Origin of the sequence: Rhodococcus zopfii NBRC 100606 = JCM 9919, from assembly GCF_001895025.1 — a bacterium.
Classification (GTDB): Bacteria; Actinomycetota; Actinomycetes; order Mycobacteriales; family Mycobacteriaceae; genus Rhodococcus; species Rhodococcus zopfii.
In genome coordinates, this window is the sequence record NZ_BCXI01000025.1 from 1 (window position 1) to 56,608 (window position 56,608).

General features: G+C 68.4%; 55 protein-coding genes, 1 tRNA gene and 1 other RNA gene (1 of these 57 cut by a window edge). 30 read left to right on the plus strand and 27 right to left on the minus strand.

Going from position 1 to position 56,608, the window contains the following annotated elements; translation table 11 throughout:
• The 10 genes from RZ1_RS16180 to RZ1_RS16225 form a co-directional block, all read right to left on the minus strand.
• Nucleotides 1-353: aldehyde dehydrogenase family protein (locus RZ1_RS16180; RefSeq protein WP_139281868.1), on the minus strand; the 353-nt coding region annotated here is incomplete at its 3' end.
• On the minus strand, nt 350-1,021 hold the full coding sequence (locus RZ1_RS16185) for an HD domain-containing protein (protein WP_072813449.1): 672 nt from the start codon (nt 1,019-1,021) through the stop codon (nt 350-352). The genes RZ1_RS16180 and RZ1_RS16185, both read right to left, overlap by 4 nt.
• Nucleotides 1,018-2,295 (minus strand): NAD(P)/FAD-dependent oxidoreductase, encoded by a 1,278-nt coding sequence (locus RZ1_RS16190; RefSeq protein ID WP_072813451.1) that lies wholly within the window; start codon nt 2,293-2,295, stop codon nt 1,018-1,020. The genes RZ1_RS16185 and RZ1_RS16190 overlap by 4 nt, the downstream gene beginning before the upstream one ends.
• A 1-nt stretch (nt 2,296) precedes the next feature.
• Nucleotides 2,297-2,617: a 2Fe-2S iron-sulfur cluster-binding protein gene (locus RZ1_RS16195; protein ID WP_072813452.1), complete on the minus strand. Its 321-nt coding sequence runs from the start codon at nt 2,615-2,617 to the stop codon at nt 2,297-2,299.
• Nucleotides 2,618-2,638: 21 nt separating this feature from the next.
• Nucleotides 2,639-3,397, minus strand: a complete 759-nt coding sequence (locus RZ1_RS16200) for an SDR family NAD(P)-dependent oxidoreductase (protein ID WP_138998672.1) — start codon at nt 3,395-3,397, stop codon at nt 2,639-2,641.
• 4 nt (nt 3,398-3,401) lie between these two features.
• Entirely contained in the window at nt 3,402-5,234 is a 1,833-nt protein-coding gene (locus tag RZ1_RS16205; protein WP_072813456.1) for a PEP-utilizing enzyme, read from the minus strand.
• Nucleotides 5,231-6,373 carry a PEP/pyruvate-binding domain-containing protein gene (locus RZ1_RS16210; protein WP_072813458.1) on the minus strand — a complete coding sequence of 381 codons (1,143 nt, stop codon included), beginning with the start codon at nt 6,371-6,373 and terminating at the stop codon, nt 5,231-5,233. The genes RZ1_RS16205 and RZ1_RS16210 overlap by 4 nt, the downstream gene beginning before the upstream one ends.
• Entirely contained in the window at nt 6,370-7,647 is a 1,278-nt protein-coding gene (locus RZ1_RS16215; RefSeq protein ID WP_139281869.1) for a cytochrome P450, read from the minus strand. The genes RZ1_RS16210 and RZ1_RS16215 overlap by 4 nt, the downstream gene beginning before the upstream one ends.
• Nucleotides 7,648-7,718: 71 nt before the next feature.
• Nucleotides 7,719-8,534, minus strand: a complete 816-nt coding sequence (locus tag RZ1_RS16220; protein ID WP_072813461.1) for an IclR family transcriptional regulator — start codon at nt 8,532-8,534, stop codon at nt 7,719-7,721.
• 3 nt (nt 8,535-8,537) lie between these two features.
• Complete coding sequence (locus RZ1_RS16225; protein WP_072813462.1) at nt 8,538-9,149, minus strand: HD domain-containing protein; 612 nt, start codon at nt 9,147-9,149, stop codon at nt 8,538-8,540.
• Nucleotides 9,150-9,419: 270 nt separating this feature from the next.
• Between RZ1_RS16225 and RZ1_RS16230 the strand changes: the two genes are divergently transcribed.
• Complete coding sequence (locus RZ1_RS16230) at nt 9,420-10,415, plus strand: GmrSD restriction endonuclease domain-containing protein (RefSeq protein WP_072813464.1); 996 nt, start codon at nt 9,420-9,422, stop codon at nt 10,413-10,415.
• Nucleotides 10,416-10,454: 39 nt separating this feature from the next.
• Here RZ1_RS16230 and RZ1_RS16235 read toward each other — a convergent pair whose 3' ends face one another.
• Nucleotides 10,455-11,009: a signal peptidase II gene (locus RZ1_RS16235; RefSeq protein WP_083583733.1), complete on the minus strand. Its 555-nt coding sequence runs from the start codon at nt 11,007-11,009 to the stop codon at nt 10,455-10,457.
• A gap of 233 nt (nt 11,010-11,242) precedes the next feature.
• Between RZ1_RS16235 and RZ1_RS30950 the strand changes: the two genes are divergently transcribed.
• Nucleotides 11,243-11,590, plus strand: a complete 348-nt coding sequence (locus RZ1_RS30950) for a hypothetical protein (protein WP_238072105.1) — start codon at nt 11,243-11,245, stop codon at nt 11,588-11,590.
• A 591-nt stretch (nt 11,591-12,181) separates the two neighbouring features.
• Here the strand turns inward: RZ1_RS30950 and RZ1_RS16250 are convergent.
• From RZ1_RS16250 to RZ1_RS16260, 3 genes are all read right to left on the minus strand, one after another.
• Nucleotides 12,182-12,775 (minus strand): hypothetical protein, encoded by a 594-nt coding sequence (locus tag RZ1_RS16250; protein ID WP_072813468.1) that lies wholly within the window; start codon nt 12,773-12,775, stop codon nt 12,182-12,184.
• Nucleotides 12,772-13,104, minus strand: coding sequence for a hypothetical protein (locus RZ1_RS16255; protein WP_072813470.1), 333 nt, complete (start codon nt 13,102-13,104; stop codon nt 12,772-12,774). Before RZ1_RS16255 ends, RZ1_RS16250 begins: the two co-directional genes overlap by 4 nt.
• A gap of 577 nt (nt 13,105-13,681) precedes the next feature.
• Nucleotides 13,682-14,155: a hypothetical protein gene (locus RZ1_RS16260; RefSeq protein ID WP_072813472.1), complete on the minus strand. Its 474-nt coding sequence runs from the start codon at nt 14,153-14,155 to the stop codon at nt 13,682-13,684.
• A gap of 6 nt (nt 14,156-14,161) precedes the next feature.
• Here RZ1_RS16260 and RZ1_RS16265 point away from each other — a divergent pair, with 6 nt between their 5' ends.
• Nucleotides 14,162-14,419 (plus strand): hypothetical protein, encoded by a 258-nt coding sequence (locus RZ1_RS16265; RefSeq protein WP_072813474.1) that lies wholly within the window; start codon nt 14,162-14,164, stop codon nt 14,417-14,419.
• Between the two features lie 314 nt (nt 14,420-14,733).
• Entirely contained in the window at nt 14,734-15,123 is a 390-nt protein-coding gene (locus RZ1_RS16270) for a hypothetical protein (RefSeq protein ID WP_072813476.1), read from the plus strand.
• A 71-nt stretch (nt 15,124-15,194) separates the two neighbouring features.
• On the opposite strand, the gene RZ1_RS16275 is transcribed toward RZ1_RS16270, so the two are convergent.
• Nucleotides 15,195-15,282: transfer RNA gene (locus RZ1_RS16275), tRNA-Ser, on the minus strand.
• 117 nt (nt 15,283-15,399) lie between these two features.
• Here RZ1_RS16275 and ffs point away from each other — a divergent pair.
• From ffs to RZ1_RS16315, 9 genes are all read left to right on the plus strand, one after another.
• Nucleotides 15,400-15,494, plus strand: an RNA gene (ffs, locus tag RZ1_RS16280) — signal recognition particle sRNA small type.
• A gap of 47 nt (nt 15,495-15,541) precedes the next feature.
• Nucleotides 15,542-16,831 carry an aspartate aminotransferase type Ic gene (locus tag RZ1_RS16285; protein ID WP_072813538.1) on the plus strand — a complete coding sequence of 430 codons (1,290 nt, stop codon included), beginning with the start codon at nt 15,542-15,544 and terminating at the stop codon, nt 16,829-16,831.
• A gap of 394 nt (nt 16,832-17,225) precedes the next feature.
• The gene (locus RZ1_RS16290) at nt 17,226-18,653 is read left to right on the plus strand and encodes a hypothetical protein (RefSeq protein WP_072813478.1); all 1,428 of its coding nucleotides are present in this window, start codon (nt 17,226-17,228) and stop codon (nt 18,651-18,653) included.
• A 21-nt stretch (nt 18,654-18,674) separates the two neighbouring features.
• Entirely contained in the window at nt 18,675-19,250 is a 576-nt protein-coding gene (locus RZ1_RS16295) for an HhH-GPD-type base excision DNA repair protein (RefSeq protein WP_072813479.1), read from the plus strand.
• Nucleotides 19,251-19,378: 128 nt separating this feature from the next.
• Nucleotides 19,379-19,789 (plus strand): VOC family protein, encoded by a 411-nt coding sequence (locus RZ1_RS16300; RefSeq protein WP_072813481.1) that lies wholly within the window; start codon nt 19,379-19,381, stop codon nt 19,787-19,789.
• Nucleotides 19,790-19,880: 91 nt separating this feature from the next.
• Nucleotides 19,881-20,063: a hypothetical protein gene (locus RZ1_RS30085; protein ID WP_139281870.1), complete on the plus strand. Its 183-nt coding sequence runs from the start codon at nt 19,881-19,883 to the stop codon at nt 20,061-20,063.
• Nucleotides 20,064-20,073: 10 nt separating this feature from the next.
• Nucleotides 20,074-20,709 (plus strand): VOC family protein, encoded by a 636-nt coding sequence (locus RZ1_RS16305; protein WP_174565213.1) that lies wholly within the window; start codon nt 20,074-20,076, stop codon nt 20,707-20,709.
• A gap of 267 nt (nt 20,710-20,976) precedes the next feature.
• The gene (locus RZ1_RS16310; RefSeq protein WP_072813483.1) at nt 20,977-21,627 is read left to right on the plus strand and encodes an FMN-dependent NADH-azoreductase; all 651 of its coding nucleotides are present in this window, start codon (nt 20,977-20,979) and stop codon (nt 21,625-21,627) included.
• Between the two features lie 167 nt (nt 21,628-21,794).
• A complete protein-coding gene (locus tag RZ1_RS16315; protein ID WP_072813485.1) occupies nt 21,795-22,157 on the plus strand; it encodes an HPF/RaiA family ribosome-associated protein in 363 nt (120 codons plus the stop codon).
• A gap of 94 nt (nt 22,158-22,251) precedes the next feature.
• On the opposite strand, the gene RZ1_RS16320 is transcribed toward RZ1_RS16315, so the two are convergent.
• Both RZ1_RS16320 and RZ1_RS16325 read right to left on the minus strand, forming a co-directional pair.
• Nucleotides 22,252-23,580, minus strand: a complete 1,329-nt coding sequence (locus tag RZ1_RS16320; RefSeq protein ID WP_072813487.1) for an ammonium transporter — start codon at nt 23,578-23,580, stop codon at nt 22,252-22,254.
• Nucleotides 23,581-23,710: 130 nt separating this feature from the next.
• Entirely contained in the window at nt 23,711-24,346 is a 636-nt protein-coding gene (locus RZ1_RS16325) for a PadR family transcriptional regulator (RefSeq protein ID WP_072813489.1), read from the minus strand.
• A 166-nt stretch (nt 24,347-24,512) separates the two neighbouring features.
• On the opposite strand from RZ1_RS16325, the gene RZ1_RS16330 reads away from it, so the two are divergent.
• Nucleotides 24,513-26,717: a DNA polymerase III subunit gamma and tau gene (locus RZ1_RS16330; protein WP_072813491.1), complete on the plus strand. Its 2,205-nt coding sequence runs from the start codon at nt 24,513-24,515 to the stop codon at nt 26,715-26,717.
• 21 nt (nt 26,718-26,738) lie between these two features.
• Here RZ1_RS16330 and RZ1_RS16335 read toward each other — a convergent pair whose 3' ends face one another.
• Nucleotides 26,739-28,055 (minus strand): DUF7373 family lipoprotein, encoded by a 1,317-nt coding sequence (locus RZ1_RS16335; RefSeq protein WP_238072365.1) that lies wholly within the window; start codon nt 28,053-28,055, stop codon nt 26,739-26,741.
• Between the two features lie 55 nt (nt 28,056-28,110).
• Nucleotides 28,111-29,937: an Hsp70 family protein gene (locus tag RZ1_RS16340; RefSeq protein WP_072813494.1), complete on the minus strand. Its 1,827-nt coding sequence runs from the start codon at nt 29,935-29,937 to the stop codon at nt 28,111-28,113.
• Nucleotides 29,938-30,199: 262 nt separating this feature from the next.
• Here RZ1_RS16340 and RZ1_RS16345 point away from each other — a divergent pair, with 262 nt between their 5' ends.
• The 6 genes from RZ1_RS16345 to RZ1_RS16370 all read left to right on the plus strand — a co-directional run bounded on the left by RZ1_RS16345 (nt 30,200) and on the right by RZ1_RS16370 (nt 38,242).
• Nucleotides 30,200-30,886 carry a hypothetical protein gene (locus RZ1_RS16345; protein ID WP_072813496.1) on the plus strand — a complete coding sequence of 229 codons (687 nt, stop codon included), beginning with the start codon at nt 30,200-30,202 and terminating at the stop codon, nt 30,884-30,886.
• Nucleotides 30,887-30,930: 44 nt separating this feature from the next.
• On the plus strand, nt 30,931-32,892 hold the full coding sequence (locus RZ1_RS16350) for a sensor histidine kinase (RefSeq protein WP_072813498.1): 1,962 nt from the start codon (nt 30,931-30,933) through the stop codon (nt 32,890-32,892).
• Complete coding sequence (locus RZ1_RS16355; protein WP_072813500.1) at nt 32,889-33,596, plus strand: response regulator; 708 nt, start codon at nt 32,889-32,891, stop codon at nt 33,594-33,596. The genes RZ1_RS16350 and RZ1_RS16355 overlap by 4 nt, the downstream gene beginning before the upstream one ends.
• A gap of 102 nt (nt 33,597-33,698) precedes the next feature.
• Nucleotides 33,699-34,913, plus strand: a complete 1,215-nt coding sequence (locus tag RZ1_RS16360; protein WP_072813502.1) for an acetyl-CoA C-acetyltransferase — start codon at nt 33,699-33,701, stop codon at nt 34,911-34,913.
• A 23-nt stretch (nt 34,914-34,936) separates the two neighbouring features.
• Nucleotides 34,937-37,081, plus strand: coding sequence for a 3-hydroxyacyl-CoA dehydrogenase NAD-binding domain-containing protein (locus RZ1_RS16365; RefSeq protein ID WP_083583734.1), 2,145 nt, complete (start codon nt 34,937-34,939; stop codon nt 37,079-37,081).
• A gap of 123 nt (nt 37,082-37,204) precedes the next feature.
• The gene (locus tag RZ1_RS16370; RefSeq protein WP_072813503.1) at nt 37,205-38,242 is read left to right on the plus strand and encodes a type IV toxin-antitoxin system AbiEi family antitoxin domain-containing protein; all 1,038 of its coding nucleotides are present in this window, start codon (nt 37,205-37,207) and stop codon (nt 38,240-38,242) included.
• A gap of 38 nt (nt 38,243-38,280) precedes the next feature.
• Here the strand turns inward: RZ1_RS16370 and RZ1_RS16375 are convergent, their stop codons facing one another.
• Together RZ1_RS16375 and RZ1_RS16380 are read right to left on the minus strand one after the other, a co-directional pair.
• Nucleotides 38,281-39,600 carry a class I SAM-dependent methyltransferase gene (locus tag RZ1_RS16375; RefSeq protein ID WP_072813506.1) on the minus strand — a complete coding sequence of 440 codons (1,320 nt, stop codon included), beginning with the start codon at nt 39,598-39,600 and terminating at the stop codon, nt 38,281-38,283.
• Nucleotides 39,597-41,042, minus strand: a complete 1,446-nt coding sequence (locus tag RZ1_RS16380) for an FAD-binding oxidoreductase (RefSeq protein WP_072813508.1) — start codon at nt 41,040-41,042, stop codon at nt 39,597-39,599. Before RZ1_RS16380 ends, RZ1_RS16375 begins: the two co-directional genes overlap by 4 nt.
• A 142-nt stretch (nt 41,043-41,184) precedes the next feature.
• Between RZ1_RS16380 and RZ1_RS16385 the strand changes: the two genes are divergently transcribed.
• The gene (locus RZ1_RS16385; RefSeq protein WP_072813510.1) at nt 41,185-41,619 is read left to right on the plus strand and encodes an SRPBCC family protein; all 435 of its coding nucleotides are present in this window, start codon (nt 41,185-41,187) and stop codon (nt 41,617-41,619) included.
• Between the two features lie 12 nt (nt 41,620-41,631).
• On the opposite strand, the gene RZ1_RS16390 is transcribed toward RZ1_RS16385, so the two are convergent.
• Complete coding sequence (locus tag RZ1_RS16390; protein WP_072813512.1) at nt 41,632-42,372, minus strand: Rv3717 family N-acetylmuramoyl-L-alanine amidase; 741 nt, start codon at nt 42,370-42,372, stop codon at nt 41,632-41,634.
• 77 nt (nt 42,373-42,449) lie between these two features.
• Between RZ1_RS16390 and RZ1_RS16395 the strand changes: the two genes are divergently transcribed.
• From RZ1_RS16395 to RZ1_RS16410, 4 genes are all read left to right on the plus strand, one after another.
• The gene (locus RZ1_RS16395; RefSeq protein ID WP_072813514.1) at nt 42,450-42,773 is read left to right on the plus strand and encodes a YbaB/EbfC family nucleoid-associated protein; all 324 of its coding nucleotides are present in this window, start codon (nt 42,450-42,452) and stop codon (nt 42,771-42,773) included.
• 9 nt (nt 42,774-42,782) lie between these two features.
• Nucleotides 42,783-43,391, plus strand: coding sequence for a recombination mediator RecR (gene recR, locus RZ1_RS16400; RefSeq protein WP_072813516.1), 609 nt, complete (start codon nt 42,783-42,785; stop codon nt 43,389-43,391).
• A gap of 8 nt (nt 43,392-43,399) precedes the next feature.
• A complete protein-coding gene (locus RZ1_RS16405) occupies nt 43,400-43,987 on the plus strand; it encodes a TetR/AcrR family transcriptional regulator (RefSeq protein ID WP_072813543.1) in 588 nt (195 codons plus the stop codon).
• Between the two features lie 86 nt (nt 43,988-44,073).
• The gene (locus RZ1_RS16410; protein ID WP_072813518.1) at nt 44,074-45,549 is read left to right on the plus strand and encodes an MFS transporter; all 1,476 of its coding nucleotides are present in this window, start codon (nt 44,074-44,076) and stop codon (nt 45,547-45,549) included.
• A 112-nt stretch (nt 45,550-45,661) separates the two neighbouring features.
• Here RZ1_RS16410 and RZ1_RS16415 read toward each other — a convergent pair whose 3' ends face one another.
• Together RZ1_RS16415 and RZ1_RS16420 are read right to left on the minus strand one after the other, a co-directional pair.
• Nucleotides 45,662-46,564, minus strand: a complete 903-nt coding sequence (locus RZ1_RS16415; RefSeq protein ID WP_372481611.1) for an oxygenase MpaB family protein — start codon at nt 46,562-46,564, stop codon at nt 45,662-45,664.
• Nucleotides 46,565-46,637: 73 nt separating this feature from the next.
• On the minus strand, nt 46,638-48,146 hold the full coding sequence (locus RZ1_RS16420) for an aldehyde dehydrogenase family protein (RefSeq protein WP_072813544.1): 1,509 nt from the start codon (nt 48,144-48,146) through the stop codon (nt 46,638-46,640).
• A gap of 222 nt (nt 48,147-48,368) precedes the next feature.
• Here RZ1_RS16420 and RZ1_RS16425 point away from each other — a divergent pair, with 222 nt between their 5' ends.
• Both RZ1_RS16425 and RZ1_RS16430 read left to right on the plus strand, forming a co-directional pair.
• Nucleotides 48,369-49,079, plus strand: a complete 711-nt coding sequence (locus tag RZ1_RS16425; RefSeq protein ID WP_072813522.1) for a GntR family transcriptional regulator — start codon at nt 48,369-48,371, stop codon at nt 49,077-49,079.
• 94 nt (nt 49,080-49,173) lie between these two features.
• Nucleotides 49,174-50,025, plus strand: coding sequence for an oxygenase MpaB family protein (locus RZ1_RS16430; RefSeq protein ID WP_072813524.1), 852 nt, complete (start codon nt 49,174-49,176; stop codon nt 50,023-50,025).
• Between the two features lie 62 nt (nt 50,026-50,087).
• On the opposite strand, the gene RZ1_RS16435 is transcribed toward RZ1_RS16430, so the two are convergent.
• Genes RZ1_RS16435 through RZ1_RS16445 form a run of 3 tightly spaced genes read right to left on the minus strand, consistent with a single transcriptional unit; the run spans nt 50,088 to nt 52,977 of the window.
• Nucleotides 50,088-50,585 carry a DUF4334 domain-containing protein gene (locus RZ1_RS16435; RefSeq protein ID WP_072813525.1) on the minus strand — a complete coding sequence of 166 codons (498 nt, stop codon included), beginning with the start codon at nt 50,583-50,585 and terminating at the stop codon, nt 50,088-50,090.
• A gap of 11 nt (nt 50,586-50,596) precedes the next feature.
• Nucleotides 50,597-51,703, minus strand: coding sequence for an NAD(P)-dependent alcohol dehydrogenase (locus tag RZ1_RS16440; RefSeq protein WP_072813527.1), 1,107 nt, complete (start codon nt 51,701-51,703; stop codon nt 50,597-50,599).
• A complete protein-coding gene (locus RZ1_RS16445; protein WP_072813528.1) occupies nt 51,700-52,977 on the minus strand; it encodes a TetR/AcrR family transcriptional regulator in 1,278 nt (425 codons plus the stop codon). Before RZ1_RS16445 ends, RZ1_RS16440 begins: the two co-directional genes overlap by 4 nt.
• A 219-nt stretch (nt 52,978-53,196) precedes the next feature.
• On the opposite strand from RZ1_RS16445, the gene RZ1_RS16450 reads away from it, so the two are divergent.
• From RZ1_RS16450 to fadD5, 3 genes are all read left to right on the plus strand, one after another.
• Nucleotides 53,197-54,183 (plus strand): NAD(P)H-dependent flavin oxidoreductase, encoded by a 987-nt coding sequence (locus RZ1_RS16450; protein WP_072813530.1) that lies wholly within the window; start codon nt 53,197-53,199, stop codon nt 54,181-54,183.
• A complete protein-coding gene (locus RZ1_RS16455; RefSeq protein WP_072813532.1) occupies nt 54,180-54,968 on the plus strand; it encodes an enoyl-CoA hydratase in 789 nt (262 codons plus the stop codon). Before RZ1_RS16450 ends, RZ1_RS16455 begins: the two co-directional genes overlap by 4 nt.
• A gap of 262 nt (nt 54,969-55,230) precedes the next feature.
• On the plus strand, nt 55,231-56,608 hold part of the coding region annotated (gene fadD5 / locus RZ1_RS16460; protein WP_072813534.1) for a fatty-acid--CoA ligase FadD5 (this coding region is incomplete at its 3' end). The annotated region continues 183 nt past the right edge of the window; 1,378 of 1,561 annotated nt are visible.

Consider the following 56,608-nt stretch of genomic DNA (forward strand, 5'->3'; position numbering starts at 1 on the left):
AGGATGCCGGCCGCGTTCGCCGCGGCACCGGACGTCTCGGCCACCGGCGAGCCGTTCTCGCGGGTGTTCGTGACCGAGATCAGCTCCGCCCGCTTCTCGACCTCGTCGGCCATGCGGAGCAGCAGATCGGCGCGCTCGGCGGCGGTGAGCCGCGGCCAGGGGCCCGAGTCGAACGCGTCGCGGGCGGAGCCGACAGCGGCATCGAGGTCGGCTGCGGACGCCTGCGGGATGCTGCCCCACTCCTCGCCGGTCGCCGGGTCGACGACCGGTAGTCGTTCCGGCGAACCGGACGGTGTCCAGTTGCCGCCGAGGAACAGGTCGTCGACGTGGGTGAAGGTGACGGCCACGGTCATCGGATCACGTCGGTCTTCAGGAGGGCCTCGGATCGGTCGAGACTGGCCACGGCCATCTCGACGGCGGCCTGCGTGAGCAGCTCGGGGATGATCTCGCTGCGCAGCCTGCTGCAGTAGGTGGCCGAGTCCATGTTGAACCAGCCCGCGGCGAGCGCGATGCCGACGTGGTCGAAGCGCCACAGCCGGTCGGCGTCCCGCACCAGGGCGTCTTCGAGGGAGTACGCCTCCTTGCGGGTGTCGTGGCCGTCGATGATGGCCACGACCTCCTCGACGAATTCCTCGTCGTACCCCAGCGGCGGGAGCACCTCGCGAGCGATCTCGCATCCCTGCTTCTCGTGCTCGAACCGGATCGCGGCCTTGCGCCAGTCGCCGGAGAAGCCTTCGCTGAGGATCCGGCTCTCGTCGACCCGGCCCCACCCGGCGTCGTGCAGCACGATCGCGACCCGCACCAGCAGCGCGTCCGCTTCGGGGTGGGCGGCTACCAGCCGCTCGGCGAAGGCGAGCGACACGGGGAGGTGAATGTCGTTGGAGCGGGCCCGGGTCTCCGGCACGATCGACGCCCAGATCGGGTCGAGTTCGGCGCCGGACGCCGGACTCAGGGCGATCGGTGAAGTGTCGATCGTCCCGGAGGGGGCGATCGGCGTGGGCGGGAGCGGATGGGTCGTCATGCGTGCTTTCCTTCGAGTGCCGCGGTCAGGATCGGTTTGAGGGGGACGGTCGGGTCAGCGACCTGATCGGCAGGGAGATCGACCTGGGCACCGAGGGCCTGCTTGACCATCATGAAGTCGAGCGGCACGTTGACGCAGTCGGCTGCGATCAGCCGTCCCTGGCGGTAGTACAGAACCGAGTGCTTGGTGGGGTCGGCCGGGCTGCGGTCGACGACCTGGTCGTGATCGGTCGACAGGCCCGCGATCTGGAGCTTGAGGTCGCCCTGGTTGGACCAGAACCACGGAACGCCGGCGTACTCGGACTGGCGTCCCATGGCGGCGTAGGCCGCGACCTTGGCCTGCTCGATGGCATGGTTGACGCTCTCGAACCGCACCCGGGCGCCCTCGAGCGCACCCGGGACGGGATTGGGGAGGTTGGCGCAGTCCCCGACGGCCAGGGTGTGCCCGTCGGAGGCGGTGGCGTAGCGATCCACGACGATGCCGTTGTCGACATCGAGCCCGAGTTGCTCGGCAAGGTCGGTGTTGGGGACGACCCCGATGCCGACGAGGACGATGTCCGCCGGGAGCACCTCGGTGCCGATGTCGACCCCGGTGACGCGGCCGTCGGCGCCGACGATGGCCTCCACCCCGGTGCCGAGGCGGATGTCGATGCCGCGGCTGCGGTGGTGGTCGGCGAGGAACGCGGAGGTCTGCTCGCCGACGGCGCGAGCCACGAGCCGGTCGGCGTACTCGACGAGCGTGACCTTCTTGCCGAGGGTGTGCAGGCTGGCCGCGGCCTCGATGCCGATGAAGCCGCCGCCGATCACCACGACCCGCTGCGCGTGCGGTGCTCGTGCCTTCAGCTCGAGGGCGTCGTCGGCGTTGCGCAGATAGAGCACGCCGTCGAGGCCGGCCCCCGGGAGATCGAGCCGGCGCGCCCGGGCCCCGACCGTGAGGGCGAGACGGTCGAAGGCGAAGGTGCGGCCGCCGGCGGTGTGCGCCGTGCCCGAGCCGTCCGGGTCCGTGCGCACCTTCTCGATGAATTCCCCCTTGACGACGTCGATGTCGTGCTCGCGCCAGTAGTCCTCGCTGCGGAAGATCAGCGACTCCTTGGTGATCTTGTCCTGCAGGAACTCCTTGGACAGCGCCGGCCGCTGGTAGGGCCGGTGGTTTTCGTCGCCGAGCAGCGTCACCGGATCGGTGAAGCCCAGCGCGCGCAGCGAGACCGCGAGCTGCACCCCGGCCTGGGAGGAGCCGACGATGAGGAGCCCGTTCCCCGGGCGATCGTCGGTCATCTCAGACCTGCGTCTCGGGAAGTGCGGCGTGCAGGTCCAGTCCGTCGGTCACTCGGATCTGGCAGGAGAGCCGCGAGGTCGGGAGGCGGTCGACGGCGGTGCCCCACAGCATCTCGTCCTCCATCTCCTCCATCGGGGGAAGGGCGGCGAAGTCGGCCTCGTCCACGATCACGTGGCAGGTGGCGCAGGACAGTGAGCCGCCGCATTCCGCCACGATGCCGGTGACTCCGTTGCGTACAGCGGTCTCCATGACGGAGTCGCCGGGATTTGCGTCCAGCACGGTGGTTGCGCCGCCGCTGTCTGTCAGGGTGATCTTGGCCATGGCTTTACTCCTGAGGTCCTTTCAGATGAACTGTCGGCCGCCGTCGACCACGAGGGTTTGGCCGGAGATGTAGGCGGAGTCGGGGCCGGCGAGGAACAGGGCGGCCCCCACGATGTCGCCGGGCTGGCTCGCCCTGCGCAGCGCGCCGCGGTCGACACCGTAGGATGCGGCGTCGTCCATGAGTCCGTAGCTGGCCTCGGTGAGGGTGAAGCCCGGCGCGATCGCGTTGACCGTGATCGAACGGCGGCCGAACTCCTTGGCCATCACCCGGGTGAGCGCGATGACCGCGCCCTTGGATGCCACGTAGTGCGCCCACTGCTCCGAGCCGGAATAGACGGTGGCGGACGACAGGTTGATGACACGGCCACCCTCGGGGAGGAACGGGCTGGCCGCACGCGCCATGAGCCAGGGGCCCTTCGCGTTGACGGCCATGACCCGGTCCCACTCGTCCGGATCGATCTTCTCCAGCGGCGACCGCGTCACCGTGGCGTAGATCGCCGCATTGTTGAGTACGACGTCGATCGTCCCCTCGCCGAACTCGGCGGCCGCCGCGCACAGGGCTTCGGTGGAGGCGGTGGACGTCACGTCCACCGGACCGTGCCAGGCACGGCCCCCGGTCTCCTGGACCAGGCGGGCGGTCTCCTCGACCCCGACCGGGTCGATGTCGGCGACGGCGACGTCGTACCCCCGCTCGGCGAAGCCGAGGGCGAAAGCGCGTCCCAGTCCTCCCGCCGCACCGGTGATGAGCACGGTGCGGCGGGAGGTGGTGGTGTCGGGCACGGTGTCAGTCCTCAAGGATCTCGACCCGGCCCGTGTTGCCGTCGACTCGGATCAGCTGGCCCGTCTGGATGGTGGTCGAGCCGTTGCCGGTGCCGGTGACGGCCGGCAGGCCGTACTCCCGGCAGACGATCGCGGCGTGCGACATCATCCCGCCGATGTCGGTGACGGTGGCTTTGATCTTGCCGAAGATCGGCCCCCAGCTCGGCGCCGTGATCGTGGCGACGAGGATCTCGCCGTCCTGGACCTCGCCGAGCTGATCGGCGTGGAAGACCACGCGAGCGCGGCCCTCGGCGACACCGGGGGAGGCGGCCATGCCGGTCACGCCGGTGTCGTCGCCGTCGTCGTCGGCGAGCCACTGCTGGACCTGCTCGGTCGTGATGCCCCACAGCATCTGGGTGAACGGCTCGGTGATCTGCGGCGGCGGGGTGTTCAGCGCCGGAGCGGGCCGCTGCGAGTCCAGCGCGTCGACGATCTTGCGGCGGCGCTCGATCTCGGCGGGCCAGTACGCCGGCCCGATGGCCGGCACACCGACCGCCCAGCCGGTGATCAGGTCGAAGAGCGCGTCGCGCACCTCGTTGCGGTTCAGGTACAGAAGGTCGCCCTGCTCGCCCCAGAAACCGGCGCCGACGAAGACCCGGCTGAGCTCGCGGACCTTGCGCCAGAACACGCCCATCGTCCAGTGCTCGATGTAGAAGTTGTGGTTCTCGACGTATGGGTAGGCGGTGGCGGCCAGCCCGCGCTTGCCGTCGAAGGTGGCGAGATTGTCGCCGTCGAGCAACGAGCGGTATTCCTCGATGATGCGGTCGCGCTCGGCGATGAGCTGCTCGACCGGGCGGAGGATATCTTGGCCGGCATCCACCCGGCGGATGTAGTCCTTGATGTAGGAGAGCGGGATCTCCTGGTGCTCGATCCAGTACTTGTCGTGGCCGTAGAAGCCGTTGCCGACGGTGAAGTTGAACCACGGGTCCTGGGCCGCCCGGTACGCCGCCACCCACTGGTCGCCACCCGGGAGGGCGCCGACAGCGCCGAGGGTGCCGTCGACGTCGTCGGTGTCGGCGAACGCGGACTGCAGGCCGAGCTCGACGGCCAGCGTTGCCAGCTTCTTGAGCTCGTCGTCGGGACGGAACAACTCCATGTCGACGCCCTGGACCATCTTCGCGATGGCCTGGTCGGGGATGCCCGGGAAGACTTCCTTCGCGAAGTTGAAGAAGTCGAGGTAGGCGAGGTAGCCGAGGTTGAGGAACTCGAAGTGGTACTGCCAGTTCTGGTAGCAGAGCTGGATCAGCCGGTCGTAGTTCTCCAGGAGGACTTCGCTGCCGTCCTTGGCCTTGCCCGAGACGATGTCGTCGAACGGCACCATGTCCGGCAGCGGGGAGAACTCGAGAGTCTCCATCTCCCGGATCGTCGAGAGGACCTTTTCCTTCCACTGGGCGAGCAGGCTGTCCCAGTTCTGGAAGTAGTGGCCTACGCGCCGCTCGAACTCCGGCACGCGGCCGGGGATCTGGTCCTCGGGGACGGGGACCGGGCTCATGTAGAGGTAGCCCAGGTGGATCTTGAACTCGATGCCGTTGGCCGGCGGGATCAGCAGGTGACGCGTGTTGTACTGCCCGAGGCACTTGACCGCGAACTCGCCGCCGATGGTCTCGAACGGCTTGTACGCCGTCGGCCAGTGCTGGCTGTCGCAGAACCAGAACTTCTCGTCGTCGGAGCCCGCGTCGTTGTCGAACGTCAGGTAGTAGGGGTACAGCTTCTCCCATCCCTCGGCGCCTTCCGGCACCGGCAGGGACGACGGGCTGGGGAACGACTTCACCGTCGGAGCGGCTGAAGCAACGGTCATCGCGAGGTTTCCTTGCTCTCGTGGTGGTGATGGGTGGGGATCGAGGGTGCGTACGAGCCGCCGCTACCCAGCAGGGCGGCGGTGATGCCGCCGAGCCCCGAGAATCCGGTGCCTGCTCCGAGCGGGGCGGTGGCCGCAGCAGCGACCGGCTTGGTGACCGAATGGACGGTTTCGGGACGGGCCTGCAAGAGCAGGAGGTCCTGGCCCTCGGGCAGGTCACGGTCGAGCGCCCACTCGATGTCCTGCGGGGTGCCGTAATGGCGCTCAGCGCTCTTCGCGAGCGTTGCGACCGCCTTCAGCTCGTCGTCGGTGAGACAGCGGACGGTGCAGCGCTCGGGCTCGACCTCACGCTCGGTGAGGCGACCGGCGGTCGCGTCCGGGACCAGCTCGATGTGCTTGGCGCCGATGTGTTCCTGCACGACGCTGAGCATCACCTTGTCCATGAGGATGTTGTCCGGGGTGACATGACCGGAGACCACCGATTCACCGACACCGTAGGAGGCGTCGATGGTCACCTTGGAACGGTCGCCGTTGTGCGGGTTCAGCGTCATCGCGACCCCCGCGACCCGGGCGTTGACCATCTTCTGCACGGCCACGGCCATCGACAGTCCTTCTTCGCTGATCCCGTTCTTGAGCCGGTAGATGATCGCGCGGCTGGTGTAGAGCGAGGCCCAGCAGGCCCGGATGTGCGAGAGCACGTCGGCCAGGCTCGTGAGCCACAGGTAGGTGTCCTGCTGGCCGGCGAAGCTCGCGTCCGGCAGGTCCTCCGCCGTCGCCGACGAGCGCACGGCGACGGGCACCGGCTCGGCGAACCGGGCTTGGAGGGCGCCGTACGCCGCGATCGTGGGCTCACGCAGGTGCTCGGGCACCGGACGGGAGCAGATCTCCTCGCGGATCGCCGCGGAGACGCGATCGACCTGGGCGACATCGCTCGGATCGAGGCCGTCGAGCTTCGCTGCGATCACCTCGCCGAGACCGGACTCGGCGATGAAGGCTTCGTACAACGCCGTCGTGACGGCGAATCCGGGCGGGACCGGCATGCCGGCGGCCGTCATCGTCACCAGCGAGGCGCACTTGCCCCCGAGCAACTCGTGCTCGGACGGCAGGCCCTCGTCGAAGAACTGGATGTAGGTGGTCATTCCGCATCTCCCCACGTCACCGGGACGTCTTGTGGAACCCGGAAGGACAAGTTCTCGCGGAACGCGATCGACGTACCGGGGCGCAACCGGAGGTCGGGCACCAGCCGAACCAGCTCTTCCAGGGCGATCCTCGTCTGCAGCTTTGCGAGCATGTTTCCGAGGCAGTAGTGGATGCCGAAGCCGAAGGACAGGTGTTCCCGGGCATTCGGACGGTCGATCTCGAACGTCTCGCCGTCGGCGAACTTGGCCTCGTCGCGGTTCGCGGAACCCATCACCAGCAGGACCTGATCGCCCGCGGCGATCGACACCCCGCCGATCGTCGCGTCGGTCAGCGCCTTGCGGCGCCACGCGGTGATCGAGCCGCTGTAGCGCAGCACCTCGTCCACCGCCGCCGGGATCTTCGACGGGTCGTCCACCAGCTGCTGCCACTGTTCGGGGTGGCCGAGCAGGACTCGTACCGCGTTCGAGATGAGAGTCGTGGTGGTCTCGTGGCCGGCGAACAGGAGGCTGTACGCCACCGACGCGATCTCGTGGTCGCTGATCTCGTCCCCGGAGGCCTGGGCGCGAACCAGGTCGCCGATCAAGCTGTCGGGCTGCTTCTCGTGCGCCTCGGCCACCAGTCGCCGGCACTCGGTCCAGTACTCGACGAGGTTGTGTGCGTGCGGGATCTGCTCCTCGTCGCTCAGGTCGCCCCACGTCATCGCGGCGCGCGAGTCGGACCATCGCTTGAAGGTCGGGACCTGGCCGGTGTCCGCCCCGATCAAGGTCAGGATCGTCACCGTCGGAACCTCGTACGCCAGGTCGGCGACGATGTCGCCCTCGTTCCCCGGGCGCTCCAGCATGTTCTCCAGCAGGCCGACGACCTGTGCGCGGATGCTGGGCTCGAGAACCTTGTACCGCCGCGGGGTGAACGCCTTCGAAGCGATCTTGCGGATCCTGGTGTGGTCGGGCGGCACCCTGGCCGACAGGCCGGAGTACGCCGTGAAGCCGCCCTCGGTCATGATCCGGGTGGCTTCTGCGCCGCGCTCACGCACGGGGGCCTGAGCGTTCTCGCTGCTGAACGTCTGCCAGTCCTCGAAGACCGCCTTGATGTCGTCGTAGCGGGTGACGACCCAGTATCCGATCCGCTCGTCGAAGAACACCGGTGCCTCGGCCCGGAGTTCGGCGTACGCGGGGAACGGGTCGTTCTGGTCGAAGGGCTCGTAGCCGTGATGGGCCTTGTCTCCGTGAGGAACAGGGCATCCGGCCGGCGAGGTCGAGAGGTTTGTAGTCACATGCAACTCCCGTGTGGTTGATGGAGTCAGTTTGGATCGGTGTTGTCCGCGTCACAATGGCGCGTTTCCATTCACCGGAAGTCATTTCCACCTGGACGGCCGGTTGGATTCCGGGCCGGCTGGCCGGTCATCGTGAACGGGTAGCGCGCGATGGCCGCCTCGATCCGGGTGGCCGTGCCCGTCAATACCGGAAGGTGGCGGGTGAGGTTGGTGGACTGCGTCGCGAGGAGGACCAGGCCGATCGCCGCCTCGGTGGCGTCCGGCCGTCCGCGGACGGGGACGGCGATCGAGCAGGCCCCGACCCGGACTTCCTCGTTGGTGATCGCGTATCCCTGGTCGGCGATCTGTGCGAGCTCCCGGGCGAGCGCCCCGGGATTCACATGGGTGCGTTTCGTGGGGGCCTCCAGGTGTTCGTGGAGGTAGGCGTCGCGGAACCACGGTGCCTCGTAGGCGAGCAGGACCTTGCCGACGGCGGTCGCATGCAGCGGCAGCCGACCGCCGATCCGGGACGCCCGAGGGACGCGTTTGGAGCTGTAGATGCGGTCGACATACAGCGCCTCGCTGCCTTCGCGGATGGCGAGGTGCGCGGTCTCCTGCGTGAGGGAGAAGAGGTCCTGCAGGAATGGCCTCGCGCTGTCGCGGAGGCGGAGCCCGCCGCTCTGGGCAAGTCCCCACAGACGCAGGCCTACGTGGTAGCGGCCGTTGTCGTCGCGCGCCAGCGCGCCCCATTCCTCGAGTTCGCCGATCAGACGATGGGCGGTCGACACGGGCATCCGGGTGTGCTCGGCCACCTGCGAGAGCGTCAGTGTCGGGCCGTTGGCCTCGAAGGCCTCGAGGATCGCGAGGACGCGGGAAGTAACGGTGCGTCCCGTCTCGTTGGTGCGCACCGGTCAGCCCAGGGCGCGGCGCTCGGGGGCGCAGTCTATCGACACGATCGCGGCAAGGCCGCGGGCCATCACCCTGGCCGCCTCCGTGAACAGGTGCTCGTGGACCCGGTAGCCGATGAGGCGGTGAGCCTGCTCCCGATCCAGGCCGAACCAGTTCATGACCGTCTCCACGCCGTGAGGCGTCAGTCGCCACAGCTTGTCGGCGTCCTTGACCAGGGCGTCATTGAGCGAGAGGGCCGTGAGCCGGGTGTCGTGTCCGTCGATGATGGTCACGATCTCGTCGATCCGGTGCTGTTCGAAACCGAGGTCGGTCAGGACCTCGGTGGCGATCCTCGCGCCCTCCTTCTCGTGCGTGATCACGACATCATGACGCCCGGCACCCGGCTCGATCGCCTCGAGTACATCGCCGGGAGGGACCTGGGACCAGCCCGTGTCGTGGAGCAGGATCGCAGGCAGCACGATCTCCGGGTCCGCGTCCGGATGCAGGTCCACCAGGGCGCGGGCGAGGCCGTAGGCGTAGACGGTGTGGCTGTCGTTGCTGCGGACGTCGAGGAACCGCGCGGCGCGCTCCCAGATTTCCCGGTCCTCTTCCCGGAGATGAACGAGACCGCTCACCTCGCTCGCAGGTGGAAGCTTGTCGACCGTGGATCGGCCCAGGGCATTCGAAGTCGGCAGAAAGTTAGGGATCACAGCTAATTGAGACATGGATCACACGGCTCTGTCCAGTAGAGGTTTCCGGTGAACGGAAACGGTCGACTGTGCCCGAGGCGGAGAACGGGTCCCCGTCGATGGACTTCACCCACGCCTGACCGGCTTCCCGTGTAACGAGGTGGTGTGGTCCGGCGACAGTCCACGGACCCACCCCCGTGCCCAGGAGTACCTCGAGTGACCGGCCTATCGACGACCTTGAACCGTGGCGGCCGGCTCGTTGCCGTCGTCGCCGCGATTGCGACCGTCACGGGATGCGGCGCGACCGCGGACCCCACGACTGGGACAGTTTCCCGGTCGGCGCCGGCCACCGCCACCGCCACAGCCACGGCCGCCCCCGCACCCACCGAACCCGGCGCGCGGGCGAGCGGTTCGTCGACGTCGGAGGCGTCGGCTGCGCTTGCGGTCTTCGCGGAACTCCCGATCAAGGGCCGTGCCCCGAAGACCGGATACGACCGCGAGTTGTTCGGTCAGGCGTGGAGTGACGACGTCGGCGTCGCCGGCGGCCACAACGGCTGCGACACCCGCAACGACATCCTGCGCCGCGACCTCGTCGATATCGAGTTCAAACCGGGCACCCGCGATTGCGTCGTCCTGTCCGGCACCCTGCACGACGCCTATACCGGCGCGACCATTCCGTTCACCCGCGGTCAGGACACATCCGAGGCCGTGCAGATCGACCACGTCGTCGCGTTGTCGGACGCCTGGCAGAAGGGCGCGCAGCAACTCGACGCGCAGACCCGCGCGGACTTCGCGAACGATCCGCGCAATCTCCAGGCCGTCGACGGCCCGACGAACCAGCGCAAGGGTGACGGCGATGCCGCCACCTGGCTGCCGCCGAACCGCGCCTACCGCTGCACCTATGTGGCGCGGCAGGTCCAGGTGAAGGCGGCGTACGGGTTGTGGGTGACGCAGGCCGAGCACGACGCGATCGTCCGGGTACTGACCGAGTGCGGCGGAGTCGCGACCGAGGCGGTTCCGACGCAGGCCCCGGAGGCCGGCATCCCGGCGACGACGCGCGAGCCCGCGCCGGCCGTCCCGCAGGACGGGGCGCCGGTGTACTTCGAGAACTGCGCGGCGGCCCGTGCGGCCGGCGCCGCACCCCTGTATGCCGGACAGCCCGGTTACCGTCCGGAGATGGACGGCGACCGCGACGGCATTGCCTGCGAATAGCCGAATTGTGTTGTTGCCAAGCAGATTTCGTTTCAGTGCTCAGCCTGGAGCGGCGGCTGTGTCCGGACGTGTCTGCATGCCCAGCAGGGTCAGGATCGCCAGGAACGCCGCGCCGCCGACGATGGCGATGTCGGCGACATTGCCGATGAACCACTTGTTGTAGGCGATGAAATCGACGACCTGCCCGCGAGCGAACCCCGGCGCGCGGAGCAGGCGATCACCCAGGTGGCTCGTGACGCCGCCCAGCAGCACCCCGACGCCGACCGTCCATGCCCCGGTGAGGGGCCGCGTCGCCATCACGGTGAGGGCGACGACGGCGAGGCCCGCGAACACCGTCAGCACCCAGGTGTGTTCGGCGCCGAGCCCGAAGGCCGCGCCGGAGTTGTACACGAGCCGCCATTCGAGGATCTCGCCCACGACGGGCGTCGTCCGACCCGGAACCAGGGCCGACTCCGCCCACCACTTGGAGAGCTGGTCCGCGGCGATCACACCCGCGGCCAACGCGAGAATCCAGGGCAGAAAGCGGGATGTCGACGGCACGGCGTCATCGTTCCCGATCGGCGGCGCGAATGCGAGGGCAGGGTGCTTCGTCATGTCACGAGGTCCTCGTAGGGTTCCGGCGTGGACAGCAGCGAACTGACCGTGGCGCCCTTGGAACACCATGCGGGCGAGCGGGGCCGATGCCCGCGCTGTGCGGGTGCGCCGTCGCCTGCGTGAGGTGGACGCGGACCTGCCGTGACCGAAGGCCAACGAGACCGGCTCCCGGACGGAGGCCATGTGTTCGTGCGCGGCCACCGCGACCACAACAGGGTCTTCCGCCGGTGCGGATGAGACGTGATGTCGTATCCCCAATCCGTACCTGCATCGACCACCTGAGGCGCCGGATCATCAGCAATCATCTGCGGCGTAGTGTTAGCTCGACGCTGCGCCGGACCGTCGCCGGCCTGTTGCTCGCCGAACAGCTCTACCGCACCGAGCGCACCGCCCGCGTGGTGCTCGTCGCCGAGGACGAGGTGAGGCTCACCGCCCGGATGCACACCCCCTGCGGCTGCCTGGTGCGACCACCCGCATCCGGCTGCCGTAGGCCCGCCGTCATCGAGCAGTGGGCCCCGCCACTGAACCTGGACCATGCCGGCGACCGGTGGGTGGCCGAGTGGGCTGTTCGGTCGCCGTGATGCGATGCTGCACTTCTACGACTCCGACCAGGCGTTCCTGACCACCTCCGGAGGCTGGTTCTATTCACAGAAGGCCCCGTCCGGACCGCTCGGGAATAGAGCGATTCGAATCGACTCATATCGATGGGCCGTGGTACGAGTTCACCGCGGTATGGGTGACCTGACCCTGGGCCGACGGATGGCCGCGGTGCGTCGTGTGGGGTGCACGGTTCTGTGTCTGGTCGACACCTGAATGGGACTGGGCGGCAGGTGCGCTCCATGCCGAGCTCGACGACGAAACGATCAATGACCTCCAGCAGGTGCTGCACCCACAGGAGCCGGTCGATCGGCAACGCCTAATCGGCAAGAACGGGCGTCGCCAGGGATATCGGCGATAGCGGCTCCGACGCGCACAACAGAGGTAACAGAACTCGTGTGACTGTCTCGACGCGAGACACGCATCGAACCCATTCTCTCTCGGACTGCCGAGAACAGGACCGGAACCACCGTTTTGTCGGCTGTTAACGAAACGTGGGCGTAGGCGCCAGCCAATCGGGTCGATACGCGCGCTGCGAATATCGGCAGCCAGCCCTCCGCATCCGCGATGGATACTCAATCGGTGATGACGGATTCGAGCCAGCGCGTCGCACGGGTCAGCGCCAGCTCACGATCGTCGGTGTAGACAGCCGGCCATTGGATCCCGGCCGTAGCGATGCGGTCGAGGATGTCGCCGGCTCCGACGAGTTCGTCTCGGATGAGAGCGGAGACGAACTCGTGGTCCTTGGTCCGACCGGCAATACTCTTGGCGACACACAGGTCCACCGGGTCGAGACACAAGCCGGTTCGTCCGTACTTTGCGCCGGATCCATCGTCGGCAGTGAAGTGAACGAGTCGGTTCTCCCATTCGTTCGGCAGCACCACGGTGTCCTTGTGGATGCCTTCGACATAGACCCCGTGCAGGTCGTGGAAGGGTGAGTCCTCCCCGACGAAGACATCCAGGACGCTGAGCTTGTCTTCGAGGTCGATCCCGGTCACGAATGCGCTACCAGGCGTGATGTCCACCTCGCGCGACATGGTTGCTTCCATGGGGAGTGCCGAGTCGTCGTAGCTCCCGAGGATGGACTGCGAGCCGAAGACCACGACGTACGGTTCGTCGAGATAGGCACACGCGGTCCTGATTGCCTGTGCGAACTGTTCGCGGTTCACGCCGCGTGGTGTCGCACGGTGTCGAGAACGTCGAGGCGCTCGGACTCGGTCAACAGAACGGTCAGGGGCGACAGATTCCGCATCTCCTGCCCCACCTCGTCGTCGGAGAGCACCACTCGGCGGATCGTGTCGATATCCCCGGTTCGCAGGAGCTGGTCCCAACGCTCCACATACTCGGTCATGGACTTGCCGCGGACCTGCTCACGGATCCTGTCCAGGTTCCGGTGAATCTGGTCGGTGTCCACCGGCAGATGCTCACGTTCGATCTTGTTCAGGACCGCGGTTTGCATGAGCTTCTGCCGGATGACCTTCCTCGGTACGACGGACATCTCAACTCCCCTCATGCTCGACACCATAGGCGCGTTGACCTGCCGAATTGGCCGCTATCAGTGTAAGGGACGTGGTGACCGACCACATCCGACTACGCCCAGCTCGCGGGGGGTGCGCAGTACCGCAAGCGGCGGCTGGTAGATCGCGTTCCGAATGGCTGAGGGCGAGACCGGGCGGGGCATCGTGATCAAGGACGCCAAGCCGGCGATCGTTCCGGTCGGGCCATCCGCCGGGGAGCTCGAGCCATCGGCACGCCCGACCGGGCCTGGCATGTCGGGCGTTTTCGTTCCTGTCCGTCGCCGCTGGACAGGTGCCGGGCTCTCGAGAGCCCGGCAGTTACAGGGGGCGGAGTCGTTAGGTACCTCGATCCCCCATAGTGCGAGGAGCCCGCATCCGATCCCGTCGACATCGGTGACGCTGCCTTCGCGCCATCCCCCGTTGTCCTCGATCGTTGATTGCAGAGGTCCGAGGGTCACATCGAGCTGATCCCACGGGACCCAGTCGTTGATGTCGCCCGAGCGTATCGGTCGACTTGGTATCGACATCCACTGCCACGCGGCAGAGCCTTCGGTGCGATCACCCGGGTGGTTCGATGCCCTGTTTGTCTATGACGAACAGCACTGTCCCCACGTCGTATCCGGGGTCCTCCTTGTCGAGGATGAGCCAGTCGACGCCGATCGACGGGTCACGGTGTGTCTTGCGGACGTCCCCGTTCGCCTTTCGGTCATCTCGGGTGTGATGGTGTGGGCTCCATTCATTGAGTGCGAATCCGGCGGTGAAGTCCTGGATCAGGCCCTCCGGATACTGGTTCACGCCGGGAACGGCGCGGCGGGGATCGTTCGATTCGCCCTCGTCCCACAGTTTCTGCAACCGTGGTAGGTCGGCTGCGGTGACCTGTTTGCTCTCGTCGGCCAGCCCCTCGACGAACTCGCGAAGCTGATCGATGATGTCCTGGCTGTCGGTGATGATGCTCGCTTCCAGCGCCAGATCCCGGGAGTGGGCGGATGCATTCGCCGAACCGATCAACGCCGCCGTCGGTGTCGCGATCACATTGGCGTGCAGGTCGCGTTCGCTGTAACCCGTACTCCTGCCCGGAGATACGCATCGATCGCTTCCGGGCACGTCGAGCGCGACCGCACCGCCGAATCGGACGCGTTCACCACGAGCATGTCTCCCCTGCGCAACGGCAGCATCTCCGGCGCCGCTGCCCCGAGAAATGCAATGGCCGCGTGGCGCGGCCGGGCCGCCGTGACCACGTCCTTGATCGAGCCTCACGTCGACGGGTCCACGAACTCCAAACGCATCCGGGATTGAAGCGGGCCTGCGCGTTGCCGCTCGTACGCCGTGCCGTCATGTGCGAGAGTCGCACCCGCGGGCGGCATGGCTGTCGCTCGACAGCTGGCACCTGTCGAATCGCGATCGTGAGTTCGTCGCCGTGGTCGAAAGGAGCTGCCGACCACCCGCACCCGACCGGTCCGACCGGACGAATCCGCGGCCACGTACTCGACATCGAGTTCCGGGAAGTTGATGTCGAGTGCTGGGTCGCCCCTCGTCGCTCATGACCGCTGCATCGTCGTGCTGCGGCGTGTCCGATCCTCTCGGCATGGGGAGGAGGCCACGATGGCGTCATGGAGACCGAGCCGCGACTTCACCTGACCGCAAGCGGTCCGGTCGACGACCCCGTCCTTCCCGATGACTGGCAGCCATCCGACGACGCGATGCTCGCTCTGTCGATCGCCCTCGACATCGATGTGAACGCTGCGACGGTGCAGTTCCTCGACCGGTACCGGGGCCGGCGCTTGTCGGAGGCAACCCCGGTCGGTGCGCCGAAGACGTCGTGGCTCGGCCTGTGGTGTATTGCCCTGGTCCTCGAGGACGGCCGCCGCCAGGAGGTGTTCCGCCGGCAGCTACGGGCGACCAAGGAGCAGATCGACGCAGCCCGGGAGATCGGTGAGCAGCTTGCTTCGTCGCCGGCGCAGACCGGTGCACTGTGGCTGGTGCCCCGCCGAGATCGGTGACGTCCCGTTGCACGGCCAGGAACGAAGAAACGCCCGTGACCTGCATTTCTGCTGGTCACGGGCGTTCCGTGTGGCGGAGGATAGGGGATTTGAACCCCTGAGGGCGTTAACCCAACCCGCGTTCCAGGCGAGCGCCATAGGCCACTAGGCGAATCCTCCGTGGGGAAGCATACCGAACACTCCGCGATTCTTGCCAAACGAGCAGGTGGTGACGCATTTTGCCGGGGTTGTGCCGGGGTGATTCCGCGGTCGCGTGGAGTGTCCTCTACACTTGCCGATGGATCCCGCGCGGCGCGCATCCTGTGAACTCCCCCAGGGCCGGAAGGCAGCAAGGGTCAACGGGCTCTGCCGGGTGCGCGGGGTCCCCTTAATCTCCGCCGATGCCCGTGTCGCCGTGCACGGTGAAAGGTTCTTCCGCATGCCTGTCCAAACCCAGATCGGGTTGATGAGCCATGAGGAACTCGTTGCAGAGCACGAGCGCCAGTCCGCCAACTACGACCGGCTGAAGACCGAGAAGCTCACGCTGGACCTGACCCGCGGCAAGCCGTCCCCCGAACAGCTCGATCTCTCCGCGGAGCTGCTGTCGCTGCCGGGCGAGGGCGACTACCGCGACGCTGCCGGCACCGACTGCCGCAACTACGGTGGCCTGGCCGGCCTGCCGGAGCTGCGCGCGATCTTCGCCGAGCTGCTGAACATCCCCGTCGAGAACCTCGTCGCCGGCAACAACGCGAGTCTCGAGATCATGCACGACCTGATCGTCGCGTCGCTGCTGCACGGCACCGTCGGCTCGCCGCGTCCGTGGTCGCAGGAACCGGTCGTCAAGTTCCTCTGCCCGGCCCCCGGGTACGACCGTCACTTCGCGATCACCGAGTCCTACGGCATCGAGATGATCCCGGTGCCGCTGCGCGACGACGGCCCGGACACCCGCCTGATCGCCGAGTTGGTTGCCGCGGATCCGCAGATCAAGGGCATGTGGGCGGTGCCGACGTACTCGAACCCGACCGGCGCCGTCTACTCCGAGGACGTCGCCCGGGCGCTGGTGTCCATGCCCGCCGCGGCCCCCGACTTCCGGATCTTCTGGGACAACGCGTACGCGGTGCATCCCCTCGTCGAGGACTGCGCGCCGGCCATCGACATCCTCGGGCTCGCGACCGCCGCCGGGAACCCGGACCGGGTGTTCACGCTCGCGTCGACGTCGAAGATCACTTTCGCCGGTTCGGGGGTCAGCTTCTTCGGAGCGTCCGCCGACAACCTGGCCTGGTACCAGAAGTTTCTGGGTATCAAGACCATCGGCCCGGACAAGATCAACCAGCTGCGGCACCTGCGGTTCTTCGGCGATGCCGACGGTGTGCGTGCCCACATGGCCAAGCACCGCGAGATCCTCGCGCCGAAGTTCGCGTTGGTGCTGCGGATCCTCGAGGATCGTCTCGGTGCGTCGAAGGTCGCGTCCTGGACGGAACCGAAGGGCGGCTACTTCATCAGCCTCGACGTGGTCGAGGGCACCGCGAAGCGCGTCATCGCGTTGGCGAAGGACGCCGGCATCGCTCTGACGGGTGCCGGGTCGGCCTTCCCCTACAAGAACGACCCCGACGACAAGAACATCCGGCTTGCGCCGAGCTTCCCGTCGCTCGACGAGCTCGCGACCGCGATGGATGGCGTCGCCACGTGCGTGCTGCTTGCCGCGACCGAGAAGGCTCTCGCCGACTGAGCGAGCTACCGGCTTCCATCCGCCGCCGCACCCCGCCGAGGGTGGGGCGGCGGATGCGTTTCGGGGGCATCGGTCGGGTATGCCGTCCGCGCCCCCGGCGTCCTGTGCGCGGGTTTCCTGAGCGAATGTATCGCTGGGTCGATTGAAGGAGACGAACGATACATTCGCTCGCTCCGGGGAAGCGCTCGCTCCGGGGAAGCGCTCGCTCCGGGCAAGTTGTGCCCAGGCTGTGGACTAACCTGTGGAGAACCGGTGGACCGAGCGTGGACAACCCGCGACGTAGTGGGGTTGACCTCGAAAAACGGCCCGAGTGGGTTTTTTTCACAGGAAGTGCCATACTGCCCGATCAGGGTCGCCGCGAGTTCCCGCGGCGGGTTCGGAAGTGGTGAGTGTGATGGAAGACCGCGCTCTCGTGAAGTCCGGGGCCGGCGTCACCGCCGTCGCGTCCGTTACGGGATGTCACGGCGTGCTCGATGTTTTTCTCTTGGCGCTCGATATCGACGCCTCGACGGTCCCGCGTCCGCCGATTCCCCGCGTCGAGGCGGTCGAGCCGTTCCTTCCCGCACGGGTCGGCGCGGACCCCGCCACCGATCACGGTGTTCGCCCCGCGGTTCTGCTCGCATACCGGCACATCGTCGACCGCGCACATCCCGACGTGTCATTCGGTGTCTCGACCGGGGCGCTGCGCTCGGGCTCGACAACGGCGCGTCCGTACGTCGGCGCGCCCGCGACCTGCGTGTCATTGTGGGAGATCCCGGGACACGGTCTCGTGCTCGCGTTGGAGGCGCTGACCGACAAGTCACCGCTGGTGGGCCGGCGCATCGATCCGCTGCAGGACCGTGACGGCCAGGGTTTCCGGCCCACCGTCGACGGCTTCCTCGCCCCGTTCGGGTTGACGTCGTCGGCTTCTCTCGAAGATCTGTTCCCCGGGATCAACCGGATGATGCCCGCGCCCACCACCTACCGGCCGCTGCACGAGATCGTCGTGCACCGGCATCGCGGGGTCGGCGACCGCGAGGTCGTCGAGGCCCTGATGGTGGAGGTCGTGTCGAGTGGGGGCGAGCGGGTGCGCGACCTGGTCGACGGCAGCACGACGGGGCCGACCGCCCGTGCCGCTGCCCGCACGTGGGGTGTCGTGTGGGGATGGGACCGGGTCCGTCTCGTCGACGTGCCCGCGCAACCCGGCGCCGCGATCGCCGTGCGGGAGGACTCGGGCGCTGTGCTGCTCGATCTCGAGGCGACCGCGGTGGACAGCGACTACACGACTCGCGGAACCGGGGAGATGATCTTCGGGCTGCTGTCCTGGGTCGCGATGCGTGCGAGCTGCTCGCGGGACTTCTGGCAGGTGCTCGCGCACCTACGCAATCACGAGGACCTCGATGGCGACCGGCTCCGTGCCGCGCTCGACGACGTCGCAGCGATGCAGGCCCGGAAAATGGAGCGGGTCCTGCTGCGCAAGGAGTCGATACGCGACGATCGATTCCCTTCGTGGACACAGCCGACACAGCTCCGGTCGGTGCTGGTGCGTCGAGTGGCCGACGAGATCGCCGATCTCGACGGCGAACTCGCCGAGGCCGCCGAAGTGATCGAACACGCGGTACGCCGCAGCGTGGAACTGCGCGGTCAGCACCATTCGCGGCTCGCCCGCGCATGGTCCGCGGCGGCCTCCGTCATCGCAGTCGTCGCGTTGTTTGCGGCACTCGCCGCGGTGCCGGCGGAGTCGGAACCGACCCTGTTCCCGCACTGGCTGTACGCGTTCAGCGTGACGCTGGCGCTCACGGTCGTCGCGATCACCGTCGCGGTACTGTGGCGACGGCGATGACGGGCAGGGCATGATCGACCCATGGCATCGACGCTGAATCTGGTCGGGGACCCGGACGCCGACGCGCTGCTCGCCGCCGACCCGCTGGCACTGCTCATCGGCATGCTTCTCGACCAGCAGGTTCCGATGGAGACGGCCTTCGCCGGCCCGAAGAAGCTCGCCGACCGGCTCGGCGGACTCGACGTGCAGGCAATCGCGGAAGCCGATCTCGACGACTTCATCGCCGTCTGTGCACAACCCCCGGCGGTGCACCGGTTCCCGAAATCGATGGCCCAGCGGATCCAGGCACTGTGCGCGGCGATCGTCGACGACTACGACGGCGATGCGGCCGCCATCTGGACGTCGGGAGAGCCGGACGGCAAGCAGGTTCTCGGCCGGCTGAAGGCACTGCCCGGTTACGGCGACCAGAAGGCCCGCATCTTCCTGGCGCTACTCGGCAAGCAGATGGGTGTGCAGCCGGCGGGGTGGCGCGAGGCCGCGGGCGATTACGGCCAGGAAGATTCGCGCCGGTCGATCGCCGACGTCGTCGACGAGAAGTCGCTGCACGAGGTACGCGAGTTCAAGAAGTCGATGAAGGCTGCGGCCAAGAACCGTTAGCGCACCGTTTCCTCACGCCGGGCCGGTCCGGGTGACCCGCCCCCGGGGGGGCGTTCAGGAACCGCATTCGGGCCGGATCGATCAGGAATCGAGAAGTGCACATCGCGTGGCCGTTCTAGCCTTTCGGCATGGACATCACCATTCACACGACCGTCCTTCCCCACACCGACCCCGACGCATCGCTCGCCTTCTACCGCGACGTCCTCGGTTTCGAGGTCCGCAGCGACGTCGGGCAGGGCACGATGCGCTGGATCACGGTCGGTCCGGAAGGTCAATCCGACATTTCCCTCCTGCTGGCACCACCGGCTGTGGATCCGGGAATCACCGACAACGAACGCCGCACCATCAACGAGATGATGGCCAAAGGCACCTACGGCTGGATTCTGCTGGCCACCCGCGACCTCGACGCCACGTTCGAGAAGGTACAGGCCGGCGACGCCGAGGTCGTGCAGGAACCGACCGAGCAGCCGTACGGTATCCGCGACTGCGCCTTCCGGGATCCGGCCGGCAATCTGGTTCGTATCCAGGAGCTTCGCTGAGCGACACGACCCTGACGGTCGAGCCCCCGGGTCCTGCCTCGGCAGGCGCCCCGGGGGCTTTCGTCATCCGACGAGGAGAAAGGGAGAATTCATGTGTCTGCCCGAGTGGGGCCGTGCGCGCATCGAGGCGCAGTACTCGGCCGGCATGCGTCGCCCCGACGACCGGATCGACGGGAAGGACGCGCATGCGCCGAACCTGGCGACGATGCTGTGTGCCGATATGGAAGTCGAACCGATCAGGAATCGAGAAGTCAAGTCCACCATCGCTTCCTAGCATTGAGTTCATGACAACAACCACAGCATCCACCACGTCCATCGCATCCGTCACTCTCGAGGTCGCCGACGTCGAGGCCGCGCGCCGCTTCTACACGGGGTTTGGGGTCGACGCCTACATCCGACTTCGGGAATCCACCGAGAACACCAGTGGTTTCCGGGGTTTCACGCTGGCACTCACGGTGTCCGGTCCCGCAACGGTCGACGCATTCCTCGACGCAGCCGTCGACGCCGGCGCCGAGGTGATCAAACCGGCCGCAAAGTCCCTGTGGGGCTACGGTGGTGTCGTCCAGGCCCCGGACGGCACGATCTGGAAGGTCGCGACGTCGGCGAAGAAGGACACCGGCCCCGTCACCCGCGAGATCGACGAGGTCGTCCTGCTGCTCGGCGTCGACGACGTGAAGGCGACCAAGCGGTTCTACGTCGAGCGCGGCCTGACCGTGGGGCGGAGCTTCGGCGGCAAGTACGCCGAATTCACTTCCGGTGCATCGAGTCCCGTCAAGCTCGCCCTGTACAAGCGGCGGGGTCTGGCCAAGGACCTCGGGGTTCCCGTCGACGGCACGGGTTCGCACCGAGTCGTCATCGGCTGCACCGCAGGAGCATTCGTCGATCCTGACGGTTTCGTCTGGAAGGCGGCAGCGGGCTGAGGGGCCCGTATCCGCGTCGGTCGCGAACACCTGGTGACGACGCGTGGCGGATCCTCGGCGGTGACGACGTGGCCGTCCCCGGCTCGCACACGGTGGTTCATCTCGACGAGGCGGACCGACCGTCTCCGGTGCCGGAACGGTTGCGGGCCACCCTGAACGAAATGGGTACGTCCGCGTCGGGCCCGGTCGTCCGCCGACACGATCCGGGAGTCCGGCCCTGCGGTCGGTAGCGTGCCGGGTACCTGCTGTTCGACAAAGGGAGTTCCGGTGCCTCAGCTGCTGCACATCGATTCGTCTGCTGATCTGACCACGTCGGTCTCGCGTGCTCTCACCGGGCTGTTCGCCGAGACGTGGCGCGGCCTCGGCGACGGATACAGCGTCGTCCGGCGCGATCTGCACCGTGACCCGCTGCCGCACCTGCCCGACGCGGGTCTGCACTACGCGGAGCGGCTGCGCGTGGACGGCGAAACCCCCGATGCCGAGGCGGAGAAGCTGCAGGCCGAGCTGATCGCGGAGGTCGCGGCCGCGGACGTCGTCGTGATCGGTGCCCCGATGTACAACTGGTCGTTGCCCTCGACGCTCAAGGCGTGGATCGACTACATCCATGTTCTCGGAACCACCGTCCCGTTCGACACTTCGGACCGGCCGTTCGCGGGCACGCCTGTCGTGGTCGTGTCGAGCCGGGGAAACACGTACGCGCCCGGCACGCCGGGGGAGGGCACCGACCACACGGTGCCGCCGCTGCAGCAGGTGCTCGGCGTCTCGCTCGGAATGAGCGTCGAGGTGGTCACCGCCGAACTCACCCTCGCCGACCGTCTGGCGCCGCTCGCTCCGCTTGCCGGACAGGCGCAAGGAAGTCGCGTCGCCGCGGAGGAATCCGTGCGCGCCCTCGCGGTCGCACTGGGGTCCCGGTCGTGACCCGAGCGGGCTGACGCCGGCGGATGCCCGGTTCGGGACGTTCGGCGCGGGTGACGTCGCGGCACGCCGCCGGAGATTTGCCGAACCCCGGCGAATCGGGTGTGATCGAAGTGGGCAGCACGCCGGGGCGGGTTCACCGCCCCGACTCCCGAGAAGGAGGGATACCCATGCAGGTCCAGCTCAACAAGGACGGCAACATCCAGGTCGACGAGGACATCGTCCGCCGACTGGAAGGTGAACTGGAGTCCGCTCTCGAGCGTTTCGGCGATCGGATCACCCGCGTCGAGATCCATCTCGGTGACGAGAACGCCGCGAAGGCCGGTGTCGACGACAAGCGCTGCGTGCTCGAGGCCCGCGTCGCGGGGCAGCAGCCGATTGCCGTCACCCACCACGCAGGTTCGGTGAAGGAAGCTTTCGACGGGGCCGTCGACCGCCTGCAGAACCTGCTCGACTCCCGGCTCGGCCGCACCGGCAACCACAAGGGCGGCCCGTCCATCCGTCACATGCAGGTCGACAAGGACGCACCCTGATCCTCGACGACCGCGCGTTCCGCCAGACCGGAGATCGCCCCACCGCACATCGCGGTGGGGCGATCGCCGCTTTCGGAGCCGGATCGCAGCGCAGCTAAGGCTGTTCGTCCTGATTTTCCCGGCGAAGGTCGCGGGACAGGCCGGAGAACGGGGAATGCGCCGCGCCGCCACCGCCGATCGGTCCGTGCCCGACGACGCCGTGCTCGTACGCGGATTCGGCGTGTAGGACCAGGTCGATGCCCGACGACTCGGTTTCCTTGTCCACCCGGAATCCGAAGAACCGGTCGATGATCTTGCCGAGCACATAGGTGACGCCGAACGCGTAGAGGCCCACCACCGCGACCGCGAGGATTTGCTTGCCGAGCTGGGCGAGGCCGCCGCCGTAGAACAGGCCGGCCGGACCGTCCGTCATCACCGCGGTCGCGAGCAGTCCGATGAGGATGGTGCCGACGATGCCGCCCATCAAGTGCACCCCGACGACGTCGAGCGAGTCGTCGTAGCCGAGCCGGAACTTCCAGCCCACCGCGTACGAGCAGACCACACCCGCAAGCGCACCGACGACGACCGCGCCCATCACCCCGACGGTGCCGCAGGCCGGGGTGATCGCGACCAGTCCGGCGACGACACCGGATGCCGCACCGAACGTGGTCGGATGTCCGTCGCGTCGCTGCTCGACGAACAGCCAGCCGAGCATGCCGGTGCACCCCGCAACGAGCGTGTTGAGGAAGATCGCGGCGGCCTTTCCGTCCGCGGCCAGCGCCGAGCCCGCATTGAACCCGAACCATCCGAACCACAGCAGGCCGACACCGAGCAGCACCAGCGGAAGGTTGTGCGGTCGCATCGAATCGAGTTTGAATCCGAGCCGCGGGCCGAGCACCAGGGCCAGCGCCAGACCGGACGCGCCGGAAACGATCTCGACGACGAGCCCGCCCGCGTAGTCCAGTGCGCCGAGCCGCGCGATCCAGCCGTCGGGCCCCCAGACCCAGTGTGCGACCGGCACATACACCAGCAGTGACCAGATCGGCACGAACAGCATCCACGCCGAGAACTTCGCGCGGTCGGCGATCGCACCGCTGACGAGTGCCGCGGTCAGGATCGCGAAGGTGAGCTGGAACGTGGCGAACAGGATCTCGGGGATCTGTCCGTGGACGGTGGACGGGGAGATTCCGCTCAGGCCGAGGTGGGAGAGCCCGCCGAGCAGGCCGCCGCCGAGATCGTCGTCGAAGGTGAGGCTGTAGCCGGCGATCAGCCAGGTCACCGTCACCAGGGGGATCGAGACGAAACTCATCATGATCATGTTGAGGACGCCGGTCGACCGCACCATGCCGCCGTAGAACAGTGCGAGACCGGGGGTCATCAACAGGACGAGGGCGGTGCTCGCCAGCAGCCACGCGGTGGCGCCGGCGTCGATTGTCGGGGGCACGAGCGAATCTCCTCACGGGCACTGGCTCTCAATGCACCGGAATTCGACGATCCGACCGTGGAGTTTCCGCTGAGGGGCGGTGGTGTTGCAAACGCGTTACGGAATGCTCAGAGCGGCGTTGGGGTGTCTGTTATGCGTCGTCCGCCGGTTTCGAATCCGGACCCTCGGCGAGGATCAGGTAGAGCGCGCGGCGCGCGTCGGCCAGGATGTCCCGGGCCGCGGCGATCTGTGCGTCGGTGCCGCTGGTGGCGACCGAGCGGGCGGCGTTGTGGACCTCGGCGAGCGCGGTCCGCAGGTCGGGGGTGCCGGCCGATGCCGTGAAGCCGGCGAAGGGGTCGGTGACCGCAGAGGCCGGGTCTTCGAGGTAGCGGCGTCCGGCGTCGGTGAGCGACGCGAGCTTGCGACCGCCGTCGACCTCGACGCGGACGAGACCTTCGTCCTCGAGTTGGGAGATGGTCGGGTAGATCGCACCCGGGCTGGGACGCCAGGTTCCGCCGGTGCGTTCGGTGATCGCCTGCATGAGCTGGTAGCCGTGCATCGGCTGCTCGGCCAGCAGGATCAGGGTCGCGGCGCGGACGTCGCCGCGCTGGGCCCGGCCGCGGTGGCGTCGGCCGCCTCGCGCGGGACCGCCGCCGCGATGCGGGTGGGGGCCGCCGAAGGGGTGCTCGCCGCGTCGGGGTCCGTCCCCGCGGCGTCGGCCGCGGTGGAATTCGCCCTCGGGGGTGGTGTGCCGGCGCTGTCCGCCGGAGTGTCGTTCGTTGCGCATGGTGTACGCCCTTTCTCTTTGTTCGACACAATCAAGATAGAACGCGATATATCGTTATCGCAAGGGGTGTGTGGGCGTCGTCTCGCTCACGGACCCGCGACCTGCCCGAATCCCCCGGCGGCGACCACTCGGCCCTCGTGTCGGAGCCCGCCGGTAGTCTCGGCGCGTGGCCCTGTACCGGAAGTATCGACCGGCGACCTTCGCCGAGGTGGTGGGGCAGGAGCACGTCACCGAGCCCCTCAGTACCGCCCTCGACACGGGACGCATCAACCATGCGTACCTGTTCTCCGGGCCGCGCGGCTGCGGCAAGACGTCGTCGGCGCGCATCCTCGCGCGGTCCCTCAACTGCGTGGAAGGCCCGACGTCCACGCCGTGCGGTGTGTGCGCGTCGTGTGTCGCGCTCGGCCCCGGCGGAAGCGGCAACCTCGACGTCATCGAACTCGACGCGGCCAGCCACGGCGGCGTCGACGACACCCGCGAACTGCGCGACCGCGCGTTCTACGCACCGGCCGAGTCCCGGTACCGCATCTTCATCGTCGATGAGGCGCACATGGTCACCACGCAGGGCTTCAACGCCCTGCTCAAGATCGTGGAGGAACCGCCGGAACACCTCATCTTCGTGTTCGCGACCACCGAACCGGAGAAGGTGCTGCCGACGATCCGGTCGCGCACCCACCACTATCCGTTCCGGTTGCTCGCGCCCACCGCGATGCGCGGACTGCTCGAGAAGATCTGCACGCAGGAGAACGTGCCGGTCGAGGACGCCGTGTACCCGCTGGTCATCCGCGCGGGCGGAGGATCGCCGCGCGACTCGCTGTCGGTGATGGACCAGTTGCTCGCGGGGTCCGGACCCGATGGCGTGACGTATCCGCGTGCGCTCGCGCTGCTCGGTGTCACCGACGTCGCGCTCATCGACGAGGCCGTCGACGCGCTCGCGGTCGGGGACGGTGCGGTCCTGTTCGGCACCGTCGAGAAGGTGATGGACGCCGGGCACGATCCGCGGCGCTTCGCGGTCGACCTGCTCGAGCGTCTGCGTGATCTGATCCTGCTCCGAGCGGTGCCCGACGCCGCCGATCGCGGCCTCGTCGACGCGCCGGGCGACATCCTGGACCGGATGCGCGACGAAGCCGATCGGATCGGGCCGGCCACTCTCACGCGGTACGCCGAGATCGTGCACGCCGGTCTCGGGGAGATGCGCGGGGCGACCGCGCCCCGCCTGCTGCTCGAGGTGATGTGCGCCCGAATGCTGCTGCCGGCTGCCTCCGACGAGGAAACCGCTGTGCTGCAACGGCTCGAACGACTCGAGCAAGGATTCGTCCCGGCCTCGGCAGGTGCCGCTGCCCCGGACAGTGGTTCGGTCCCGGTGGCCGCGCCGCGCCCGCTGCCGGAGCCCGCGGTCGCGCCGATCGCACCCGACGAACCCGCTGCCCGGTACCAGCGGCCGTCGCAGCGGCGTGCGGTGGAGCAGGCGGAGCCGGCCCCCCAGCCGGAGGCTGCAGGTCCGGTCCCGCAAGCGGAACCGGCCCCTGCGGTACCGCAGGTCGCACCGGAACCTGCAGCACCCGAACCGGCTCCGGCCCCCGAACCGGTCGCACGCCCGGTCGAACCGGAAGTGGCCGAGCTCGAACCGGTTCCGCCGGCGCATGCCGACCGTGTCGTCCCCGAACATGCCGAACCCGCCCCGGCGCCCGTCCCGCCACAGCAGCCCGCGGCGGCGGGTCCGGACGCCGCGAGTGTCCGCGCGGTGTGGTCGGAGGTACGAGCCAAGGTGCGGGCCCGCAGCCGCACGGTCGAGGTCATGTTGTCCGGTGCGTCGGTTCGCGACGTGGAGGGCACCCGCGTGGTGCTCGTCCACGATTCGGTCCCGCTGGTGAAGCGCCTCGCCGAGCCGCGCAATGCCGGGGTCGTCGCCGATGCGCTGCGCGAGGTGTTCGGCGTCGACTTCGAGGTCACGTGCGTGCACGGGTCCGCCGCTCCGGCTCCCGTGAAAGCCGCTCCGGTGCAGCAACAGTCACGACCGAGCGGGCAGCCGAGATTCTCGCGTCCGAGCCAGGCCAATCGCGCCCCGGCCCCGCCGCGTCCCGACGAGCAGAACGATGCCGGTCCGGCCCGCACCGAGGCACCGGCGCCGGGCCCGAACTACGACGACATTCCGCCTCCGGAGGCGCCGGATCTTCCGGACGATCCCGGACCGGAACGGGCATTCGATGCTCCGCCTGCGGATCCGTCGGCGATGACGGAGGCCGATGTCGAGGAGATGTTCGCCGAGGCCGCGACCCCGGGCGATCCGTCGACCCGTCGCGACCCCGAGGATGTGGCCCTCGAATTGCTGAAGGACATCCTCGGGGCCAAGCGCATCGAGGAGAAGTAGGCCCGGCGGCCGGGTCGAGGATCAGTTCTGCCCGAGGCCCATCTCCTCGGCCTTGACGAACTTCACGTACTGGGCTGCGACGCGCTGCGGCATCGTGCGCATCGTGTCCGATTCGGGGTCGGTGTTGCCGATGGGCCGGTAGCCGTTGATCTCGGCGACGTACGGCCCGAAGGTCATGTAGCACACCGACATCCGGCCCTCGGCGATGTCACCGCTCAGGCACGTGGTGCCGGGCACGTTCTGCGGTGCCGACGCATCCTCGGTGAGCTCCCGGGAGTTCTTCGCGGTCTGCGCCAGGAACGCGTCGCGAACGGTCTCGGCGTCGTCCGCGCTCGCCGTCCGGTACACGGTCGTGTTGGCCATGGCGACCCGGTCGGTGCCGGTCTCCTCGAAGAGCTCGGCGGTTTGTGCCGGGTCGCTGTCGAAGTGCAGCCAGCCCAGCGGACCGTACACCGCGAGCTCGGAATTCCGCGCCGTCTCGTCGTCGGTGTAGCCGACGGCTCGGGCGAGGACCTTGTCCATGTCGACCACCAGCTCGGGGATTTGCGGCGTCGGTGTGTACGGGAAGCTGCCGATCAGCGGGATCTGCTTCTGGAGGGCGCGCGTGGTGACGTCCTTCGCCCACTCGGGGTCGCCGGCGCTGGTGGAGGCGTAGGTGTAGATGACGTGAGGGCCGCTGACGGTGTACGAGGACACCGTGTCGGAGCCGGTTTCCCACCGGTAGGTCGAGGCGTGGGTATCGGGCAGTCCGGGCAGCGTGATCGGAGTACCGGCTCCGGATGCGAAGAGGTCCTCCTCGCCGGCGTCGCTGATCTCGGCCGCGTGGAGCTCGCCGGCGATGGCGACCGCGGATGCGTTGTCGGCGAGTCGAACGACGGAGACCCCGAGCTCGTGGGAGTCGTCGGTGTAGCTCTGGAAGTCGGTGAACGTGGTGATGATCTCGTACTTCTCGGCGATGGCGGAGACGGCGTCGCTCAGGAGGCCGAGCTTCGCCAGACCGCCGACTCCGACACCCTGGTTCATGCCCCCGCCCGAGACGAGCTTCGGGTCGACCGTGTACGGGGCGATCACGAACTCGGCGATGCGCTGGCCTTCGACGGCCGGCCCGAAGTCCGCGGCGAGTTGGCCTTCCGCCTCGAAGTCCTTCGGGACGACGTTGTATCCGCCGGTGTCGAGGGCGGCGATGTCGAAGTCCGACTGCGACCCGGCACCGGAATCCCGCGCGTCCGCGGCGGCGGTCTCGCTGTCGACGGCGGTGCCCTCGACGTCGCTGCTGCACCCGGCGAGAGTGAGCGCGGCTGCCGCGGCGGCGGCGGTGAGTATGCGTGACGTACGCATGATTGTGGGACTCCTTGTCATCTGGGTGCTCGGGGGTGTGTTCGGCGAAACTGGTTCAGGACGAAGGGAAACCGAGCTCGCGCATCAACGCCAGTCCCTTGTCGGCGGGTGCGACCGAGAAGCTGATCACAAGGCCTTTCGACTTGTCGATGCCGTTGAAGAACGAGGTGTACGGGTCGGACGGCTGGTATTCGATGACGCGGTTGCCGTCCTCGGACAGGAGCGAGATGTAGCCGCTGATCGGCTGATCGCGCATGCGGATCAGGGTCGAGCGGGCGTACTGATCGTCGCGGTACGCGGACACCGTCAAATAATCGTTCTCGCCCACCCCGACCGCCTTGCCCAGGGACGAGTCGGGGTCGATATCGCAGTTGATCCGGAGCGCCCCCTGCATGGTGAAATCGCCCTTCTCGCACGATGTCGACGACGTGATGAGTTTGGCAGGCAGGATCGACGTGACATCGTCGGTGGATTCGCTGATGTACGTCGAGTCCGACGTGGCGGGCGGCAGGCCACCCTCGACGGCGAGCACCGTCGTCGTTTCGACGGTGCCGGCGGCGGCCGGGGAGGTTCCGCCGTTCTGGGTGAAGGCATACGCACCGCCCGCGGCAACCGCGACGGCCGTGAGGACTCCGGCGCCGACCAGGAGCGGCGTGCGGGTCCGGCGCGGAGCGGCGTCCGGGGCCGGAACGTCGGCGAAGACGGCGTGCACGGGCTGCGGGCGAACGGCCGGGGCCGCGTGGCGCGGGCCGAACCCGTGATCGCGCGCCAGCGCCACGGTCTCCTGATTGGCCGGCGGTTCGGTGTCGCGGCCGCCGGCGACGAATCCGGCCGCGCCCTTGGCCACGACGGTCTTCGGGTCGTCGAGGGTGGCGATCGGGCCGAGTTCGGCCAGGCGGCGGTGCACGTAGGGGATGCGCGACGAACCACCGGTCAGGTACAGCGCCTGCAGTCCGCCGCGGTCGACACCGGCATCGCGCAGGACCGAGGCGGCCAGTTGCACACCCCGGGTGATCTGCGGTTCGATCAGCTGCTCGAACTCGTCGCGGGTGAGTGTGAACGTCATGTCGGCGCCGTTGCCGGTGACCCGGATGGTCGCGGACGGAGCTTGGGAGAGAAGCTCTTTGGCGCGCCGGATCTGATCGTCGAGGTTGCGGCGGGCGTCGAGGCCCTCCGGCCGGCGCAACCATGCCGCGAGATCGGGGTCTTCGTCGGAGAGCTGCCGGTCCACCCAGCGGGAGATCGTCGCGTCGAGGTTCTTCCCGCCGAGGGCGTTGTCGCCGCCCGCACGCAGCACCTCGAACGTCCACTCGTTCGTCGCGGTGAGCACCGCGACGTCGAGAGTGCCGCCGCCGAAGTCGAACACGGCGATCGTGGAGCCCTTGACGATCTTCGCGTCGTGCTGGCGTGAATAGTAGAACGCGGCCGCGCGCGGTTCGGAGATCAGCGACACGTTGCCGCCGAGCCCGGCGATCGACGCCGCCTCGCGCAGGACCGACAGTTCCCGCTCCGACCACGCTTCGGGGTGCGTGAGCACGACCTCGGCGGGCGGGTGATTGTTGTGCCGCTGCAGCGACTGCCCGTAGACGGTACGCAGCACGGCCGCCATCATCGCGGCGACCGGAACCTCCTGTCCGCGCACCAGCACCGACCGGTCGGACACGTGCGCCTTCGGGGCGACGACGAATCCGGCGGGGTCGACGGACGCCTGGTTCACGGCGACGTCGCCGGTCGATATCGCGTTCGCCCGGTCGATGAACACCGACGACGACATCAGGTTGCTGGTGTGGGTCAGCGGCAGCGACTCGACCCGGTCCGGTCCGATGCGGTGAGCAGCCGACGTGTTCGAGGTGCCGAAGTCAACGGCTAGGACCCAGCTCATCGTTCTCCCCTTACGGTGTGGTTGTCACGTCGACCCGGCCGGACAAGACCGGAGAGGTGCCCGCTGCCCATCCGCGCTCGCTTCCGCATCGTTTCCGTGTGTCGGGGGTAGGAGCGGCGACCCCGCCGGAAAGTTCCCGGGTGTGGCGCACATCACCGGCGGTCCCGGGCAGGCGGGACGGCGGTCCCTCGTGCCCGGGACGCCGAGTGCACCACCGTCCTTCCGGTGGGGCGCACGGTGCGTCCGAGGGGAGGCAGCGAGCATGAGCATCGACAGCGTCACGCAGGACGACACCACCGGCAGCCCCCGGGCCTCCGAGGGGTCGCTGTGGGCCTGGGCGGGGGCCGCCGCGGGCCTGGCCGGGGTGGCCGGAATCCAGGCCAGCATGGCGATGGGTGCCGCCTACGACGAGGACACCGCCGGCGACGCCGCCGCCATCACCGCCGAGTTCGCGGGGCAGCGCACGGCGATGCTCGTCATGCACCTGACGCTGATGGTCGCCACCGTGCTGCTCCTCGTGTTCGCGGCGGGTTTGCAGCGGCGTCTGCGTATCGCGCTGCCCGAGTCCAGCATCCTGCCCGCCGTTGCGGCGTTCGGGCTGGTTCTGACGTCGGCGGCCACCTTGCTCGGGACCGGCCTCGACACCGAACTGCTGTTCGGGCTCGGCGAGCCGGGGCAGATGGTTCCCGAGGTCGCGGTGGTCGCCTCGCATTGGATGGGCACCATTCCGTGGCTGTGGGTCGGTGCCGGGGTGAGTGGCCTCGCGGTCGCGGTCGCCTCGCTGCGACACGGCGCCGTGCCGCGCTGGCTGGGTTGGGCGAGCGTGGTGCTCGGTGGTCTCACCCTGCTGACCGGCATCTCGCCGCTGCAGTACATGGCCGGATTCGTCGGCCCTGTGTGGGTTCTCGTCGCCGGGCTCGGTTTCGCGGTGGCCGCACGGACCCGGTGAGGCGCGGGGCGAGCACAGGGGGAATCGGGGATACTCGGCGCACCATGACAGCTGCGCACGAGAACGAGGGGTCGGCGGGCACCGGTGGCGCACCGGTGCCCGCCGCAATCGTCGCCGTCCTCGCGTGGGGACTCGCGGTCGCCGCGGTGGTGGTATTCGCCGGTGCCCGGCCCACGCCGGACGCCGACCAGTTGTTCTTCCTCGTCGATGTCGTCGGCGCTGCCGTCTACGGGACGGTCGCGGGGGTGGTACTCGCACGACGGGTGCATCCGGTGCCGATCCTCACGGCGGTCGCCGCGATCGGCGCGGGCGTCGCGGCACTGTCGTACGCGTGGTCGCGGCTCGCGCTCGTGCAACCCGGGCTGCCCTTCGTCGAAGTTGTTTCGCCCCTGCAGAATTCGGCGTGGATTCCGGGGACGCTCGCGTTGTTCCTGGTGGTGCCGTGGCTGGTCCGGGACGGCACGCTCGGGATACGCGGGCGGATCGGGGTGGCAGCCGGAACCGTGGCGACGGTCTGGTTCTGGTGGGCCCGCACGTACACCGATACCGCCGACCTGTGGCTGGTGCTGCCCGTCGTGGTGATCGGGTTCGTCGCCGCCGCGGACGTGCTGTGGCGGCGGCGCATCGCTCCGGCCGCGGAATCCGCCGGGCTGGGCTGGCTTGCGCTCGGTGCCGCGCTGATGACGGCCTCCTACATTCCGCTCGCCGTTCCCGGGCTGCCGTGGATGCTCACTCCGCTGATCCACCTGGCCTCCCAGGCGTTCTATCCCGTCGCGATCCTCGTCGTGGTGCTGCGGCAGCGACTGTGGGGGCTGGACTTCGCGGTCGGTCGCGCCGCGCTCGCCGGCAGCCTCGTCGCGGTGCTCGCCGCCGGGTATCTCACGATCGCGGTGACCGCGACGCTGATGCTCCCGACGGACGGTTCCGTCGTCGCACAGGCGATCGCCGCGACCGCGGTCGCGCTCGCCGTGCAGCCGGTGCGGAGTCGTCTGACGCATCGCGTGCACCGCCTCGTGTACGGAGACGGCATCGACTCCGCCCGCGCGGTGCGGAACCTGGGCCGGCACTTCGCGGGTGCAGGCACCCCGCGCCGGCTCCTCGGCGACCTCGCCGCGGGGATCGGTACCGCGCTGCGGCTCGAATCGGTCACGGTGTGCCGGGACGGTGAGATCCTCGCCCGCTGGGGAGAACCCACCGGCCGCACCGAGGAACTGACCCTCGACGCCGGAACCCTCACGGTGACCGCGCCGCCCGGTGAAACCCTCGGCCCGCGCAGCCTGCGCGCGCTCGGTGAACTCGCCTCGGTCGTGGAAGCCGGGCTGGTGGTGTTGCGGTCCGCGGAGGAACTCGACGCGGCGCGGCACCAGCTGACCGAGGCGCGCCTCGAGGAGCGGCGCACGATCCGGCGGGAACTGCACGACGGGCTGGGCCCGTCCCTCGCCGGAATCCGGCTCGGGCTGCAGGGTGCACGCAACCTCGCCGGAACGGACACGACGGCCGCCCTGACGCTGATCGATGCGCTCCTGCGGGAACTCGACCACCAGGTCGAAGGTGTGCGGGAACTGTCGCGAGGGCTGCTCCCGCCCGTACTCGACGAACTGGGACTCGTCGCCGCGCTCGACGAACTCGCCGGCATCCACTCGCGCAGCGGATTCGGGATCGAGGTCGACGCCGACGCCCCCGCCGGACTGTCCGGGGCGGTCGCCGCCGCGGCATACGGCATCACCGTCGAAGCGGTCACCAACGCCCGCAGGCATTCCGGTGCCGACGGATGCACGGTCCGTATCCGCGGCACCGGGGACCTGCTCACCGTCGAGGTCAGCGACGCCGGGCGCGGCACGGGACCGGACGCCCGCGTCGGCGTCGGCACCCTCAGCATGCGCGAACGTGCCCGGGACGTCGGCGGGGTCGTGGACATCACGGCGGCGCACCCCCGCGGAACCGTCGTGCGTGCTCGCCTGCCGTGGGTGGTCACGTCACCGGCGGTCCGGGCAGGAGAGTCATGAGCATCCGTGTCGCCGTCGTCGACGACCATCCCGTCTTCCGGCTCGGGATGGTCGCGCTGCTCGGTACCCTCGACGGCATCGACGTGGTCGCCGAGGCCAGCTCGGTGAGCCAGGCCCTCGACGTGGTGACCGCGGACGTCGATGTGGTGCTCATGGACATCGAACTCGGCGACGGTTCCGGTATCGAAGCGACCGGCAGTCTCCTCGCGCGGTATCCGGGCATCCGGGTGCTGATGGTGACCATGCACGAGGACGCGGATCTGCTCGTCGCGGCGATGCGCGCCGGGGCCCGCGGCTACCTCGTCAAAGGGGCCGACCCGGCCGGGGTGGAACGGGCGATCCGGGCGGTCGCGGACGGGGAACTCATCGTCGGTGCGGCGGTCGCGGAGAAGGCCCTGGGCGCGATGACCGCGGTCCGCACGGGTGCGCACGCCGCATTCCCCGAACTGACCGACCGCGAACGCGAGGTGCTCGACCTGGTCGCGCGCGGCTACGACAACGCCACGATCTCGCGGCGGCTCGTCCTGAGCCAGAAGACGGTGCGCAACCACGTGTCGAACGTGCTGAGCAAACTCGGCGCCGCGAACCGGGCGACCGCGATCGTGCGGGCGCGGGAAGCCGGCCTCGGCGTTCGGCCGACCAGCGCGACGCGCACATCCGGACCCGTGCGCTCGGTCACGGACTCCGATCGGTTCGGTCCTTAACCGCCGCCCCCGGTGCTTCTAGGGTGGGGGAGGTTGGGCGTAGCTGCTGTCACAGCGGACAACGCTCCTCACATTCGAAAGCACGGGAAGGAACCCCGCACTGTGACCACCGAGGCATTCATCTATGAAGCCATCCGAACTCCGCGCGGCCGCGGCAAGAAGACCGGGTCGCTGCACTCGGTCAAGCCGATCTCCCTGGTCACCGGCCTGATCGACGAACTGCGCGTTCGTTTCCCCGATCTCGACGAGGACCGCATCTCCGATCTGATCCTCGGCGTCGTGGGGCCGGTCGGCGACCAGGGTGCCGACATCGCACGTGTCGCTGCGACCGCGGCACGCCTGCCCGACACCGTCGGCGGCGTGCAGATCAACCGGTTCTGCGCGTCCGGCCTCGAGGCCGTGAACACGGCGGCCCAGAAGGTCCGCTCCGGCTGGGACGAGCTCGTCCTCGCCGGTGGTGTCGAGTCGATGTCGCGTGTCCCGATGGGCTCGGACGGTGGCCCGTGGGCGCTGGACCCGGCCACCAACTTCGACACCTACTTCGTCCCGCAGGGCGTCGGTGCAGACCTGATCGCCACGATCGAGGGCTTCTCGCGTGAGGACGTCGACGCCTACGCGCTGCGTTCGCAGCAGCTCGCGGCGGCCGCGTGGTCGGGTGGCTACTTCGCCAAGTCCGTCGTTCCGGTCAAGGATCAGAACGGCCTCGTCATCCTCGACCACGACGAGCACATGCGTCCCGAGACCACCCTCGCGGGTCTGGGCGGACTCCAGCCGTCCTTCGCGACGGTCGGCGAGGTCGGTGGCTTCGACGCCGTCGCGCTGCAGAAGTTCCACTTCGTGGAGAAGATCAACCACGTCCACCACGGCGGCAACAGCTCCGGCATCGTCGACGGCGCCGCGCTGGTGCTCGTCGGGTCCGAGCAGGCCGGCAAGGACATGGGCCTGACCCCGCGTGCCCGCATCGTCGCGACCGCCACCTCCGGTGCCGACTCGACGATCATGCTGACCGGCCCGACCCCGGCCACGGAGAAGGTTCTCGCCACGGCCGGTCTGACCGTCGACGACATCGACCTGTTCGAGATCAACGAGGCGTTCGCGTCCGTCGTCCTCAAGTTCCAGAAGGATCTGAAGATCCCGGACGAGAAGCTCAACGTCAACGGCGGAGCGATCGCGATGGGCCACCCGCTCGGCGCGACCGGCGCCATGATCATCGGCACGATGGTCGACGAGCTCGAGCGCCGCGGCGCCCGCCGTGCTCTGCTCACCCTCTGCGTCGGCGGTGGCATGGGCGTGGCCACCATCATCGAGCGCGTCTGACACCGGAAGGAATTCGAAAAACCGTGAGCGACAACATGATTTCCTGGGAGAAGGACGCCGACGGCATCGTCGTGCTGACCCTCGACGACCCGAACCAGGGCGCCAACACCATGAACGCGCTGTACAAGGCGTCCATGAATGCCACCGTCGACCGCCTCGTCGCGGAGAAGGACGACATCACAGGTGTCGTCGTCACCTCCGCGAAGAAGACCTTCTTCGCCGGCGGCGACCTGCGCAACATCATCGAGATCGGACCGGACGACGCGCAGGCCGCGTTCGACGAGGTCGAGTCGATCAAGGCGGACCTGCGTCGCCTGGAGACCCTCGGCAAGCCCGTGGTCGCGGCCATCAACGGCGCCGCGCTCGGTGGCGGCCTCGAGATCGCCCTCGCGACTCACCACCGCATCGCCGCCGACGTCAAGGGCGTGCAGATCGGCCTGCCCGAGGCGAGCCTGGGCCTGCTGCCCGGCGGCGGTGGTATCACCCGCACGGTGCGCCTGCTCGGTCTGCAGACCGCGCTGCTGCAGGTTCTGCTGCAGGGCAACAAGTACAACGCCGTCAAGGCGAAGGAAGTCGGCCTCGTCCACGAGGTCGTCGGCAGCGTCGAGGAACTCGTCCCGGCCGCGAAGGCGTGGATCAAGGCCAACCCCGAGGGCGGCGTGCAGCCGTGGGATGTCAAGGGCTACAAGATCCCCGGTGGCACCCCGTCGTCGCCGGCGTTCGCCGCGAACCTGCCCGCGTTCCCCGCGAACCTGCGCAAGCAGCTCAAGGGTGTTCCGATGCCGGCTCCGCGCGCGATCATGGCCGCCGCGGTCGAGGGCTCGCAGGTCGACTTCGACAACGCGTCGACCATCGAATCCCGCTACTTCACCGAGCTGGCCACCGGTCAGGTCGCGAAGAACATGATCCAGGCGTTCTTCTTCGACATGCAGGCCATCAACTCGGGTGCGTCGCGTCCGAAGGACGTGCCGAAGCGTGAGATCAAGAAGGTCGGCGTGCTCGGCGCGGGCATGATGGGTGCCGGCATCGCGTACGTCTCGGCCAAGGCCGGGTTCGAGGTCGTCCTCAAGGACATCTCCCTCGAGGCCGCCGAGCGCGGCAAGGGCTACTCGGTGAAGATCGAGGAGAAGGCTCTTTCGCGTGGCAAGACCACCGAGGACAAGTCGAAGGCGCTCCTCGATCGCATCCACCCGACGGCCGACGCCGCGGACTTCGAGGGCGTCGACTTCGTCATCGAGGCCGTCTTCGAGAGCACCGAGCTCAAGCACAAGGTGTTCCAGGAGATCGAGGACATCGTCGAGCCGGACGCGCTGCTCGGATCGAACACCTCGACGCTGCCGATCACCGGTCTCGCGACCGGCGTCAAGCGCCCCGAGGACTTCATCGGTATCCACTTCTTCTCGCCGGTCGACAAGATGCCGCTGGTCGAGATCATCAAGGGCGAGAAGACCTCCGACGAGGCGCTGGCCCGTGTGTTCGACTACACGCTCGCGATCCGCAAGACCCCGATCGTTGTCAACGACAGCCGTGGCTTCTTCACCTCGCGCGTGATCGGCACGTTCGTGAACGAGGCCATCGCGATGCTCGGCGAGGGCATCGAGCCCGCGACGATCGAGCAGGCCGGGTCGCAGGCCGGTTACCCGGCGGCGCCGCTGCAGCTGACCGACGAGCTGAACATGAAGCTCATGCAGAAGATCGCGAAGGAGACCGCGGAGGCCGCGGCGCAGGGCGACACCAAGATGGGTGCCGCCCGCCACCCCGCGCTCGACGTCATCGACTGGATGGTCGAGCAGGGTCGTCCGGGTCGTTTGGAGAAGGCCGGCTTCTACGAGTACGACGAGAACGGCAAGCGTCTCGGCATCTGGCAGGGCGTGCGGGATCACTTCAAGACCGTTGCGACGCTGGATGTTCCGCTGCAGGACCTGATCGACCGCATGCTGTTCGCCGAGGCCATCGAGACCCAGAAGTGCTTCGACGAGGGTGTTCTCGAGACCACCGCCGACGCCAACATCGGCTCGATCCTCGGGATCGGCTTCCCGGCCTGGACCGGTGGTGTCGCGCAGTACATCGTCGGCTACCCGGGTGGCAAGGAAGGCTTCGTTGCCCGCGCCGAGGAACTCGCCGCCAAGTACGGCGAGCGCTTCACGCCGCCGGCAAGCCTGCGCTAACGCGCCCGTGCGTGGTTTTGGTAGCAGCAGCTACCAAAACCACGCACGAGTTATCCACAGGTGAGGGCTCCCGACCCCGGTCGGGAGCCCTTTCCCGTCTGCGCACCGGTCATCATCGAGCGCATGGGGGACGATTTCGGGAAAAGCGATATCCAGAAGCTGTTCGACGACCGGACCGGTCTGGTCACGCAGGCCGAGCTGACCGATGCGGGCATCGGCAGGGGAGCGGTCCGGCACCTGCTCGACACCGGACGATGGCAACGGGTGTTGCAGGGCGTCTACGCGGTCAGCAGCGGACCGCTCACCCGGACGATGGTGCTCGAAGCGGCACTGCTGTACGGAGGGGGCGCGGCGATGCTCAGTCACCGCACAGCCGCCGAGATCTGGGGCATGCTGCCCGTGGACGACACCGCACCCGTCCACATCACCGTCCCGGTCGGCAAATCCGCACTGCCGCAGCGCGCGACCGTCCGGGTCGCCGGGCCGAAGGCGAAACTCCCGGTGTCGAAACCGTCCGCCTCGCTGCATCCGGGCGTCGCGGTACACCGGTCCCGAGCCCATGCGCACATCGGCGTCGACGCGCGGCTGCCGCGCACGACGAAGGTGGATACGGCACTGGATCTGGCGACCGCGCAGCCGTCGCCGCGGGAGGCCTACCTGTCGCTGATCTCCACGGTGACGAACGCCGGGCTCCGGCTGCACGACGTGCGCCGTCGGCTCGAGGAACGTCCCCCGTTCCGCTACCGCGGCCCGCTCGCCGAGGCGGTGATGCTGCTCGCGGACGGTGTGCAGTCCGTCCTCGAATACCACTACGCGATCGACGTCGAGTGTGCGCACGCTCTGCCCGTCGCGACCCGGCAGGCTCCGACGGTCGTCGACGGCCGGACGTTGTACGAGGACTGCACCTACGACGGCGCCGGGTGCCCGCTCACGGTTCGGCTGGACGGCCGGTGGGCGCATTCGATGGCCGAGGTCGTGTTCCGGGACCGGCGTCGCGACAACGCCGCCGAACTCGCCGGACGGGCGCGGCTCGTGTTCGGCTATCAGGAGGTCGCGTCCTCGCCGTGCCAGGTTGCGCGGGAAGTCGAGACGGTGCTGACCCGGCTGGGGTGGGTGCGCGACGCCCCCAATCCCTGCGAGTGTCGTGCGCGGTTTCGGTAGCGGAGGCTACCGAAACCGCGCACGGGCGGCGAAGCCGCCTAGGCTTTCCACCAGGGGCGCAGCGGGGTCAGGGGACGCTGGTCGGCGCCGAGTTTGACCGCCAGAACATGATGCAGCTGAACGATGTTGCGCTCGAATCCGAGCCGGGACCCAGCCATGTACAGGCCCCACACGCGGGCCGTGCCCTCGCCGACCTCGGCGACGCACGCATCCCAATTGGCCTCGAGGTACTCGCACCAGCCCTTGAGGGTCAGGGCGTAGTGCTGACGGAGGTTCTCCTCGTGGAGCACCTCGAAGCCGACGTCCTGCACCTCGGTGATGATCCGGCCGGAACCGGTCAGCTCCCCGTCGGGGAAGACATAGCGGTCGATGAACCCGCCCGCCTTCGCCTTCCCGTTGTTGCGGGGACGGGTGATGCAGTGGTTGAGCAGCAGCCCGCCCTCGCGGAGCTTGTTGTGCAGCAACCCGAAGTAGGCCGGGTAGTTGCCGACGCCGATGTGCTCGGTCAGCCCGATCGAGGAGATCGCGTCGAAACCGGTCTCGGGGACATCCCGGTAGTCGGAGAACCGTACCTCCGCCGAATCGCCCAGCCCTTCCGCGACGATCGCCCTCTGCGCCCACTCGGCCTGTTCGCGCGACAACGTCACACCGATCGCCTTGACGCCGCGCCGGGCCGCATACCGCACCATTCCGCCCCAGCCGCAACCGATGTCGAGCAGGCGGTCGCCGGGCTTCAGGTTCAGCTTCTCGAACACGAGCCGGTACTTGTTCTCCTGCGCGTCCTCGAGCGACTGGTCCTCGGACTCGAACAGCGCGCACGTATACGTCATCGACGGGCCGAGCACCATCTCGTAGAACTCGTTCGACACGTCGTAGTGGTGGTGGATGACCTCGGCGTCGCGGGCGCGGGAATGCCTAAGTCCCTCCGCGATCCGGCGCCAGCGCGGCAGATGTTCCTGCGGCGGCGGGGCGATCGGCCGCAGCAGATCGCGACCGAGCGACCGCGCGATCTGCGCGAGAACCAGCGCCGGAGGACGTTCGAAGTGCAGGTCACCCAGCGACTTCAGCAGGCCGTATGGGTTTCCGGGATGCACACCTTTGGGTTCGAGGTCGCCGGCGACGTAGGCGCGGGCCATCCCGAGGTCTCCGGGGGCGGTCGCGATGTAGGTGGCACCGCGGGGGGTGGTCAGATTCAGGCCGAACGGGGAATCCTCCGGCCCGGCGGCGGAACCGTCGTACGCGGTGAACCGCAACGGCATCTCGCCGCCGGTCACGATCTCGACGATCTCGGCCAGATTCAGCTTGTCCTCGAGCCCGCCGATACCGCGGGATGCTGGCGCCGATTTGAATGTGGTCACTTTCGATGCACCGCCTTCGCGAAGAGGTCCAGCAGACGGGACCTGGGATCGTACTTCTGTTTCAGCGCCGGGTACTCGCCCCCGCCGTAGTAGAGCTGTTCGAAATCGTCCCGCGAATAGTAGGAATCCGAGTACAACGACTTGTGGCCGTCGAGCTCGGCGACCTTGCTCTCGATGGTCCGGTTCGCGGCTCCCTCGATGTCACCCGGCACGGTCGGAACCGACGACCAGAACCCGATATTGACGTAGGTGCGTTTGGGCTCGAGCGGGTACAGCGGCCACGGCCGCTGGGCGTCGAACGACAGCACGTCGGAGGGCGCACTGCGATCACGCAGCCGCAGCGGGCACAGCCACACCGGTTCGATCGGGATCTCGGCGAGGAACCACCGCATGAATTCCGCGGTGCGTTCGATGGGCACCTCGATGTCCTGCACGACGCGTTCGCGCGGCGGGTTCCCCTTGCGGGCCTCGATCCGGTCGGCGATGTTGTGCTTGTGGTCCATCGCGATGAGTTTCCAATAGAAGCTGCTGCGCAGCAGCTTCTTCGGCCACAGCCGCCGGATCCGGGGATTCTGGGCGCCGAACGCGCGTGAGCACCAGAACCAGTCGGTGTCCCACCGCCACAGGTAGTCGCGGATCGTGAGGCGATCGGTCTTGGGGTGGTTGACCGAGGTGTGCTGGATCGAGCGGTAGTAGATGTGCTCGCCGGTGTAGTCGCTGACCGGGCCGGGCTCGTCGGTCTGCGTGCCGAGGGTCAGGTAGCTCTCCGTCGCCGAGAAGACCGTGCCGTCGAGATAGTCGACGGGCACACCCGCATGGTTCCGGTCGGTGGCGATACGGTCCAGGGCGGCCTGCAGCGCGCCGAGCGAATCGAACCGCAGATGCCGCAGCGCCACATAGGGTTTCACCGGCTCGAGCTCGATACGCAGACGCGTCGCGTAGCCGAGCGAGCCGTAGGAGTTCGGAAAACCCCGGAACAGGTCGGCATGTTCGCCGTCCGGGGTGGCGGTGACGATCTCGCCGGCGCCGGTGAGGATGTCCATCTCCAGCACCGACTCGTGCGGCAGACCGTTGCGGAACGACGTGGATTCGATCCCGAGTCCGGTCACGGCACCGCCGAGCGTGATCGTCTTGAGTTGCGGCACCACGAACGGGGCCAGGCCGTAGGGGAGTGTGGCGTCGACGAGATCCTCGTAGGTGCACATTCCGGCCACATCGGCGGTGCGGGCCTTCGGATCCACGGAGATCACCCCGCCGAGACCGGAGACGTCCAGTCCGGGCGCGGAAATCGCGGCCCGGGCCCGAAACAGATTGGAGGTCTTCTTGGCCAGCCGCACCGGTGCGTCCACCGGGATGCTGTGGTAGGAGCGAAGCAGGCGGTCCACGCCTTCACGGTGTGCCGACACCCCGGTCGGAACGATCTGACGTGGCGTACTCGGCATTCGGCTCCCCCTGCGGCTGGGCGACTGCGGGCGCAATCCACAATAGACCGGAGAGTCGTGTCCGTCCGGTTACCGGGCAGACTCGACGGGTTACCGGTCGACACGACCGGAATCGGCCCGAAAAACGACACCAGGAGGACCTATGGCGCAGGTCAGCGCAAGCAGTTCGATTCAGCTCGCGGCGGCTCCCGAGCGGGTGCTCGCGGCCCTCGCGGACTACGAGACGGTCCGCCCGCGCATTCTGTCCGATCACTACACCGACTACCGCGTCGTCTCGGGCGGCCACGGCGAGGGCACGATCGCGCAGTGGAAGCTGCACGCCACCGAGAATCGGGTCCGCGACATCGAGGCGAGGGTGTCGGTGTCGGGCAGCACCATCACCGAGCAGGACGCGAATTCGACGCTGGTCACCACGTGGAGCGTGGTGCCGAACGGCTCCGGGTCCACGGTCGTGACGCTGACCCGGTGGAACGGTGCAGGCGGCGTCGGCGGCTTCTTCGAGCGCACCTTCGCGCCGATCGGGCTGCGCAAGATCCAGCAGCAGGTCCTCGAGAACCTGCGCCGCGAAGTCGACTGACGGCATCCGTCGTCACCCGAGGAACGCCGTGATCCCTGCGACGACCGCGCCGGCGAGCTGTGCGCGGCCGCCGGGGTCCGTCATGCGCGCGGCGTCGCCGGCGTTGCGCATGTTCCCGGTCTCGACGAGTACGGACGGGCGCTGCGACAGGTTGAGTCCGGTGAGGTCGTCGCGGCCGAGGAGCCCGTTCGCGCCCAGATAGGTCGACGGGGTGATCCCGGCGGCGAGCAGTGCGTCGCGGATCGAGGTTGCCAGGGCGACGGACGGTCCGGCCTGCACTTCGTTGAGCGGTGGCGCCGAGTAGTTCACGTGGAAGCCGTGGGCGTCGGCGGCGGCGCCGTCGGCGTGCAGGCTGACCACGGCGTCGGCGGCGGACTCGTTCGCTTCGATCGCACGCCGGTCGACGCAGCTGCCGACCGAGCTGTCGTCGGGCCGGCTGAGCAGCACGTGGGCTCCGAGAGCGACGAGTTCGTCGCGAACCACTTCCGCGAGCTGCCAGTTGAAGGTGTGTTCGGCGTAGCCGCCGTCCGTCGAGGTCCCGGTGGTCTGGCAGTTCTTGGTGCCGCCGCGGCCGGTGGGGACCTGTGTGGTGAGGCTGCCGTCGTTCGCGCCGTTGTGGCCGGGGTCGAGGTAGACGGTGCGGCCGGTGAGCGGGCCTGTGCCCGGCTGCGCCGGTGCCGAGCCGGTCCCGGCGACCAGCGCCGCCGCAACCGCAACGGGGACAATCCATCCGGACGACCGGCGCATACGCATTCCGTTACGGTACCGGCGAGCGACTACGCTGGCGGTGGAAAACTTGCAGAAAGGACGTGCCCGTGCAGCCCGGTGGAATGCCCGATATGCAACAACTCCTCGCCCAGGCCCAGCAGATGCAGCAGCAGTTGATGTCCGCGCAGGCCGAGATGGCCGAGGCGGAGGTCACCGGTCAGGCCGGTGGCGGACTGGTGACCGCGACCGTCAAGGGCACCGGTGAGGTCGTCGCGGTGCACATCGATCCGAAGGTCGTCGACCCGGAAGACGTGGAGACGCTGCAGGATCTCGTGGTGGGTGCGATCGCCGACGCGTCCGCGAAGGCGCAGGAGATCGCCGCGGAGAAGCTGGGCCCGCTGGCGGGTGGTCTCGGGGGCGGTATCCCGGGCCTGCCCGGGTTCTAGAGGCCCGGCGTGTACGAGGGACCGGTCCAGGATCTGATCGACGAGCTCGGGAAACTACCGGGTGTCGGACCGAAGAGCGCCCAGCGCATCGCGTTCCACCTGTTGTCGGTGGAGCCCCCGGAGATCGATCGGTTGCAGGCGGCGTTGCAGAAGGTGCGCGACGGCGTCCGTTTCTGTGAGGTGTGCGGAACGGTGTCGGATCACGAGCGGTGCCGGATCTGCGCGGATCCGCGACGCGACCGCACCCAGATCTGTGTGGTCGAGGAACCCAAGGACGTGCAGGCCATCGAGCGCACCCGGGAGTTCCGGGGCCGCTACCACGTGCTGGGCGGCGCGCTCGATCCGCTGAACGGAATCGGTCCGGATCAGCTGCGGATCCGGGAATTGCTGACCCGCATCGGCAACCAGGAGGACGGCGTCGACGTCACCGAGGTCATCATCGCGACGGACCCGAACACCGAGGGGGAGGCGACCGCGACGTACCTGGTGCGGATGCTGCGCGATTTCCCCGGGCTGACCGTCACCCGGCTCGCGTCGGGTCTGCCGATGGGCGGCGACCTCGAGTTCGCCGACGAACTGACATTGGGCCGGGCACTGTCCGGCCGCCGGACGCTGTAGCGGTGCCGGTGCACAGGGAGCCGGCGCATGCGGAAACGGGGGCGCCGGAGCGGCGTCGCCGGACCGCCGAGGAGACCCGGAAGCTGATCGTCGACGCGGCCGGTGTCGCGTTCGCGACCCGGCCGTATCGCGAGATCACGCTCAAGGACATCGCCGAGGAGGCCGGGGTCAGCGCCTCGCTGATCATCAAGTACTTCGGGTCGAAGGAGCAGTTGTTCGAGGAGCTGATCGACTTCCACGCCGGCGCCGAAACGCTGCTCGACGGGCCCGTCGAACAGCTCGGCGAACACATGGTGTCGCTGCTCGCGCGACCGAGTGAGCCGTACCGGCCCCTGTCGATGAACATTCTGTTCATGAGCGGCACCAGTGAGGAAAGCAACCGCACACTGCGGGAGAACTACTCGACGCAGATGATCGACGCGCTTGCCGCGCGGCTGCCCGGCCCCGACGCGAGGCTGCGGGCAGAACTGGCGCTGTCGATGGTGATGGGGCTGGCGATCATGCGGCGCCGGATGATGCGTGAGCTCGCAACCGGCACGGTCGAGGACGTGTTGCCGTTGTATGCGCCGCTGGTGCAGAAGCTCCTCGACGGCTGAGTGACCCGGCTCTCACACCTTGTGAGGTAAATGGTCGTTCACCTACAGTGGTGAACAATTATTTACTACAGGCAAGGAGTTTGCTGATGGCGCACGCATCGGTTCTCCCCTTGCGCATCCGCTTCCCGCGCACGAACCGGTTGTCGTCACCAGCGGTTACGCGTTCCGAGAGGCTCGCCCGCCACGGCGGCTCGTCCCGATTCGTCTTCCCGATCCTCGCCGTCGGCGCCGTGTTCCAGGCCATCATGCAGACGGTCATGGTTCCGCTGTTGCCGAGCATGCCGGCGCTGACCGGTGCCAGTGTGACCGCCGTGTCCTGGTTGCTGACCACCACGCTGCTGGTCGGCGCCATCATGACTCCCATCTTCGGGCGTCTCGCCGACATGATCGGCAAGAAGCGGATGCTCGTCACCGCGTTCGCTCTCATGACGCTGGGCTCACTGATCTGTGCGCTGACCTCGAACATCGGGCTGCTGATCGTGGCCCGCGGACTGCAGGGAGCCGGCGCGGCGGTGCTGCCCATCGGCATGTCGATCCTGCGCGACGAACTACCCCGAGAACGCGTCGACCGGGCCGTCGCCGTACTCAGTGCCACCCTGGGCATCGGCACCGCCGTGGGCATCCCGTTCGCCGCGACGATCGTCGAGTTCGCCGACTGGCACGTGCTGTTCTGGGTCACCACCGCCATCGGCGCCGGTGTGCTCGCCGCGGCCGTGGTCTTCATCCGGGAATCCCGGACCCGCACCGGCGGCCGCTTCGACGCGGTCGGTGCCGTCGGCCTCACCGGCGCCCTCGTGTGCCTGCTGGTGCCGATCACCCAGGGCGGCACGTGGGGCTGGACCAGCCCCGCAGTCCTGACGATGTTCACCACTGCTGTCGTGCTGTTCCTGCTGTGGGGCCTGCAGCAGTTGCGCAACGGCAACCCCCTCGTCGACCTGCGGGTCTCCGCGAAGCGCACGGTCCTGGCCCCGCACCTGGTGGCGCTCGTCGTCGGCTTCGCGTTCTACGGCAACACGCTCATCACCACCCAGTTGCTGCAGGCCTCGCCCGAGAACGGCGCGGGGTACGGGCTGACGATCCTGCAGGCCGCGTTGTGCCAGCTGCCCGCCAGTTTCGCGATGATGATCTTCGCGCTCGTCGCCGCCCGGGTGTCGGACCGGTTCGGCGCCCGCGCGGCGATGTTCGCCGGTGCGCTGTTCCTCATCGCGGGTTACGCCGTCCACGCCGTGCCGGACAAGCCGGTCTGGACGGTCGTCACCGCGGTGTTCATCGCCGCGATCGGCACCACGTTCGTCTACTGCACGCTGCCGCTGCTCATCCTCGGCGCCGTCCCGGCCTCGCAGAACGCCGCCGCCAACGGCGTGAACGTGCTGCTGCGCACCGTCGGCAGCACCGTGTGCAGCGCGGCGGTCGCCTCGATCCTGGCCGCGTACACCCTGTCCGGGGGAGTTTCGGCAGCCGGGTTCACGCTCGCCTACCTCGTGTGCGGCGGGTGCGCGGTGATCGTGTTCGCCGCAGCCTTCGCGCTGCCGGCACGCGGGCGCCGCAGCAGCCTGACCTGATCACCGCTCGCACTTCCGGGTGCAACGAACAACCGCTCGACCCCCGGTCACCCGCCGACTCGATCGAGCCGGCGGACGACGTGGGGCCGAGCGGATACGAGATCCGGGCGGATCAGGTGTGTTCGACGCCGAGATCGCGCGGTCGGTAACCGACCGGGTAGCCCGGATACGTGCGATTCTGCGGGTTCTTCGCCGACACCGACGCCCGGCGCTTGGGCAGCAGACGCACCAGTGCCGACCGCGCGCGCACTGCCGACTCGGCGATCGCCCGCGACCGCGGCGACCCCTGCCGGAATCCGAACGCCGTCGCCATCTGCTCGTCGATCAGTGCGAACACCGCCGCGGCCACGACCGGCCGGAGCACGGACGGGTACCACGACTCGAACAGGCGCAGCGTGTACGTACCGATCTTGTTGTTGAAGTCGCTGTAGACGAACTTCGTCCGCTCGTACTCCGTCTTGAAGCGATGGAACTCCTGGAAGGACTCCGGAATGTCCTTGATGCCCATCCGGATACCGACCTGGCGATAGAAGTGGAACGACGCCAGGCGCTCGTTCGGATGCAGCCTGCGCCAGCCGTACCGGTTGATCCAGTCCAGCGGGTCGTAGATGAACGTCGACAGGACATACAGCATGTCGTCGTTGTCGATCGTGTACATGCCGTGCATCCGGTTGATGTTGCGCAGCGACTCGCGGCCCCGCTCGGCGTCGTAGCCGTGTTCGATGAGCTCGGCCATCAGCAGCGACGTGTCGTCGTACCGCTTCTGCGGACGCTTCTCGAATTCCCCGGTGCGGGCCAGCAATTCGGAGATCGTCGGCACACAGTAGGTGCGGAACAGTGCGAACTCGAGCGACCGCTGGTAGTCCCACGGGAACTCGTAGCCCGCGGTGATGCGCATGATGTCCTGATGGTGGGTGACCGGGTCGAGTCCCTCGATCACCTTCAGCCATCCGTTGCGCCCGCGCTGCGGGTGCGGATCGCGGTTCGGCCCCGGGAACGACCCCGCCTTCTCGATACGGGCCTCCGGGGCCGCCGCGACCGCGGGTTTGCGGGTGCGCCGTGTGGACGGACGTGTGGTGGTCACGCGATCACCGGCCGTGCATGAACTTGAGCATGGCGGCGGAGATCCTCATGTCCCGCTCGGACCGCTCGAGCGACATGAGGTTCAGTGGCGCCTTGAACTTCTCGACCGTGACGGCCTTGGGGCGGCTGAACTCGCGCAGGCCGTCGGCGCCGTGGATGCGGCCGAAACCGGACTCGCCGAGACCGCCGAACGGCAGCGACGGAATGCCCGCGAAACCGAGCACCGAATTCACCGAGACCATGCCGTTGTTCAGACGCTCGGCCAGCGCGCGGCCCCGGGACTTGCTCTTGGTGAAGATCGACGCGCCGAGCCCGTAGCTGGTGCCGTTGGCGCGCTCGACGGCCTCGTCGAGATCGCGCACCTTGTTGACGACAACGGTCGGGCCGAACGTCTCCTCGCACACGGCGCTGGAGGTCTCCGGCACGTTGGTGAGGATCACCGGATCGACGATCCGCTCGTGCACCGACTCGGTGCCGCCGACGACGGCGGTGCCGCCCTTGGCGAGAGCGTCCTCGATATGGCTGCGCACGACGTCGATCTGGCGCGGCAGGGTCATGGGACCGTAGGTGGAATCGTCGCTGCCGCCCGGGACGGCCCGCTTGACGGTCTCGACCAGCTTGTCCAGGAACTGCTGGTAGACCGACTCGACGACGTAGATGCGCTCGACACCGGCGCAGGTCTGCCCGGCGTTGCCGAAGGCACCGAACGCGGCGAACTGCACGGCCTTGTCCAGGTCGGCGTCCGCGGCGACGATCATCGCGTCCTTGCCGCCGCATTCGGCGACGAGCGGGGTCAGGGATTCGGCGCACACCGCCATGACCTTGCGGGCGGTCGGGCCGGAACCGGTGAACGCGATCTTGTCGACGCCGGACCGGGCGAGTGCCGCGCCGGTTTCGCCGAGTCCGGTGATGACCTGGAAGACGGGCTGGGTCGGGGCGATCGAGTTCCACTTGGCCTCGAGCCACTTGCCGACGCCCGCCGTGAGCTCGCTCGGCTTGAACACGATGGCGTTGCCGGCGGCGAGGGCGTAGGAGATCGAGCCCATCGGCGTGTACACCGGGTAGTTCCACGGTCCGATGACGCCGACGACGCCGAGCCCTTTGTACTCGAGGGTCGCGGACTGGTTCATGCTCGCCAGGCCGGAGGGCACCTTGCGGGCCTTGAGGACCTTCTTCGCGTTCTTCGCGGCCCAGTCGAGGTGCTCGATCGCGAGCATGACTTCGAGGAAGGCGTCGCCGTGCGGCTTTCCGGTCTCGGCGGAGACGACGGAGGCGAGCGAGTCGGCGTCGGCCGCGATCGCCTTCTTGAATTCGAGCAGCCAGTCGCGGCGTCCGCGGAAGCCCTGAGCATCCCACCAACGGGCGGCAGTGCGAGCGCGCTCGACCGCGGCGGCGACGTCGGCGGTGGTGGCGATCGGATATTCGGCTAGCACGTTGCCGTTGCGCGGGTCGAGGCTGGCGAACGTCGTCGCCGTGTCGCCTACCGTTTCGGTGGGGGTGAGTTCCTGGGTCATCGGAGCCGCTTCCTTGGCCGATCGCATCACATATATTTGATGCGATTCCTGGTAATGGGTTTCACACTAGGCTGCGCGTCCCGCGTCGACAACCCCTCCTGGGCACGCGCGCCCGTATTCGCCCGATCCGGGCGGGCGAGAGGGCGAAATGCTCACCGGCCATGCCGTATTCGCCTGTTCGCGAGATCGGGTCGTTGCGTGAGAGAAGGATTAGGAGAAGCAATGACTGCACCCACGCGCGCACCCCACAACCCGGGGTCGGCGCGACGGCCGCAACTGTCCGACGAGGTCGCCGCGCATCTACGCGGCGCGATCATGTCCGGGGAACTTCGTCCCGGCGACTACATCCGGCTCGATGAAACTGCTGCGGACCTGGGCGTCAGCGTCACCCCGGTGCGCGAGGCGCTGCTGACGCTGCGCGGCGAGGGGATGGTGCACTCGGTCCCCAATCGCGGCTACGTCGTCGCGCCGTTCGGGCCCGGCGATGTCGCCGACGTCTTCTGGCTGCAGGGGCGAATCGCGGTGGAGTTGGCCCTGCGCGCCGCCGAGCTGGCCGAGAAGACGGATCTGGATCGCCTGACCGAGCTCAATCACGTGCTGGCCGCTGCGGTTTCGTCGTCCGCGGGCGGGTTGCCGGACATCGAGCGAATCGCGGATGCGGAGTTCACCTTCCACCGGGAGCTCAACCGCATTGCGGGCAGTCCGAAGCTGGCCTGGTTTCTCGGCAGTGCTGCCCGAAACACCCCGTACCGCCTCTACGCGGGCGATGTCGGTTGGGGTGAGCGGGCCGTCGAATCGCATCGGCGGCTCATCGCCGCGTTGCGGGCCCGCGACCTCGACGCGGTGCGGAGCGAGACCGAGTATTTGTTCAACGACGCGACGAAGCGCCTCGTCGCCCATCTCGAACGTGCCGGTTTCTGGTCTGGCGGGTAGAGCCCTTCGACCTCTTGTGAAATCTGCACACACCCGTGCACACTATTGGGTGACCGTGTTGCACTCGGAATTTCGCTGCGAAGGGGACGAACCGATGGGGACCCGTACGGAAGAGCGTGTCGAAACGTCCGCGCCGAAGACGGCGGTGCTTCCGCCGATCCCGCCCGGCTCGGTGAACTTGGAGGACTTCGTCGGCGAGTCCATGCTGCTCCTCGGCGCGGGCGCCACCGTGCTGCTGCAACTCGCGGAGCCCGGGGTCGGGTACGGGGTCGCCGACCACAGCACCACCTTGCAGCGTCCGCTCGACCGGTTGCGCACCACGATGACCTACGTCTATGCCGTCACCCTCGGTACCGAGGAGGAGAAGAAGGCGATCGTGCGGCTGGTCAACAAGGCTCACGTGCCGGTGCGTGCGGAGTCCTACAACGCATTCGATCCCGAACTGCAGTTGTGGGTCGCAGCGACGCTGTACCGCAACGGTCTCGACATGTACGAGCGGTTCTTCGGGAAACTGCCCGATGCCGAGGCCGAACGCATCTACCGGCAGTCCGCCGTGTACGGCACAGCGCTGCAGGTCAAGGACGACATGTGGCCGGCGACCCGCGCCGAGTTCGACGCCTACTGGGACGAAAAGATCGCGACGCTTCGCGTCGACGACAAGGTCCGGGCATACACCCGCGGGCTGCTCAGCGGCGGCGACTCACCGCTGCCGGTGCGAATCGCCATGCCGCTGCAGCGTTTCCTCACGATCGGCCTCCTGCCGCAACGTATCCGGGACGAATTCGCGCTTCCGTGGAGTCCCCGCGACCAGCGTCGCTTCGATCGCCTCATGGCCACGTTCGGGGCCGTCTACGTCAAGGTCCCGCGTCCGGTCCGGCAGTTGTCCGCGACCTACTATCTGCGGGACATGCGCCGCCGCTTCGCCGCTCACAAGCACGTCATCTGACGACGACTCGAGGCGCACGAGTCGGACAGCCGCGCGGTGCAGGCAGCACGCGGCTGTCTTTCTCATTTGCGGCTGTTGCCGGGCTCGATTGCGATGTCGCGCTCGAGGCCGAACCAGTAGTGTTCGCCGCCGTCGAACACCAACCTGCCCTTGCCGTTCATCACGCCGATCAGCGTGTCGGCGTCGACCTTCTTGAAGTGGTCGAAGATCGGCATCCCGTCGTACACCATGGTCGCGGTGATCTCACCGCGGAACCGCACCTCCCACAGCGACGCACCACCGCGGCCGGTCGCCTTGTCGGAGAAGAGGTTCCCGTCCTCGTCGTAGCACAGCAGCGGCTGGGCGTCCTCGGCGGCGGCGAACGACTTGCCGTACCAGCGGGCCGCGCCCAGCATGTGGTGCGTGTGGTGACCGGTGTCGAAACTGAATCCGCGCCAACGGTATCCGATCAGGTCGTCGATCGTGGCCGGTTCTAGCCGGTCCCACAGCGCGTCGAGTTCCCGCGGATCGATGCGATCCGTGCGGGCACGCAGCGCCGCGACATCCTCCTGCACCGTCATTCCATGCTCCTTCATTGTTCGAATGTCAGTACCGCTTTGACGACCTCGCCTGCCTCGACCGCGGCGAGCGCATCGCCGAACTTCTCGAACGGGAAGGTCTGTACGAGCGCGTCCACGGGGAAGCTGCCCTCGCGCCACCACCGGGCGAGCTGCGGCAGGAACCGGTGTGGATCGGCGTCGCCCTCGATGACCCCGGTCAGGGTGCGACCGCTGAGCAGATGCGTCTGGTCGACGGTGATCGGGTTGCGTCCGGCGCGCAGGCCCAGCGTCGCGCACGTTCCGGGGCTGGCCAGCGACGACAGGGCCTGCCGGATCACCGCCTCCGACCCGACCGATTCGACCGCGAAATCGACGCCGCCGCCGGTCAGGTCGCGGATCTGTCGGGCGGTGCGGTCGTCGGGGGACAGGACGGCGGTCGCGCCGAGCCGGCCCGCGAGGTCGTGGCGCCGCGGATTCGGGTCGATCCCGACGATCGTGTTGCACCCGGCGATCTTCGCTGCCGTGATCGCGGCCATCCCGACCGCGCCGAGACCGAACACGGCGATCGACGAACCCGGCTCGGGTCGCAGCGTGTGCAGCACCGTGCCGGCGCCGGTCTGCAGGCCGCAGCCGAGCGGCCCGGCGAGCGCCACCGGCACACCGTCGGGCAGGCGGACCGTGTTGCGCGCGGTCGCGACTACCAGCGACGAGAACGACGACTGCCCGAACCAGTTGCCGTGGACGGGTTCGCCCGCGGCGTCGAGCAGCGTGGTACTGCCGTCGACGCGGCGGCCGCCGTAGTTCAAGGGTGCGAATCGGGTGCAGTAGGCGGGCCGTCCACGACTGCAGTTGCGGCACGTGCGGCACGAGTCGAACCCGAGGACCACCGCGTCACCGACTGCGAGTTCGGTGACGCCCGAGCCGATCTCGGCGACGATGCCGGAGCCTTCGTGCCCGAGCACCGCGGGCAGCGGCAGGGGGACGCCACCTGCGGCGGCGGTGAGGTCGGTGTGGCAGACGCCGACGCCGGCGATGCGCACGAGCACTTCGTCGGGGCGCAGCTCCGGGACGGTGACGGTCTCGAGGACCGGTGCGGTGCCGTGGGCGCGCAGCACCGCCGCGGTCGCGGTGCGGGTCACGCGTCGGCCCGCTGCGTGTCGTGGCCCAGCAGGACGGCACGCATCAGCTGCTGGACGCGCGTCAGATTCGACGGTGCCGGATCGAATCGCATGAGCCGCCCGGTGTCGAGGACCAGGTTCAGTGCCGCGTGGACGAGGAAACGGCATTCGACCGCCGACAGTTCGGGCCGCAGGTCGCCGACCAGGCGTGCCCACTCGTCGACATGCAGTCGCTGCACGTTGCGCAGGTCCGTCCGATGGGAGTCGGGCAGGTTCCCGATCTCGGCGAAGTACACCGACATCAGTTCGCTGCGTTCGAACGCCAGCCGCACGTACACCCCGGTGAGAGCGTCGATCCCTTCGGACGGTGTCGTGGACTCCGCGAGCGCCGAACCGACCGCGACGGCGAGCCGGTCGGCGGCCCGGTGGAAGGCCGCGGCGAGCAGATCCGCCTTGCCGGCGAAGTGCCGGTACACGCCGGAGGCGTTGATACCCGCGGCCGCGCCGATCTCCTCGATGCTCACCTCGTGGTAGCCGTGCGCGTCGAACAGGAGAACCGCTTCGCGCAGGAGGACCTCCCGGCGGTTGGCGACCGCGAGTCCGGGGGCCCGCGCGGGCTCGTCGGCCGGCGGCTCGTCGGGCGCCAGTTCGGTGCCGATCACGGCATGGCAGGCGCCGAGCAGCAGCTGCTCGAGCCGTCGGCTCGCGAGGGGTGCGCGGTGCGCGGTGATGGAGCCGATGACGCTGAGCGCCGCGCTGCTGAGCAGGACGTAGTCGGACCTGGTGAGGCCGGGCCGGACCCGCGCAATGGCCTCGCCGAGGCGGACGTTGATGCCCGTCATCATGTGACCGATGGTGGCGCGGTCCTCGTTCGTGAGGTAACGCCGATCCCAGCGGTACAGACCGCCGGTGCGGCGGTTGTCGATCGAGGTGCGGATCGTCGCGAGCAGTTTCCGGTCGAGTTCGTCCTGCGGATCGAGGCCGGCGGCGCCGGAGTCCGGTTCGGGCTCCGCCACCGCGGCCTGCAGGGCTTCGGTCAGCGCGTACACCGCGTGCAGGAACAACGCGTACTTGTTGGGAAAGTGCCGATAGAGCGCGGGGCCGGATATGCCGACGGCCGCGGCGATCTCGTCGACGCTCACCCCGTGGTATCCGCGCTCGCTGAACGCCTCCGCTGCGACCGCTGCGATCTGCGCCTTCCGGTTCTTCGGTCGGCGCCGGGGTGCGGGCCGGTTCGGATCGTCGGTTCCGCCGGTGCGGCTCGGGCGACTTTCGACCTGCGCCTGTTCGGCCACAAGGCCTCCTCGCGTTCGGGGTCTGTGTCTCTAAGGTAACAATCCTACTGCACGCTCGACGGCATCGGGAAGCGCCCGAACCTCGAGAAAACTGCAGTACACAACGTATTGACAAAGCGCGAGGCGGGCCGCAAAGTTAACTCCGATTCTCAGACTTTGTGACGGGCGGACTGTGTGTCACCGCCCTTCCGACGACACTGCGCGGATCCGGGAGGACCTGTGAGAACCCGATTTACCGAGGCGTTCGGCGTCGAGCATCCGATCGTTCAGGGCGGCATGATGTGGGTCGGCCGCGCCGAACTCGTCGCGGCCGTCGCGAACGCGGGTGCGCTCGGCTTCATCACCGCCCTCACGCAGCCCACACCCGAGGATCTGGTGCGCGAGATCGCCCGGACCCGCGAACTCACCGACAAGCCGTTCGGCGTGAACCTGACGATCCTGCCGTCGATCACGCCGCCGCCCTATGCCGAGTACCGGCAGGCGATCATCGAGTCCGGCATCAAGATCGTCGAGACCGCCGGTTCCAATCCGGTGGATCACCTGCCGTTCTTCAAGGACGCCGGCATCAAGGTGATCCACAAGTGCACGAGCGTGCGCCACGCCGTCAAGGCCGAGCGGGTCGGCGTCGACGCGGTGAGCATCGACGGCTTCGAGTGCGCCGGCCACCCCGGTGAGGACGACGTGCCGGGCCTGGTGCTGATCCCCGCCGCCACGCGTCGTCTGCAGATCCCGGTCATCGCGTCCGGCGGCATCGCGGACGCGCGCGGCCTTGTCGCGGCGCTCGCACTCGGCGCCGACGGAGTCAACATGGGCACCCGGTTCATGTGCACCGTCGAGTCGCCCGTCGCGCACGCGGTCAAGGAGCAGATCGTGGCGAACAGCGAACTCGACACGAAGCTGATCTTCCGCACCCTGCACAACACTGCGCGGGTGGCGGCGAACGCGGTCAGCGCCGAGGTCGTGGAGATCGAGTCCCGCGGCGCCGAATTCAAGGACATTCAGCATCTGGTCGCGGGCGCCCGCGGCCGCAAGGTCTTCGAGGACGGCGACCTCGACGCCGGCATCTGGACCGCCGGACAGTGCCAGGGCCTGATCGACGACATCCCGACGGTGGCCGACCTCGTCGAGCGGATGGTCACGGAGGCGGAGTCGATCATCGCCGGCCGTCTCACGAGCTTCCTCGACGACGCGGCGGTGAGGGCATGACCGGCGGAGGGGAGGCGACGGTGCAGGGACTGCGGTCCGAACTGTCCGACGGTGTTCTGTGGCTGACGATCGACCGGCCCAAGCGGATGAACGCGGTCGATCTCGCGACGACGAAGGCCCTGCGCGAGGCCGTCGATGCAGCGGGCGAGAATCCGGATGTCCGCACCGTGGTCATCACGGGTGCGGGCGCGGCATTCTGCACCGGTGCGGATCTGGCTGCGGGAGCTGAGAATCCGGTCGATCCGGCGGTCACGATGGACACCGCGAACGCGCTGATCCGCTCGATCGCGACCGTGCCGGTTCCGGTCATCGCGGCGGTCAACGGACCGGCCGCGGGGTTCGGGGTGTCGATCGCCATCGCCGCGGACTTCACCTACGCAGCCGAAAGTGCCTACTTCTTCCTGTCTTTCGTGAACGTCGGCCTGATGGTGGACGGTGGCTCGAGTCTGCTCGTCCCGGCGGCGATCGGGCGGGCCCGCGCAGCCGAGATGGCGCTGCTCGGCAACCGGGTGTCGGCAGCGGACGCCGACCGGTTCGGGCTCGTGGCGAAGACGCTGCCCGACGATCAGCTCCTCGAGCACGTGCGGACGGTCGCGGCACGGACCGCGACGGGCCCGCGCCGCGCCCTCGCCCTGACCAAGCAGGCACTGAACGCGTCGACGCTGGGTGCCCTGGACGAGGCCCTCGAACGTGAGAAGGCCGGCCAGGCCGAGCTGCTGACGTCGGCCGACTTCTTCGAGGGCGCGACCGCGATGCTGCAGAAGCGCCCCCCGCGGTTCGCCTGACGACCTGCGGTGTACTTGGCACCGCGTTCGCGGTGTGCTGCCGCGGCCCGAGCCGGGGTTGCACACCGCTCTGGACCAGCGGACTATCGGATCGTCCGGCTCATGAGCGTCGCGCACCGCGGTGCGTCAGATCATTCGAAATATCGAGAATCCATGTTAACAAGAGGCCTGGCGCTGACCCCTCGGCATCTGTAATGTGCGTCACAACACAACGGTGCCGAGCCCGCCGGTTCGCTCCCCGTCCCCTCGAGAGGAACAGTCGATGACCGCTACCTCCGCACTCTCGGAGTCTCTGCGCTTCCGCGGCAACAACTGGAACAACCAGGTTGCCCGCCACGCCCTGATGATTCCGGAGCGCACCGCGCTGAGGTTCCAGGGTGAGTCGATCACCTGGTCGCAGCTCGACCAGCGCGTGAACAAGCTTGCCGACGCGCTGTCGCGGCGCGGCGTCGGCTTCGGCGACCGCGTCATCGTCCTGATGCTCAACCGCCCCGAATACCTCGAAACCGTGCTCGCCGCAAACGCGCTCGGCGCGATCGCCGTTCCGGTCAACTTCCGGCTCACGCCACCCGAGGTCGCCTTCCTCATCGCGGACTCGGGTTCCAAGGCCATCGTCGTGGAGGGTCCGCTCGTGCCCCTCGCGGACGCCGCGCGTGCGCAGTCCGAGGGCCTGGACCTGGTTGTCACCGTGGGTGCGGATCCGCAGGGCGACGCGGTGGCCTACGAGGACCTCGTGGCGGAAGAAGGGGAAGCGCATGCGCCCCTGAGCATCCCGAACGACACGCCCGCCCTGATCATGTACACCTCGGGAACGACGGGCCGGCCCAAGGGGGCGGTGCTGACGCACTCGAACATGGAAGCACAGTCCCTCACCTGCATCCGCGCGTTCCACATGTACGGGGAGGACAACATCGGCTTCTGCGCGTCGCCGATGTTCCACATCGCCGCACTCGGCTCGATGGCCCCCAGCCTCATGCTCGGCCAGACGACCGTCATCTACCCGGTCGGCGCGTTCGACCCGAACACCCTGCTCGACGTGCTCGAAGCCGAGCGCGTGACGAGCCTGTTCCTCGTGCCCGTGCAGTGGCAGGCGATGTGCGCCGCGCAGCAGGCGAACCCGCGGAAACTTGCGCTGCGCAACATTTCCTGGGGCGCGGCACCGAGCTCGGACACGATCCTGCGGGCCATGGCCGAGACCTTCCCGGACGCCTTCAATGTCGCGGTGTTCGGGCAGACCGAGATGTCGCCGATCACGTGTGTTCTCGACGGCGAGGACGCGATCCGCAAGCTCGGTTCGGTCGGCCGGGTCATCCCGACGATCCAGGCTCGTGTCGTCGACGACGAGATGAACGACGTCGTGCCCGGCGAGATCGGCGAGATCGTCTACCGCGGACCGACCATGATGCGCGAGTACTGGAACAACGAGGCCTCGACCGCGGATGCGTTCGCGGGCGGCTGGTTCCATTCCGGCGACCTCGTGCGCGTCGACGACGAAGGCTTCGTCTACGTCGTCGACCGCAAGAAGGACATGATCATCTCCGGCGGCGAGAACATCTACTGCGCCGAGGTCGAGAACGTCCTGTACGGCCACGAAAAGGTTCTCGAGGCCGCGGTCATCGGCCGCCCGGACGCCAAGTGGG

What these genes read in the sequence shown, in the direction of transcription:
- RZ1_RS16380 (WP_072813508.1), bottom strand. Translation starts at nt 41,042, where the DNA reads ATGCCGAGTACGCCACGTCAGATCGTTCCGACCGGGGTGTCGGCACAC.
- RZ1_RS16300 (WP_072813481.1), top strand. Translation starts at nt 19,379, where the DNA reads ATGGACATCACCATTCACACGACCGTCCTTCCCCACACCGACCCCGAC.
- RZ1_RS16385 (WP_072813510.1), top strand. Translation starts at nt 41,185, where the DNA reads ATGGCGCAGGTCAGCGCAAGCAGTTCGATTCAGCTCGCGGCGGCTCCC.
- RZ1_RS16205 (WP_072813456.1), bottom strand. Translation starts at nt 5,234, where the DNA reads ATGACCGTTGCTTCAGCCGCTCCGACGGTGAAGTCGTTCCCCAGCCCG.
- RZ1_RS16455 (WP_072813532.1), top strand. Translation starts at nt 54,180, where the DNA reads ATGACCGGCGGAGGGGAGGCGACGGTGCAGGGACTGCGGTCCGAACTG.
- RZ1_RS30950 (WP_238072105.1), top strand. Translation starts at nt 11,243, where the DNA reads ATGAGACGTGATGTCGTATCCCCAATCCGTACCTGCATCGACCACCTG.
- RZ1_RS16430 (WP_072813524.1), top strand. Translation starts at nt 49,174, where the DNA reads ATGGGGACCCGTACGGAAGAGCGTGTCGAAACGTCCGCGCCGAAGACG.
- RZ1_RS16345 (WP_072813496.1), top strand. Translation starts at nt 30,200, where the DNA reads ATGAGCATCGACAGCGTCACGCAGGACGACACCACCGGCAGCCCCCGG.
- RZ1_RS16425 (WP_072813522.1), top strand. Translation starts at nt 48,369, where the DNA reads ATGACTGCACCCACGCGCGCACCCCACAACCCGGGGTCGGCGCGACGG.
- RZ1_RS16270 (WP_072813476.1), top strand. Translation starts at nt 14,734, where the DNA reads ATGGAGACCGAGCCGCGACTTCACCTGACCGCAAGCGGTCCGGTCGAC.
- RZ1_RS16295 (WP_072813479.1), top strand. Translation starts at nt 18,675, where the DNA reads ATGGCATCGACGCTGAATCTGGTCGGGGACCCGGACGCCGACGCGCTG.
- RZ1_RS16210 (WP_072813458.1), bottom strand. Translation starts at nt 6,373, where the DNA reads ATGACCACCTACATCCAGTTCTTCGACGAGGGCCTGCCGTCCGAGCAC.
- RZ1_RS16185 (WP_072813449.1), bottom strand. Translation starts at nt 1,021, where the DNA reads ATGACGACCCATCCGCTCCCGCCCACGCCGATCGCCCCCTCCGGGACG.
- RZ1_RS16395 (WP_072813514.1), top strand. Translation starts at nt 42,450, where the DNA reads ATGCCCGATATGCAACAACTCCTCGCCCAGGCCCAGCAGATGCAGCAG.
- RZ1_RS16285 (WP_072813538.1), top strand. Translation starts at nt 15,542, where the DNA reads ATGCCTGTCCAAACCCAGATCGGGTTGATGAGCCATGAGGAACTCGTT.
- RZ1_RS16335 (WP_238072365.1), bottom strand. Translation starts at nt 28,055, where the DNA reads ATGCGTACGTCACGCATACTCACCGCCGCCGCCGCGGCAGCCGCGCTC.
- RZ1_RS16195 (WP_072813452.1), bottom strand. Translation starts at nt 2,617, where the DNA reads ATGGCCAAGATCACCCTGACAGACAGCGGCGGCGCAACCACCGTGCTG.
- RZ1_RS16235 (WP_083583733.1), bottom strand. Translation starts at nt 11,009, where the DNA reads ATGACGAAGCACCCTGCCCTCGCATTCGCGCCGCCGATCGGGAACGAT.
- RZ1_RS16325 (WP_072813489.1), bottom strand. Translation starts at nt 24,346, where the DNA reads ATGCGCAACGAACGACACTCCGGCGGACAGCGCCGGCACACCACCCCC.
- RZ1_RS16190 (WP_072813451.1), bottom strand. Translation starts at nt 2,295, where the DNA reads ATGACCGACGATCGCCCGGGGAACGGGCTCCTCATCGTCGGCTCCTCC.
- RZ1_RS16355 (WP_072813500.1), top strand. Translation starts at nt 32,889, where the DNA reads ATGAGCATCCGTGTCGCCGTCGTCGACGACCATCCCGTCTTCCGGCTC.
- RZ1_RS16435 (WP_072813525.1), bottom strand. Translation starts at nt 50,585, where the DNA reads ATGACGGTGCAGGAGGATGTCGCGGCGCTGCGTGCCCGCACGGATCGC.
- RZ1_RS16255 (WP_072813470.1), bottom strand. Translation starts at nt 13,104, where the DNA reads ATGTCCGTCGTACCGAGGAAGGTCATCCGGCAGAAGCTCATGCAAACC.
- RZ1_RS16370 (WP_072813503.1), top strand. Translation starts at nt 37,205, where the DNA reads ATGGGGGACGATTTCGGGAAAAGCGATATCCAGAAGCTGTTCGACGAC.
- RZ1_RS16420 (WP_072813544.1), bottom strand. Translation starts at nt 48,146, where the DNA reads ATGACCCAGGAACTCACCCCCACCGAAACGGTAGGCGACACGGCGACG.
- RZ1_RS16305 (WP_174565213.1), top strand. Translation starts at nt 20,074, where the DNA reads ATGACAACAACCACAGCATCCACCACGTCCATCGCATCCGTCACTCTC.
- RZ1_RS16350 (WP_072813498.1), top strand. Translation starts at nt 30,931, where the DNA reads ATGACAGCTGCGCACGAGAACGAGGGGTCGGCGGGCACCGGTGGCGCA.
- RZ1_RS16390 (WP_072813512.1), bottom strand. Translation starts at nt 42,372, where the DNA reads ATGCGTATGCGCCGGTCGTCCGGATGGATTGTCCCCGTTGCGGTTGCG.
- RZ1_RS16340 (WP_072813494.1), bottom strand. Translation starts at nt 29,937, where the DNA reads ATGAGCTGGGTCCTAGCCGTTGACTTCGGCACCTCGAACACGTCGGCT.
- RZ1_RS30085 (WP_139281870.1), top strand. Translation starts at nt 19,881, where the DNA reads ATGTGTCTGCCCGAGTGGGGCCGTGCGCGCATCGAGGCGCAGTACTCG.
- RZ1_RS16290 (WP_072813478.1), top strand. Translation starts at nt 17,226, where the DNA reads ATGGAAGACCGCGCTCTCGTGAAGTCCGGGGCCGGCGTCACCGCCGTC.
- RZ1_RS16315 (WP_072813485.1), top strand. Translation starts at nt 21,795, where the DNA reads ATGCAGGTCCAGCTCAACAAGGACGGCAACATCCAGGTCGACGAGGAC.
- RZ1_RS16410 (WP_072813518.1), top strand. Translation starts at nt 44,074, where the DNA reads ATGGCGCACGCATCGGTTCTCCCCTTGCGCATCCGCTTCCCGCGCACG.